This is a genomic window from Pacificoceanicola algae (assembly GCF_049341065.1).
Taxonomy (GTDB): domain Bacteria; phylum Pseudomonadota; class Alphaproteobacteria; order Rhodobacterales; family Rhodobacteraceae; genus Pacificoceanicola.
Genome location: NZ_JBMPIX010000033.1, coordinates 1 through 41441, shown reverse-complemented (window position 1 = coordinate 41441; position 41441 = coordinate 1). Strand labels below are relative to the sequence as shown.

Here is a 41441-nt window from a genome sequence, read left to right as displayed (position 1 = left end):
TTCGTGGCCATGTGAATGGTCCTCTGTAATACTGATCGAGCGCATTTGCGCCCACTGTTTGGACACGACTTTCGGATGCGCAAAACGCGCATTCGGCAGCCGTTGCGATACAGTCAACGGATCTAAGGTGAGTTTGCTCTAGGTCGCAGATGTAGCGATGCAGCCAGTCCCCAAACTGACATGCACATCCTGACCCGGTGTGAGTGGTTTCCTCGAACTTGTCTCATTTGCCTGTGTTAACTCGCATATCAATTGGTCGAGAATGAGACAACGTTGAGGCAGTCCGGTTGGCGGATTTCAGCACGCTTGGGCCATGTATAGTGCGTGAAGGGGGGCTATGACGCCTATTTTGTGCGCAACCACCAGAAGGGTTCAGAAGATTTTTTTCTTCATTCACCGAGTGTTCTGTGGATCTGGCACTCTCCTCAAAGGCGCGCGCTTTGCATCGGCAACAATCCGTTCAAAGCCGCCACATTTTGTCCACAACCCGCGAAACCGGGCGGGTGACGGCGCCCAAAAGGTTAATTTTTGGCTCCAGTGTGATTCTTTTCACACAGTGAAAGATTCCGCAGAGGGTCAAAATCGCCGTTTTGTCACATTCTGCCGGTCAAAATGCGGCGAAAGGTTCCCAAGAAGTTTTTCGCCAGAAGCCGCGTCGTGGCATGGCGGGCGTTTCTTGCGAGGTGAAAACCTCGAAAGCGCGGGATAGGACGGAAAGTAACCCAGAGTGCGGTAATCCGGGACAATGCGAGCCGACGCTTGTCCCTTTGACCGGGCTGGATCGAGGTTAGCGTCTCCAGCTCAAAGGGCTCGGTCGTTAGCTTTCCCGCGTCTCGCGCGGCGCGGATCAGGTCTTCACCTTTCTTGGTGCGGCTCAGGACAAGGCTGATACCGTCGCGTTCGGCAAATACCGGATAGCCACGTTCGTCCGCTTCCCAGGCATCGGCGCAAACCACGTCGGCAAATCCGCCGGTGCCGTCCGGACAGATCTTGCAACGAAATTGGAGATGACGGGACAGGATCCCACCCCAACTGTCGGCATAGCTCATCCGGGCCTTTTCCCCGGTCTCGCTGATTGCCGTGGCAAAGCCGGGCCAGCCGTCGCCTCGATAGCGAAAGGCGGCTACGTTCTTTTCCGCAACGCCCAGTACGTCCAATACCTCGCGCGCGCCGCGCAGACTGGGCACACCGGCACAGAAGAAAGACAGCATATAGGGAAAGCGTTGATCGACCCTCGGGTCTGACCGAGCCAAAGCCCTGAGGGCGGCGACATCACAGGGTTTGCCGACAAAGGCGATGCGAATCTCCGTCTCCAGAAGTGGCGCGATACCGGCAAGCGGAGCGGAGGGCGCATAACGCGATCCCGCGCTGTTGAACACGTCGCTGCCTGTGTCGTTCAAAACAATCCTGTTTCCGATTGGCAAATCCGGATCGGCGCCGACCTGAAGCACGCGGTCCACTGCTCCGCTGTCCAGAAGATGAATCAACAAGGCGGACAGGCCGCCGCCCGACGAAGCCTTATGTCGCAGTGCCGGATCACAGGATTGCCCGCTATAGACTTCTATATAGGGACCCCAAAGCGTATGGTCGCGGCGACCTTCAGGCTTCAGGTCAAGACCAAGCCCCGGGCAGACCGCTGCAATATTCTGATCCTGCTCCCGAGAAACATCGCGGGTTTCGAGAGGCCGCAGGAACCCCGCGTCGTCCACCTGCATTTTTATGGCTTCGGGTGCAATGGCGGCGCAGGCGCCGCAGCCGCTGCACAGATGTCCCTTGGCGATCCGGCGCAGGGTAGGGGACGAGGATCGCCCCGTCATTTCGTCCGCGCTGCGTTCTGAAGAATGCCGGTCACGGCGGTTTCGTACACCTTCAGACGCTCAAGTCCGATCTGCAGACAGCTTTCGGTTTTGGCTTTCAGGGCAACGTGATCGTTCAGCGCGGTTTCGAACTTGCGCAAGATGGTGACGGCATCATCACTTTGGCAATCTGCCAGCGTGTCGTAGCCCAACGTGCCGAACAGCCCTTTGAATTTGCGACTGTAGGCCATCGGCAAAACCGGAACGCCGCTTGAGAAAGCAGCGATGCAGGCGTGCATCCGGGCGCCGACAAAAAAGTCCATACCGGAAATGTAGGATTTCGCCTCGCTTGGATCGTTGAACTTGGGGGCGAGTTTGACGAAGGGAAACTCATCTGCCAGCTTTTGGCCAACGCGATGATCGTCCTCAACCTCGAAGTCCTCTGCGATGACGTGCGGGACAAGGTGCACTTCGATGTCGCCGCGTTCCGAGAGCAGGAACAACAGAGTTCTTATCACCTCGGAATAAGAGTCGCGAAGCCCGAACATGTTGTTCTTTGTATAGCCGCCGTTGAACAGCAACCCCGAGACATTGATCCCCACGCGCAACTTGTCTGATGAGGGCAAGTCGGCCTTTTCGTATGGCAGGCGCAGGGCGACATCGGTAGCCTCGATCAGATAGCCCTGATAGCCAAGGTCGCGCAGGAACTTGGTCGAAAGATCATCCCGGGTCGATACGACAGTGGCGCGGCGGATGACTGCAAGGGATGCACGGCGCACCCAACCGCGTTGAAAGGGACCGATGGTCTGAGGGCTGAGAACCAGAGGTCGCCTAGCCAGAAGCGTCAGGATCTTGGAGGCCAGCATGGTTGAGAAGCGTTTGACCCCGTAGATATCGGCAAAGCTGTCCCCGGCGCCGATATCAAGAACCACGTCGCAATCGCGCAAAAGATTGTAAAGACCGCTGCGGGGCTTGACGAAATCCTTCATTCTCAAGGCTGCCACCTCGACGTTGTCTCGCTTCATGTACTTCGCGCGAGCGTCATCCCAGCCAATGATCAAAAAGTGCGGTTCGACGCCCGCTGCCTTGGCAGCTTCTTCGAGGATCGCAATATGTGCAAGTGTCAGCGCCCCGACACCAAGATTGTCGGAATTCATAGAGTGCCAAAGTAGTCCAATACGAATGAGTGGTAGGGATTGGGGCATGCGCAAGTAACTCAATTCATGAAAATAATTTGATTTGTTAGACTATAGGAAGTGTAATTCATTGCGCCAAGGCAAATCTGGGTCGCCGGATCCCCGGCCTAAGGCGTGCTGTTTTGGTATGCGCCAAACTCCTTGGCAAGCCCGTTCGGCACAGGTTGCAGATCCTCAAGCGTTATGCCCAGACCGTGATCGGCGTTGCGAAAAACGCTGTCATAGTGCCAATCGCCACTGGGATCGGTTTGTTGAAGAACCAGGTTCTGGCCGAGGCCCAGTTCTTTGTCATTTGAATAGCTGCCCATGATGTTGCCGTATGACTGGCCATCGACCATGACTTTGGTCGCCTTGCTGCCGATCCCTTCGATGTCCAAAACTGTGTTGTACCGCGCGACAACGTTGGTCCCTTCGCTAAGGGAAACACCACGTATCATGCCGGTGACGATAACGTTCCGCTCTATCAGGACATCACTGTAATGCGCATCATCCAGAAAGATGCCCTGCACGGTGGCGGCAGCCTCGTTGCCGGGTAGGCTAACGTTGCCCCGAATGGTGATGCCGGATGAGGGTGCGCCTTGGAATTGGATAAAGTCCAAATGGTACCCTTTTTGTGGATAGACCAAACGCGCCCCGGTGTTATTCTCGATCAGAACATCTTGGACGGCAATGAATTTGAAACTGTCTTCACCGATCCGGTCGACGGTGTTCCCCCGCAACACCAGACCCTGAACCGCCATGAAAAGTCCGCCGCGCTTTACGTCATGAATAATGTTGTCGGCAAAGGTGATATCGCGAACGCTACCGCCGGTGAGCAAGGCGACAAAATCTGGAAAATCACTGTCGACCTTTGCATTAATCTCAGAGTTTCTGAATTCGATATTTTGACTTCCACCGACAATCTCGACAAGCGCATCGTTCCGTCCGCGATTGCGCGGGTGGTCGACATGAACAGATTCGATGCGAATACCATGTGCGTCATTGAGTGAGATGCTTGTAAATCTGGCATTACGTCCAAATTCAGATTGCATGGTGACAGGGGGATCAAAAGCGAGCCCATCGATACGCAAAGCGCCATAGTTGCCATCCGCCAAAAAGATATGCTCGCCACCTTGGGCCCCGCGCAGAGCCCTGGACAACTCGCGCTTGTTCGAGACATGCAGTGTCTCGCTGGCTGACAAAACATTCGGGATTGTAGTGACCAGAATTGTGGCGCAGGCCAGCGCAAGGGTTCCGGTTTTGCCAGCTGTTGTCGCCCGTCTCTTATGCTTGTGTGGAAAGCGGGTATAGGCCGACTTGCTGTGAGGCGCGCTGTCCTGGCTTTCCGTATCGGGCGGTGAATCACCGGTTCCTTTGTCTGGAACGTTAAGTATCCAGACCGAAGCCCCTAGCAGGAACATGAACAGCACATAGGTCGCGTTCCAATAATGGACGGTCCAACCCGTCAGGAAGAAGGCGGTCAGTGTAAAGATTACCCCAAGACGATAACTTGCCGCGCGGTCAGGCAGATTTTTTCGAAATGCGAGCGGTAAATAAACGGCAAAAAAGGTCAGGAGTGTCAGGATCATGGCCGGGATGCCGTGGCGCACGCCAAAAACGATCCAGAACATGTCGATACTTGAACTCATCCAACTTGGACGCGCCCACTCTGCAAAGCCGATCCCGAAAAGCGGGTGATTGACGATCGAAAGGGTTCCGAAGTTCCAGATGTGCAGTCGCATATAAGCGCTGTATTCATTAAAGGAAAAATAGCTGATAAAAACGGCGGGAGCCGAGCGGTCCGACCCAATCTCGATAGCAATATAAGCCAAAGCAGTTAATGCGGCCAAAACCTTCCATCGCGCGCGGAACTTGGCCAAAACTTCATTCCATATTGCCATTTCTATCTGCACCACCATCCCGGTCAACGGGCCTGCCGACAGCGACAATCCCGCGGTGAACATCACTAGGAGACCCAACATGATACGCCTAAAAAAGGACTTTCCGTACCCCAACACCATGTAGGCTAGTCCAATCGCGCTGCCGCAAAATACACCAAACAATATGGGATGTTCAAAAGTTCCTTGAACTCTGTCGAGGCCCCACCGCGGATTCTTGGCGACCCTGCTGTACGAGGGCCAGATCTTGCTCATGAATTCAAGTATCACGTTTCGGCCAGTAATCGCTTCGATTATGGCGAAGGGCATTAGAAACATGACAATTGCAAAAAGGATCAGTGCTACCCGGTGAAAGTTTTTCTCTGAGCGTACCAAGCAGCGGCCCATTAGGAAAGCACCAAAGGTTTCGCAGAAGAAAATCCCGCCTGCTTCGAGCGCCCTTTGCGGACTGTCAACGACTGCAACGCTGAGAGTCATCCAAATACACAGCAGCAAGAGTGCGAAGTCTGCGAGCCTTTTAGTGCCTGCCTGTCCGCGCAGCCACATCACCAACAGCGGGATCGTCATGATTATCAGCACAATCCGATAAACTGAAAGTCGCAATCCACCAAGCGGCAACACAAAGGGTAAGATAAGAGAAATCAGAAAAAAAACGACGGGCAAAGCTAATGCACGCCCGGTGTCATTCTGGGTGGAAATCAACCCTGTCGTTGACCGTTTTTCAAATGTGATTTCATTGGCATATACCATGTTTTCAAGTCATGCTCTTTGACCGAGATGCTACCGGATGTCGCTCACGCGACGACGGCTACGTTTTTGGTGCGGCGTACCGGGAGCGAATCCCTCAAAATTGAATTCTGGTTTAAACAATCTTCTTCTTTGGAAAGGTTTTTGAACCTCTTGTTTGACCAAGTGGCCGCAGTGGCAAGTGTCTGAAATCCTGCGGACCAAGCCCCTGATCTGTACTTTAACGCTATGCCACCCGTCCCGTGTGCGTCAAGCTTTACGGCCGATTGTTCACATATTTTGCGCATTCACGGCAAATTCTGATCACTGGGCAGGCGTAGTAAGAAAACCATTGAACGCTTGCCTGAAAGACGTTTAAATCGATGAAGATTTGTAGCCTGGTTTAGGGCGAATTGATTTTTTGAGAGGCATTCTGTTGTGAATGAAGCGCCCCCTTCCGTTTCCGTTATACTGCCGGTTTACAACAGGTTAGAGTCTCTTGCGCTCGCTATGCGCAGTGTGCTGGACCAGTCGTTTGGGGATCTTGAACTGATCGTCGCCGATGATGCTTCGTCTGAAGATGTGGGGGCTGTTGTAAAGGGGTTCAATGACCCTCGCGTGCGTTATGTCCGGCGCGAGTCCAATGGCGGCGCGGCGGCGGCGCGCAACACCGGTATCTCACTGGCTCGGGGAAGGTATATAGCCTTTCAGGATAGTGACGACCTGTGGTTGCCGGGAAAGTTGGAACGTCAGGTTGCTTTGCTGGAAAGTCAGCCGCCAGAGGTTGGGGTCGTGGTAGGCGCCAAGATCCTTTATGGGCGGGACAACGAATATAATTTTGGGGTTGGAAGGGTCGCATATGCGCCGCCAGCCGGGCGTTGGCTGACTTTGGAAGAGGACCAGTTGCAGCGTTCTCTCTTGGAAAACCGGATTAGCCTCCAGAATGCGGTGTTCCGGCGCAAAGCCATGCCGGATGAACCCATGTTCGATCTGGTCGCCCGTGCCAATGTGGACTGGATCTTTACCGTGCGCCTTACCCAGAGGACGAAAATCTTCGAAGATCCGGAACCTGTCGTCTTTTCCTATATTTCGGCGGACAGCGTTTCAACAAACCGGCGGCGTGCCTTGATGGGCCGGATACGTGTCTTGCAGGTGAACCGCGCGGCCTATGAACGCTATCCAGCTGAGCATGCGAAAATGCTTGGTCAGATCGGGGTTCTTTTGATTAGGGAGGGTCGAGCGCGGGCGGGCAGAGGTGCCTTGCGCAAAGCAATCCGAGTCTATCCACCGATCATGCTCGGGCTTGCAGGAAAGTCAATCGGAGCCGGCGCGCGGCGGTTCTTCCGGATCCTGACCCGCTGCCGTGCACTCATGAAAGGGAGAAAGGCATGAGTTCCCAGAAACCGCTCGTAAGCCTTGGGCTACCGGTTTTTAATGGGGAAAAGTATCTGCCCCAAGCCATCGACTCCATCCTGGCGCAGGATTTTGAGGAATTCGAATTGTTGATTTGCGACAATGCTTCGTCCGATCGGACCGAAGAGATTTGCCGCGCATATCAAGATGTAGACAGACGGGTGCGCGTAATTCGCCACGAGGAAAACATCGGTGCGGCACGCAATTTCAATTTTACCTTTGAGGCGACCGAAGGGCCCTATTTCAAATGGTGCGCGTGTGATGATTACCTGTCACCCAGCTATCTGGGAAAGGTTCTGGAGCTGCTGAAAAGTGAACCAGGGGCATCGCTGAGCCATAGCCAAACTCAGATCGTGGATAGCAATTGCGATGAACTGGAAATTTTCGTTCCCGAGTTCGTCATGCTGCCGGATGATCCGGTGGATCGTATGATGCAGGTCTTTCGGCATGGGCAACGATGCTATGAGGTCTTTGGAGTTATGCGGCGCGAGACGCTTGAAAATACCGGCTTGATCGGCAATTTCCGCGGCGGAGACAATGCGTTGTTGTATCGGCTCGCGATGCTGGGAACGTTCGAAATAGTGCCTGAACCTTTGTTCCATTTGCGGCGCCATGAGGAACAATCGACGGCTATGGTCTCCGATAGTCAATCCTATCACACATGGTTTACGGGACGGAAGGCCAAGATCAGTTTTCCCGATTGGCAATTCCTGCGTGAAACATGGGCGGCGCCGGCGGGAATCAAATTGCCGGTCGAGGCGAAGTTGCGTTGTTTTTCCGCCTTGGCCGGCGAAAGCTATCGCCGCCGCCGCAGGTTGATCCAGAACCTTCGCGTGGCCGGTGAAACGATGATTTTTGGAGGTTCGGATCCTAAACGCCGCCGCCGGTTGTTCAAACGAAACTCTTGAAAACAATGGACGGGTCTGCTCGATGACAGCTTTGGATGTTCTTCCCGTCAGTGTCATCATACCAACGTTCAATCGTCGAAAAACCGTGGGCGCGGCGATAGATAGCGTGCTGAATCAAACTGTCAGCCCGGCGGAAATCCTGGTTGTCGACGATGGATCGCAGGATGGGACGAAGGCTTTTCTTGATCGGCGATATGGCGCGCGCATTACCTGTATACGGCAGGACAATCAGGGCGTAGCGGCCGCGCGGAACACCGGGATTTCGCAGGCCGGGCAGCCATTTGTCGCATTTCTGGACAGCGATGATATCTGGACGCCTAACAAGCTGGAGCAGCAGTATCCCGCAATGTTGGACAGGAACGTCGTGCTATCTGCTTCAGATTGGGCCTGGTCCGATTTAGAAACTCATAGCCAGTTCAGAAAGATCGGCAGTTCAATAAATCAGCCGTATAGTGTCCTTCAACATCCGTTGGAATATCTTGCCCGCAGCCGCGGTCATGGGATCGCGATCCAAACCTGTATCTGCCGACGTGACGTTCTTTCCGATTTGGGAGGATTCGACCGCCGATTTAGGATCACCGAGGACAACGACCTACTTTTCCGACTTGCCGAAAAGGGGACATTTGCACTTGTGCCCGATGTCCTCATGTTGCGTTGTTCCGATGGCGGTGTTGCACATTTGACCGACACGCGATCCTCCCAGTGGAGGGCTGAAAATCTGGACAATATGCTGCGCATCGTGGACGCTCGGATGGCCGTCTCTGTTGGCGAAAGCACGCGTAACGCGTTGCGCCGCCGTTGGGGGCAGCTTGCGATCGACCGGGCGCGGCTGCACACCGCATCGGGTGCCACCTCAGCCGCGCGAGCGCTTTATTTCAAGCAATTCATAACATTCCACCCGACAAAGCAAACCGTTATTGCCGCAGCAGGAATGATCGCACCCGCACTGGTTGAGAAATTACAGCGATCCGGACGTTAGATTAGTAGTAAGCGCCGTCTCGACCCCACGTTGCTGCTAATGGCTTCGGCTGCGAGGTGATCTCCATCTCATGATGGGGAGTGCGTTTCGCAATGTGCGCTACAAATTCGTTTCTCAAATCGCTGGGCGTCGAGATTTACGCGTTAGGTCACCGTCGGTGGCCGGACGAGGCAAAGGCGCTGGCCGTCTCGATGACCCTGGAAGCCGGTGCGACTGTAAATGCCGTGGCGGAGCGGCTTGGCATTCTGCCCAATCAACTTTCGGCGTGGCGACGAGAGGCCAAACACGGCAAGTTCGTGCTGCCTGCGACCGAAGTCGAGGAACCTGTCTTTGCGCCGCTCGTCGTCTTCGAGGCAGTCGACGAGGAAGCGCGTCCGGAGGTCGCATCGCAGGCGGCCCCGATCAGGATCATTCGGGGTGCTGTTGTGATCGAACTCGCGCATGACATGCCCGTCGCTAGGGTCGCGGAGATCGTCCACGCGCTGGAGGTGCATCCATGTTGATGCCTTCGCAGGGTATGCGGATTCTGGTGGCGACGAAGCCGGTCGATTTCCGGAAGGGGCATGATGGCCTCGCGGCCTTGGTCCAGTCGACACTGGCAGAGGCTCCGTTCACCGGAACGGTCTTCGTGTTCCGGTCGAGGCGCGCCGACCGGTTGAAGGTCCTTTTCTGGGACGGCAGCGGTTTGGTCATGGCCTACAAGCGGCTGGAGGAAAGCACGTTCACCTGGCCGGTGATCCGCGACGGGGCCATGACCCTGAACCACACGCAGTTCGAGGCCCTGTTTGCCGGCCTGGACTTGCGCCGGGTGCGGTCGCTGGAGGTGCGCCGCCCGACTGTGGCAGAGTGACTCGGCCCCGGGAATGCCCGGGCATCGGCGCTCCCGGCGCGGTATGATCCGCGCATGCCCGACGCCCCGCCCATCGACCTGTCCGCAATCCCCGAGAGCCAGCGCGCCGCCGTTCTGGCGGTGCTGCAGGAAAACGGCGCCCTCAAGGAAGCCAACCGGCGGCTCGAGCATCTCGTGGCCGAGTTGAACCATGTCGTGCATGGCAAACGGTCCGAGAAGCTGAGTGATGACGACCGGCAGCTTGCCTTCGAAGACCTGGAAACCGCCGTAGCCGAGGTCGAGACCCGCAGGGAGCAGGCCGCTCCTTCCGCCCAGACCCCGCGACAGAAACGGCAGCGCAATCTCGGCCATCTGCCCGCGGACCTGCCGCGCATCGAGCGTGTCATCGAACCGGCGAGCCTTGAGTGTCCTTGCGGCTGCGGCCGCATGCACCTGATCGGCGAGGATCGGGCCGAGCGTCTCGACATCGTGCCTGCGCAGCTTCGTGTGCTGGTCGACATCCGGCCGAAGTATGCCTGCCGCATTTGATCAGCCGGGGTCACCCAAGCGCCCGCCGCGCCCCGGCTGATCGAAGGCGGGATACCGACCGAAGGTGCCATCGCGCATATCCTGGTCTCAAAGTTCGCGGACCACCTGCCGTTCTACCGCCAAAGCCAGATACTGGCGCGGTCCGGCATCCAGATCGACCGCAGCACCTTGGCGGATTTGGCCAGGACAGCCGCGTTCCACCTCGGCCCTGTCGTTGATCGACTGACCGAGCGCCTGAAGGGATCGACCAGGCTCTTCATGGACGAGACGACAGCTCTTGTCCTCGACCCGGGCACAGGCCGAACCAAGACCGGCTATCTCTGGGCTCTGGCCCGGGACGACCGTGGATGGGCAGGAGAGGACCCGCCTGGCGTGGTCTTTACCTATCACCCGAGCCGCGCCGGCGCGCATGCCGAGCAGATCCTGCAAGGCTTCGACGGCATTCTGCAGTTGGATGGCTACACCGGTTACGATCGGCTGACGCGCCCCTCCCGCAAAGGCGGCGCGCCGATCACGGTTGCCCACTGCTGGGCACACGCACGTCGCAAGCTCAAAGAGATATTCGACCGCGACGGCTCCGAGATCGCTGGCGAGGGGCTACGCCGGATCGCCGAGTTCTACCGCATCGAGGCCGAGATCCGCTGCATGGGCCCCGGTCAGCGTCTGTCTGCCCGCCAAGCCCGCAGCGCGCCCCTTGTCGCCGAATTCGGCGACTGCCTGCAGGCGCAGCGCCTGCGTGTCTCGGCCAAGTTACGGCTGGGCGAGAAGTTGACCTATATCCACCGACAATGGCGCTCTCCCGGGGTGCGTGATACATACGGGCATGTCGAATTCCGCCGCTTCTCTGCCCGACGATCCCGCCCTGCTGAAGGCGATGATCGCTGCGTTGCAGGCGGAGAACGAGAAGATGTCAGCCTCCCTGCGCGCGCATGATCTGCTGGTCCAGGCGCTGCGGGTGCGGATCGCAAAGCTGCAAAAGCAGGCCTTCGGGGCGAACTCGGAGAAGATCGAACGCGAGATCGAACAGTTCGAACTGGCGCTCGAGGATCTTCAGGTCGCCATGGCCGAAAGTGACGACAGTCCACACGACGAGAGCGATACGACGAAGGCGTCGCCCGGGGGTGAAACCGACCGGAAAAGGCCACGTCGCCGTCCCCGGGTCTCCGAAAGCACGCCGCGCGAACGTCGCGAACTCGATCCGGGTGACAGCTGCCCGGACTGTGGCGGGGATTTGCGGGTCGTCGGGGAGGACGTGAGCGAGTTGCTGGACATGATCACCGCCCAGCTAAAGGTCATCCACTGCCCGTCAGGCGATTTGCAGAGCAAATCTGCCGAGAGGGAGATCGCTCGGGTGAAGAAATCCTGCCGGCGGTGCGAGACGATGGTGCAGAGCCCGGCTCCCAGCCGACCGATACCAGGCAGCATGGCCGGCCCCGGATTGCTGGCTCATATCCTCGTGTCGAAGTTTGACGATCACCTTCCATTATATCGGCTGAACGAGATATTCGCCCGGATGGGCGCCGACATCCCGGACACCACCCTGGTGGATTGGTGCGGCAGGGCCATGCGGGTCCCACAGCCTCTGAGCGACCGGATCGAGGCCGAAATCATGGCCAGTGATGTGCTCCATGCCGATGATACGCCAATCCGGGTTCTGGATCGCTCCCGCCGGGACAAAGGGCTCGGCAAGGGGGTGAAACAGGGGCGCATATGGGCCTATGTCCGTGATCAGCGCCCATGGTCCGGCGCCGCGCCGCCCGGTGCGGTCTATTACTTCTCACCCGACCGGAAGGGTGAGCATCCCCGGAACCATTTGCGGGGCAGCAGCGGTATTCTGCAGGCCGACGCCTATACCGGCTTCAAGCAGCTGTATGAACGACGCGCCGACGGCAGTTCCCAGTTCAGGGAAGCCGCCTGCTGGGCGCATCTGAGGCGTGACTTCCACGACGTCTGGACCGCCAGCAAGTCAGAGATCGCCCGGGAAGCACTCGACCGGATCGGCAAGCTCTACGACATCGAGCGCGAGATCTCCGGGCAACCGGCGCAGGCGCGCCTCGCCGTGCGCCGGGAGCACAGCCAGCCCAAGGTCGAGGCTTTCAAGACCTGGGCCGAAGCGCAGTTGAGCCGCATTCCGGGCAAGGGCGACCTGGCGAAAGCCTTCCGTTATGCGCTCGGCCGCTGGTCCTCCTTCACCCTGTTCCTGGAGGATGGCCGCGTCGCCATCGACAACAACGCTGCTGAACGGGCAATGCGCCCCATCGGCATCGGTCGGAAAAACTGGCTCTTCGCCGGAGCCGACACCGGCGGTGAAACCTTGGCCCGCGCCATGACGCTGATCGAAACCTCCAAGATGAACGGGCTCAACCCGCAGGCCTACCTGGCGGACGTGCTCGACCGCATCCACGATCACAAGATCAACAGGCTCGATGAATTGCTTCCATGGAATTGGAGCACTGAACACCGCAATGCCGCTGCTGCTTAGCCCGCGGTGCCAATAGGGCGCTTACGCTTCCTTGGAACTTTACCCCGTCAAGCTGATCCCGCGTGCAGCGCAGACAGCGCTTACGATTAGTCTGGGTTGTTTTGAAAAGGCTTCAAGTTGCGCCCGATGTGAGAACCGAGCTGGCATCTACGAAGTAGATCTGAAGCGCGTCTGAATTCTTTCGCGTAACCCTGCTAGATCACGCCGTTCGTCTTTGTTGAGTGACACGGTAAATAATACAAGAATATAAATGGCTCCCCCCGAGACGCAATAAAACAAAAGGGTGGTCCAATCGCTTGGTGTCTTGATTAGATTTAGACCAAACCAAACCACCGCTCCACAGATTGCGGGCATAAAGCCGGGTATAAGGACCATGTTGACAAAATCCCGTAAGCTTGCGCCGGTCAATTTCAAGCTCAACCGCCAATAGTAAAGCAGTTGGGACGCCACAGTGATAAAACTAAGCGAAAAGGTCAGCCCTACGGCCCCGGTATCTGTCCACGAAAGCAGACCCGCCATCATACACAGTCCAGCAAGCTGAAACAAAAACGCGGGTAGGAAAAAGACCCTCACCTCAGCCATCGCCATTGCTGCCATGGCAAGCATCGCCGTGGGCGACGTGAAAGGAAAAATAATCATAAAAAGGGTGATTACGACCGCAGCTTGCGAATACTCTTCACCTGCATACAACTTGATAAAGCTGGCCGCATATATCGTCAAAGGGGTTGCCACTGATAAGGTAACCCAAAGCGCATAACGGCCGCCGCGCAGGACAGTGTTGCGCATTCGGCTGCGATCTTTCAGGGCATGCATGGCAGTCAAGGCAGGCTGCAAAGGTTGTGATGCAAGAGCAACTGTAGAACTGATTTGCCGATAGAACGTCGCCCCTAGATAATAACTCGTCACATCGACAGGTGTTCCATAGAGATTAAGCAGAATGGTTGCGGCGCTGGTGTACATCATATTGCCCAGCCGCCCCAAAGTTGTCCAAAGTCCAAATCCTGTCAGTTGGCGTGCCTCGGTCCATGAAAACAGTGGCAGACTTATCTTTAGCTGGGGTACTATGGAGCGCGCCCGAAGGACTGTAACAAGGGAGTAAACCGTCTCGGAGATAGTCGTGGCGACGACCACCCATATCACTTTTGGACCAATGCCCAGCAGGAAGCTTAACAGCAAGGTTATCCGTAATAGATCACGGCAAATTCCGATTAGGTTCAACTCGACATAGCGCTGCCGGACATGAAAGCCCGACAGGAAGGGCATGGCCATCATCTGGATTGCAAAATTCAAGACCAGCAACAGCATCATGATACGAGCATCCGAGACGCTGTGATCAGGAATGTTCAGTAATTTGTCGATGTTGAAGGCAAAAAGCGTGCCGAGGGCGGCAAAGATCAAGCCTACGCCCGCGAGCAGCGGGAAGATCGAACTGATAATCCTTGTTACCTTGTCGAAGTCTCCCTTTGCGTAAGCTTCGACGACAAACCGGCTGATACCACTTGTAAAGAAGGTAAAGAATAGCGGGGCAAACACCATAAGAGATGTGACCACTGGTAGAACCGCGAATTCGTCGGCCGAGATGCGTTTCAAAAGGTATTGATACATCCATAAAATGACGGACATATTTACGATTTTTGCGACAAGCGAACTTGCCGAATTGATAATGACTAAACGCTTTGAAACGATAACATGCGTGTGGTCGGCCAATCTTTTACCCTGCCACTACGGCAAACTCAGGGTTCAGCCCCATTTTGCCCACCTCCGCAATAATCTCGGCCTGGTATAGCGCGTTAGAGATCAAAATCAGATCGGGTGCAATCTCTGTCAACGCTTCCGGCGCTACGACCGGCAGAGCGACACCGGGCGCGATCAATCCTTGCTTGCGGGTGTTCAGATCGACAAGTGCAGAGAGATGCGCCCCTGCAGCACCAAGCGCGTTGGCAAAGGTTATACCCTTGGAACCCGCCCCCCAGATGACAGCCCTGCCATCCATTTCCGAAAGCCGTTTGCACCAGCGGTCAAGTTCCGCTTTTGAAGCCATGCCAAAGGCCTGTGCCGCCGCCAGAATCTTTTGGGTGCCGTCGTCAATGAAATCGGGAACTGGGTCGCATGGACGTGCTTCAACCATCAGGAACTGGCCACCATAGCCAGCTTTGACCGAGAGCAGTTCAAACCCGCTACGGCGGAAGAGTGTGGTGATCGCAGGTGTGGTCCAATAGCCGACATGTTCATAAATCGCGTCCCACATCGATACTGCGTCCAGCATCCATTCGGCGTTTGGAACTTCGAAATAGATCGGGACATCGCGCGTTCCGATGGCCCGTCGAATGTCGTGCATCAGTTCCAATGGCGTATCGAGATGTTCAAGCACATGACGGCAAAGAATTGCGTCGAAGGGCCGATCAAGCTGGTCAGAACGGAAATACTCAGGCACGATCTCGACCCCGCCACGAGAGGTGTAGGGCGTTTCTTTGCCTGCCATCGAAGGATCAAATCCTGTGGCTGTGGCGGCACCATTTTGCGACATAAGGTCCAGCATGTGTCCGTCACCACAGCCGATCTCGAACACATGGCGCCCTTTCAGATCAAACCGATCAACCAAGCCTTGGGCCAACTCTTCAGAAAAGGTTTGGAAACTGGGCGAAAAATGCAGGGCGTTCTCATAGCCCGGCGCATATTGCATGCGCGCAGGATCGAAATCGTGGTTCCAGATGAAGGCGCATTGACGACAGGCAACCAGATCCACGTCGCCCAAAGGTGCAGCGCGCGCAGCATCGGCATCGGGCCAGAGTTGGTTGCAGATGACAGGCACATTGCCCAGATGAAAGATCCGTTCGGGCTTGGGCGCGTTGCACACGGGACAGTGGGTTGAAAGTGTCATGTCACACAGCCACAAGTTCGGGGTTCAGGCCCATAGTCGCAAGTTGTGCGCCAATCTCGGGAAGATAGATTGGGTTCATCACGATCACAGTGTCCGGTGGGGTGAGTTTAAGGTCTTCCGGCGCCGCGACACGGTGTGCCGTGACAGGCAGGTACTTGCCCTGTTTGAACGGGTTTATGTCGATGACATGCGCCACCTCTTCTCCCAGACTATTGGAGGTCAGAAAGGACACGCCCTTTGATCCGCCGCCCCAGACAGCAACTCGTTTGCCCTCGGCGTGGCGCGATTTGACAAATTCAGTCCAGTAAGCGCGCACATCGGCGACTTTCTTGGGAAAGCCTGCTGCCAAAATGCGCACGGCTTCCAGATCGTCCTCATTTTCCAGAGCAGAGCGACCTTTGGTCGGTTCGGCGTATTGGATGATATACTGATCATCATACGCCAGGTAGAGTTTGGTCACATCCATGCCCGCGCGCCGGAACAGTCTCGCATGGCTGCCAAGAGTGAAATAGGAACAATGTTCGTAATAGATGTCCCAGAAAGCGCCTTCGTCCAGCACTCGTCGGACGTCCGGGGTTTCAAAGAAGATGCCGACATTCTCATTCCCATCGATAACCTGCACGATGTCGTTCATCAGGCGGCCTACTTCGGGGATGTGCTCCAACGTGTGACGGCAAACAATGAAGTCAGGGGCTTCGGCGATGGTTGCCGGAGAGAAATATTCGCACTGAAAGGCAATGTCCTGACCGTCCGCGCCCGGCAGACGTTCCGGAATGAAGCCGGGGTCCACACCCAAACCTTGCGTTCCGGTCTGGCGCGCCAGTTCCTGCAGGAATTCACCCTTGCCGCAGCCTATCTCAAGTGTCTTGCGCCCTTTCAGATCGTAAAGTGAAGCGACTTCGGCAGCCAATTCCTGAGCAAAGCGGTTGAACGTGCCCGAGAAATGCTGGCTCTCTTCCGTGGTCGAGGCATAGTCGACTTTGGCCAAATCAAAGATCGTGTTGAAGATAAAGCCGCAGTCAGAACAGAGCGACAGCGCAAGAGGCGCACGCGGAAAAGCGCGCGCCTCGGCTTCGGTATCCAGCAGGATGCAGCTTTGGACCGGGATCGCCTCCAAGCGATAGATCTCATCTAGATGGGTGCTGCCGCAGGCAGGGCAGGACGTCAGAGGAGTCATGAGTGTAATCCTCTTCGCTTATTGTTCGACAATTTCAAGATTCGGGATAGGCACTACGAATTTGCCCCCGGCCTGCAAGAAATCCTGCTGCTGACGAATGATCTCATCGCGGAAGTTCCACGGCAGGATCATCACATAGTCGGGCTTGTCCGTCTTCAGCCTGGCGGGATCGTCAATGCGGACGCGCACACCAGGCATGTATTTGCCTTGCTTATGAACGTTCTTATCGACCGCGTATTCAATTGACCGACTGTTCAGATCCAGGAAGTTGAGCATGATGGTGCCCTTGGCCGCCGCGCCATAAGCCGCGATACGCTTGCCCTCGGCCTTGAGTCCCCCGATCAGATCTCGCGCTTTACGCCGGAAATCACGGACCCGTTCGCCGAAGCTGCCATAATAGTCAAAACGGTCGATGCCCAGTTCCTTTTCTTCGGCAAGGATAGTCATCACCGCCTCGGTAGGCTGTTGGGTCTTGCCGAAATAGAGCCTGAGCGAGCCACCATGGATAGGCAGACGGCGCACATCATTCAGATACAGCCCGTGTCGTGCGAAAAGCGTCTGCGCCGAACCGACCGAGAAGTAACACAGGTGCTCGTGGTAGATCGTGTCGAATTCGATAAAGTCTATGAGATCGCGCACATAGGGGAATTCGACGACCACCATTCCGTCATCGGCCAGTAGTTCGGCCATGCCTGCAACCAGATCATTCTGATCAGCCACATGCGCGACAACGTTGTTGGCAATAATGATATCGGCCTTGCGACCTTCGCTCGTCAGCCTTTGAGCCAGTGCCTTGCCAAAGAAATCGTTGATAGTTTCAACGCCCTTTTCGATGGCTGCCTTGGCAGGCTGTGCCGCCGGGTCGATACCCAGCACAGGCACGCCTTTTTCTTTGAAGTTCTGAAGCATGTAGCCGTCGTTCGATGCGATCTCGGCCACGAGGCTATCAGCGCCCAGTTCCTGCATCTCAATAAGTTCGAGCGCGTTTTCGCGGCTGTGTTTGAGCAGATCCTCGGAGAAGGAAGAGAAGTACAGGTAGTCATCACCGAACATCTCTTCGGCCGGGCGGGTCTCCAGAAGCTGAACCAGTGTGCAGTCCGGGCAATAACCCAACCGCAGTGGTACCAGTGATTCACGGCGGTCGAGGATAGATTCATCCAAAAGCCCATCCGAGCGCGGCATCAGGCCAAGATCGAGGATTGGTTGCAGCCCGTCATGACCGCAGGAAATACACCTGACCTTTGCGGCATCCGCGACAAATTCCGGGTCAAGGCTGGCCACTTGGGCGGCAGAGCGCTCCGACAAAGCTTTGTCGGTGTGGGCCAGAACCTCGTCGATCACTCCGTCGGCAATCAACTTTTTGATGTGACCTATGCGCTGATAACGCGGCCCCTCGAATTCTTCCAGCGTGAGATCAACAGCCTTGTAAGCATTGTACAAAGATTGTGCGCCTTTCAGTGCATCCCATTGTGGTTTGAAATGCGGCATCACGCGCTGGATCTTGTCGCAGTTCACCCGGTACGACCGTTTGTCTGGTCCGGCGTCATCGGCAAACGTCACATTGCAACCCGGCACGACTGAGGCGACGATTTCTGCCAGCTCCTTGATCTGATAGTTGTGCTCGGTCACGCCGACATTGAAGGCCTCATTCCGAATAGCGTCGACAGGGGTGTCCAGCGTGGCAACAAAGGCGCGGCTGATGTCTTCGATATGAGTGATGGGTCGCCAAGGGGTGCCATCGGATTTCATGTGGATATTTCCGGTCGTAACCGCCCATGCGACCAGATTGTTCAACACAAGATCAAAGCGGATACGCGGGCTGACGCCGTAGGCAGTGGCCGACCTCAGATACGTTGGGCAAAAGCTATCGTCGGCCAGTTCAGCCAATGCCAATTCGGATTTGACCTTGCTCTCGCCGTAGGGAGTAACAGGATTGAAAGCACCATTTTCGTCAATGAAGTCGGAACCCCCGGCCCCGTAGTTCGAACAGGATGACGAAAACACAAAACGTTCGACACCAGCAGCCTTGGCTGCCCGCGCTACATTCATCGTACCCTCAAAGTTGATTTTATAGGTGGTTTCGGGACGAAAATCCCCTAGGGGATCGTTCGATAGGGCCGCCAGATGAAACACCGCATCAAAGCCCAGAAGATCAGCGGGGGTCACACTCCGAATGTCCTTGAGCAATGTAGGAACCTGCGGAATCTCTCCGCCAGGAGCAAAGGTGCAACGTTCGTAGAGATCGCTGTCGATTCCGGAAACTTCGTGCCCTGCCGCTTCAAGCATTGGAGTGAGAACGGTGCCGATGTAGCCTCTGTGGCCTGTTACCAGTACACGCATCATTCTTTCTCCCATACTGCCCAGGGGCGTTCCCCGGAATCCCAGAATTTCTGCAAAGTGTGCTTGTCGCGCAGCGTGTCCATCGCGGCCCAAAAACCTTCGTGACGATAGGCCATGAGTTGTCCGTCCCTTGCGAGGTTTTCCAACGGTGCGTGTTCGAACATAACCATGTCACCTTCGATGTAATCAAGAACCTCTGGTTCAAGCACAAAGAAGGCGCCATTGATCCAGCCCTCGGCGGTCTGCGGTTTTTCTTCGAAGGCAGTTACCTGATCGCCCTCAAAACGCATGTGCCCATAGCGCGCCGGGGGTCGCACCGCTGTGATAGTGGCCAGTTTGCCATGACTGCGGTGGAAGGCCAGTAACTTATCCAAGTCCACATCCGAAACGCCGTCCCCCCATGTCAGCATGAAGGTTTCATTGCCCAGATATTCCTTTAACCGTTTCACACGGCCACCGGTTAGCGTCTCGTCGCCGGTTTCAATCAGGTCGACTGTCCAGGGGGTGTCGAATTGGTTGTGTCGTACAAGCGGTTCGGGGCTGCCGAAATTGACCGTTAAATTGCCCGAAAGTGTACCGTATTCAGCAAAGTAGCGCTTGATGTAGTCGCCCTTGTAGCCAAGCGCTACAGCGAAATCGTTGTACCCATAATGTGAATAGATTTGCATGATATGCCAGAGGATCGGTTTTCCGCCAATCTCGACCATGGGCTTGGGACGTACGACGGTTTCTTCTGCCAGCCGGGTGCCCTTGCCCCCTGCTAAAATTGCGATTTTCATATTCTGGAGCTCCGTACTCAAACTGATTTTTCTAAATGGCCGCTGAAGTTCAAATGGATAAACTTGAGGGCAGTGCCTCGGCCCGTAGTATGTTGGTCGAGCACTATCACTTCCACCTCTCGACTGAACCCTGCATGGGGACCTCCTGCGCAAATCTGGTCATGGTGGCGCTTGTTTGGTCGTTTTCGGATGACCGGCCAAAATCGCCGATTTCGCACCCAAGACGGCATTGCACTGACTTCATTGCGAGACACGCAGATGCTGCACCAAAGGATATTTTGGCCTAGTCGCAGAGCATCACCAAATCAAACAAACGGCTTCCAAATATTCATTCTTGCAGATCATGCTAACCGGAGTTTCTGTAAACTCAAGGGAGTTCAGAGCTATGGCCTTCAGGAGGCAAAGATTAACCAGAATTCATGCATTTCGCGAGACATTTCAGCATCTAACGGGAGATCGTTTCCTCATCACGTTGAAGTTCGAATCGCTTGCGCATACGGCAAGTAGGGTATTCCGGAACTGCACGAAACTCTTTGCTTGAGCCAAGATGCCGCTCGGCGTCATACTGGATGAATTCGTACAAGCCTTACCTGATCAAGCATTTAGCGCCGCGCGGCCAGCGGACATAAACAACGGCGGACCCATTTTATGACACACTCTCTGACCGTAATCATTCCGCACCTGAATTCTCCCGATGGATTGTCGCGGTGCCTTGACGCCTTGGCAGAGCAGGGCGGCACCGAGGGGCGTTTTGCGGTGGTTGTGGTCGACAACGGGTCTCGCGAGATGCCCGAGTCAGTTTGCGCGCAATTTGGTTTTGTAACGCTGACAAGTGAAAGCACTCCGGGGCCAGGACCGGCCCGCAATCTAGGCGTCCGTTTGTCCAGTTCTGACATTCTGGCTTTCATTGATTGCGACTGCATCGCTCAGCCGGGATGGATAGACACGATCCTCGACTATCTGCCTGCGCATCCCGAAACCGGGGCAATTGGTGGAGACGTGCGGATTGCTTTTTCCGACCCGGACAGCCTGACAGGGATAGAAGCCTACGAAGCAATCTACGGCTACCGTTTCAAGCTGTACATAGAACAGCATCATTATACTGGCAGCGGCAACATGGCCGTCTGGCGGAGCGTTTTTGAAAAGGTTGGCGGGTTTGGCGGTATCGACATTGCCGAAGATCGCGACTGGGGGCACAGGGCGACGGCAATGGGCATTCGCATCGACTATGTCCCGGATATGCGGATTGCAACGCCGGCCCGCGAGACATTTCAGCAGTTGGCTCGCAAATGGGACCGCCATATCGAACATGACTTCGAAAAGATCGATAGCGGTGTAGCCCGGTTTCGCTGGGCTGTACGGGCGGCAGCGCTCGTTGTGTCGCCAGTGCTCGAAGTTCCACGTGTTCTGCGATCAGACCGGGTGCATGGCGCGCGCAGTCGATGGTTGGCATTTCGCTGCCTGACGCGGATACGGTTGTACCGCGCAGGTGGCATGATCCGGCTATTGTCTGGCAAGACGCAGCGAGCGACATCCGAAACATGGCGCAGCGATATCTAAACTTGATTGCTGCGGGACAGATACGGGAAAGCCTTTCTGTCAGCACGTACTCTCGTGACCGTCTTCATGTACTGGTCGCGAATCCCAACTCACCGCAACTTCGAAACGATAAACTTAAATTTTGTGCGGGCCTGCTCAAGATCAGGGCATGGCGTATGGGTCGCCTTTGGTATGTCTGGGATTCTTGAGCATCCGGCGCTGAACAATGACTACGTATCAACCTTCACTGTTTATTGATCTGACGCAAACGACAGAAAACCAAAGCAATTTTCGTTTAAAGGCGTATCCTCGTTTGCCTACCCCAGAAATTCATGTAACTTCGCGGCAGGAGTATTTTTTCATGGCCCTTGAACCAAAGTTCTATCTAAGGGTGTTCTTGAGTCGATTTCCGCTGTTCATGACCGTTTTTATTTTGGTCGTTCTGGCGGGGTTCGTTGTCGCGATTACCCTTCCTAAAGTTTACAAGGCGCAAGCTGCGCTTATCGTCGAGTCTTCTCAAATTCCTGACGATCTGGCGGCGTCGACGGTCCGAGTCGATTTGTCTCAACAGCTTCAGATTATCCAGCAACGGATGATGTCGCGCGATAACCTGCTGGATCTTGCCGACCAGCTTGATCTGTTTCCCGACGAACCTGATCTCGAACCATCCCAGATCATCGCGCGTCTGACCGACAGCATTGAGATGAAGCTTTCCGGCGGGCGCGGGGCAGTCACGCTGTTGCGCATAACCGCCGAATCAGACGTGGCCGAGACCGCTGCGCGCATCGCTGATGAACTGGTGACGCGCACTCTGCGGCAGGACGCGGATTACCGGAACGAAGTCGCGTCTGACACGCTTTCCTTCTTTGAAAAGGAAGTCCGGCGCCTTGGTGAGGAGCTCGATTATCTCAACCGCCGCATTTTGGAATTTCAGAACGAAAACCAGGACGCGTCGCCGGATACACTAAATTATCGGATGAACCGTCTGGCGTTGCTTCAGGAACGGCAAACGCAGGTGCAACGACAAATCAAGCAGACCGAGGACGAGCGTGCCCGGCTGCAAAAATTGTACGAAACTACGGGGCGCACTGAGAACCTGAACCAAAGGCCGCTTAGCCCAGAGGAAGAAGAGCTTGCGCGTCTGCGATCTGACCTGCGCGAAGCGCGTGGGGTTTACAGCGAAACCAATCCGAATGTCACAGTTATCAAGCGCCGCATTTCCGATCTGGAAAATCTGGTCGCGGGTCGTCGTCCTGAAGCAGATGACCAAACTCCGGGCGAGGCCGTATTCAATGCGCAAATGTCCGAGCTTGACGATCAACTCACGCAGTTGCATCAAACCTTATCATCGCAAGAACAGGAGATGGAGAAGCTTCGTTCGACGATTGAACGTACGCCGACCGTTTCCATCCGGCTGAACGCGCTGGAGCGCGATCGTGACAACATTCAGGGGCAGTACAATTCCGCAATCGAGCGTCTGTCCACTGCCGCCACGGGCGAACGCATCGAAGTGCTTTCCAAGGGGCAGCGCCTTTCGATTGTCGAGCGGCCTGTGGTGCCCACATCGACCGTCAACCCGAGCCCGAAACTGATTGCGGCTGGGTCTATAATGGCTGCTTTGCTGATGGGTATTGCTGCAGTTCTTGTTATCGAGGTTATTCAGCCTTTCGTGCGGCGACCGGATGATATCACCAAGGGGCTTGGTATAGCCCCGCTGGCCAGCTTGCCCTATATCGAAACACCCGGCGAAATCTGGCGACGGCGAGTGCTGCGAGTGATGGCCACTGTGTTGATTGTCGCTGTCGGGGCAGGGGTCTTGTTCATGGCAGACTCGAAGTTCGTCCAGTTTGATCGTTTCGCCCTGAAGGGCATGGGCCAGAGCCAACCCTGAGCTGCAATACGGGCCTTAATTTGTGCGGAGTCGCCATGGAAAAACTTCAAATTGCCATTGAACACGCGCGTAAGCGTCGCGACTCTGGGGCCATTGATATCGTGAATTCTGATGAACTTTCAGCGGAACAGGGCCCAAAACCGCAACAACCAAGTGACCGCTGGGCGTTGCTGGAGCCTTTCGAGATAAAACCCCGTCTCTTGGCCCGCAACCGGATCGCCTGTGTTGGCGATAGCGGCAGTGCAAAGAACACAATCGATATGCTACGAACACGACTTTTGACCATGATGCGCGAAAAAGGCTGGACGCGGGTCATGATCACATCGCCTTCGTCGGGTTGTGGCAAGTCGACCCTCACGGCCAATCTGGCCCTGGCCTTGCAGCGGCAAGAGGATCTTAAAACCTTGGTTTTCGACCTCGATCTGCAGCAGGCTGAGCTTGGCCGCAAGCTGGGGCTCATTCCGCAAGGCGGCATTGATGAATTCCTGTTGGGTGAGGTGTCGGCGCTCGCACAATTCCGCCGGATAGGCGATAATCTGGCAATTTCGGCTGGGCGGAAGAAAACGCCCGGCTCGACAGAATTGCTAAAGACGAAGGGGGCGCAGCGCCGAATAGACGAGGCCGAAGCCGAATTTTCCCCAGACGTCGTCCTTTTCGATGTGCCGCCAATTTTTGCATGCGACGATACGATCGTTGCGGCCGGGTTCGTCGATTGCGCCATCATTGTTTGCGCTGCAGAACAAAACACAATCGCCGAACTTGAAGAGGTGGAGCGTGATCTCGCGCAGTACACAAACATTGCGGGGGTCGTGCTGAACAAATGCCGAAGCCTGCCAAAGCAATCCGGGTACGGTTACAATTACCGATGATGGCGATCACGATGCTGTTGGGAGAGATCCTCATCGAAATATACCTGCTAAATGAGAAACGCCCGGCTAGGCCAGCCAGGCGTTTCTTAATTAACTATCTGATCTATCGAGCCGGGCTTAAGCCGTTTCAGGCCTGTTCGATTTGCGACGGCGCCCGATGACTGCCATCCCACCAAGCGCCAAAAGCATGACCGGCAGGGCAGGCGGAACCGGAGCGGGGGATGGTGCGTTCATCGCTACCAAGTCTTTTGCGATCAACGTGATGTCAGTTTCGATATACGGACCGAACCCAAATTGGCTGCCACCCTCCAGTTTGGCCAGCAGTGTCGATCCCTGATCAAAATTGATCACCTTTACAACCGAATCCCAAACCACCAGGCCGACAGAAACTGCGCCGTAGAATGTCGTCAAAATGCCGGAGCCCAAGCTGCTGGATGTCTCGGCGTCGGGCGACGTGAACACCAAGTTCACTACGATATCATAAAGGCCGGATGAAAACGCGCTGGCATTCAGAAAATCGAAGCGCAGAATGTCGTCCAAAACAATTTGATCCCAGTTGTAATCAAATTGAACCGACTGTTCACCAGTTTGCGTGAACGAACCTGTCACACCGCAGTTTGAAATGCATCCGGCAGTGGTCACGCTAACCGATGACTGATCAAAATCGACTGTGAATGTCGGGTAGGCCGCTGCATTAGCCTGACTTCCCAGCAACATAAGCGCCGAAACGGCAAGTGGCTGAACACTGCGGGACAACTTGTTTACTTTAGACATTGGGCAAACTCACGATGCAAATAAGAATTGAGATGTAATTCATCAGTTAGGAGTATGTCTGATTCCCGTCGAGATGTATAGAAAATATTAAGTTTTCGAACAAATCACCTCAGGCCAAGGTGGCCAGGTCGTTCGTGGAGAAGTGAACAGAATACCGACCTTCATTGTTCTGAGCGGGTTGCAATACTGTTTCCGCGCAGTCGTCCCGACCACCGGCTACACAAACTCTGGCAGGCTAAAATACCCGCAGCGGACAGCATGTAAACGACGATCGAAACAAGGGCCGCAATGCCCAGATTTTCGAACCACCTCATCTGCGATGAGATGAAAAGCCAGATGCAGGACGTCCAGAACGCCAAACTTGATGCTGCAACCGAGGTGAGCATCACGCTGGACCGGCGCCGTTCCCCGCTGGAATGTTTGGTTGACATGCCCTGTTCGTCCTCAACACGTGTAGCTCCTGTCCGACCAGCTGCGGTTGGCCTCCCGATCACCGAATTGTGAACTGTCGCGGGAAACACTAAGTGGTCGCAAGGAACGCGACAAGATGGTGTCAGATCGGGGATGCAGAATGAGCGGATTCATGAGCATCATTCTGGTTTTTGGCCGCCACAGACCAAAACCGCGGGTGTCCCGCTCTAGGTCAGGCGGCGATGGCAAACGAATCGAGCTACCTTTTCGTGACATTCTTTCCTTGCGTGCGGGGATGAAAAAAGTTCCGCTTTACGCAACTGTCGGGGCCGGAAAGCTACTTTAGATTGTAAGACGCGTGTAGCGAAACCTCAAAAAAATATATAAAACAACGAGATAAGAGAATCTCAAAAGAAACGCAGTTACTTGTGTGACGCATCTTGGTAAGATTGAGTTCAATTTTGAATTCACGTGTCGCTGCGCGCCCGCGCGAGAGCGCTTTATTTCAGTTGGGCGACACTTTCATTTTTTAACGTGCGTATCGCGCGATTTTTTTGGTTGCGGGAGCTACCGATGTTTGCATCTGACGATTTTTATGGCGGTCTTTCGGGGTCGTGGCAGGTGATCACGCCGACCGGCACGACGCAGAGCCTTGGGACGCAGGGTGATGAGGCGTATTTGTCGCTGAGCACCGGCAGCGGAACCCATGACATCTGGGGCGCGACCAACGACACCGTCCGGACCATGCAGTTTCTCGCGGATGCGGATTTCTCGCTCGAGGCGCGGTTCCTGTCGACGCCGACCGGCAAGTACCAGATGCAGGGCTTCCTGATCGAATCCGACGCCAGCAACTGGATGCGGTTCGACACCTACTCCGACGGCTCCAAGCTCTACGCCTTTGCTGCCGTAACGCTGAACGGCACGAGCAGCATGGCCTTCAAGGTGGCGATCCCCGAGGGCACCGCGCCCTTCCTGCGGCTTGCGCGGGTCGGCGATACCTACACGCTGTCCTACTCGCAGGACGGCGAGACCTGGACCGTGGCCGGCAGCCTGACCGAGGGTATGGAGGTGACCTCGGGCGGCGTCTATGCGGGCAGCACCGGCGGCGCCGGGAACTTCACGGCATTGGTCGATTACATCGAGATTTCCAGCGATCCGATTGTCAGCGAAGACGGCGTGCAAAGCGCCCCGGTGGCACAGGACGACGCGCTGACAACCGCAGCGGATGCGGCCTTGCTGATCACGGCCGCTGACCTCGTTGGCAACGACACCGACGCCGATGGCGACACGCTGAGCGTCGCTTCCGTGGGCACCCCGACCTACGGCACCGTAACCGACAACGGCGACGGCACCTTCACCTACACTCCGACCGCCGGTTACAACGGCTACGACAGCTTCGATTACACCGTGGATGATGGCACCGGGCGTCAAGGGTCCGCGACCGTGACATTGACGGTCGGCACACCTCCCTTGCCGAAATTTGAATCGGATGATTTTGCAGATCCAATGCTCAATCCCGATTGGGACGTGACTGCCCCGGCCGGCACAACGTGGGAACTAACCGGTACGGCCACCGACGGCTTCCTCCAGATGCAAACGGGAAGCGGCAACTTTGACCTTTGGGACAACACGCGCAACGCGTTGACGGCTCTTCAGACGGTCACCGACGAAGACTTTACTCTTGAAGTCAAATATCTGGCTACCCCAGATCAGAAACACCAGATGCAGGGCTTTTTGATCGAAGAGGACGACAGCAACTGGATGCGGTTCGACCTCTATAGCGACGGAAGCAAGTTGTATGCGATGGCGGCGATAACCGTCGATGGGACCACGCAGCTTGCGTTCAAGACAAACATTCCCAGCGAAGATGCAACCTATCTGCGCTTGGAGCGGGTCGGCGATACATTTGTCCTTGAGTATTCGTCGGACGGCGAGAGCTGGACAACCGCTGGCACTGTGACCCACGGTCTGACAGTTTCCAAAGCCGGGCTTTTCGCGGGAAGCGTGGGTACGGATGCAGCCCTGACGGTTCAGGTCGACTATGTCGAACTTGGAAACGATCCGATACTGGATGAAGACGGCACGTATTTTCCCGAGCCTGCGGCGCCGGTCGTGGCTGACGACGCTTTGGATACTCCGCCGGATCAACCTATTGTTTTCACGGCGGCCGAACTTCTGGCCAACGACTGGGATATCAATAGTGATACCTTGACGATTGTCGGCTTCTCCGATCCGGGACATGGCGTCATCACGGATCAGGGCAACGGTACATACCTGTTTACGCCGGAAGCCGGTTACGAAGGGGTGGACAGCTTTACCTATACCGTCAGTGACGGCGGCTTCACGACCGAAGGCAATGTCTCGGTCATCATAGATACCTTCAACGCGGTCTCGGACGATTTCGCGGGTGGTGCTCTGGATCCGGTCTGGAATTTCTACGGAATCGTGGGGGATGCCAAGATCGGTTACCTCGGTACGGATGCCGTGGCTGCGATCTCGTCGCCTGCGGGTGTGCCTGTCAGCGCGTCGGACGTGATAACGACACCGCGGATGTTGCAGGACGTCTATGACATCGACTTCCAGATTTCTGCCGGTTTCCTGAGCGAGCCCAGCCAGAAATACCAAGAGCATGGATTGCTTGTGGTCGCCGATGACGGGAATTGGATCCGGTTCGATTTGGCTTATACGACCAAGGGCCTGACCTTGATCGTCGGGTCCATCGAAGACGGTTCGACTGATTATCTTCTGTTCATGCCCGTCGATCCCGGTGAGGTCGAAGAATTTCGCATCACGCGGGACGGTGATCAATTTATTTTTGAGTATCGGGGCGGCGGCTCGGACTGGACAACGGCCTATGTGCTGGACCGCGACATGGCCGTAACGCAAGTCGGAACCTTTGCAGGCAGCGCACCATTTGGTGGTATCGCGCCCGGCTACACTGCGTACCTCGACTACTTCGAGAACTCGCTTGATCCGATTGTTGGTGAAGACACCGGTTACACGCCGCAGAACTATGCCCCAGAGGCGATGGATGACACGATACATGCACCGGGCGAGCTGACCTTTGATTCATCCTCGCTGACAGGGAACGATTACGACCCCAATCTGGATGACCCGCTCAGTGTGGTTTCTGTCGGGACAGTGTCCGACGGAACGCTGACGGACAATGGCGATGGCACCTTCACCTATACGCCAGATCCAGGGTTTTATGGTATCGCAACCTTCGATTATGTGGTGAGCGACGGCCTCCTTACAGATAGCGCGACCGTCTCGATCGACGTACGCGAGTACATTGATGTCTGGTACGGCGACGTTCAGACCTTTGGAACGCCGGGTGTCGCGCAGGAATTCATCAACATTCTCGGATCGGTCGACGGTGCCGTCATCGATCTGTCCTACAGCCTGAACGGTGGGCCAGCGGTACCATTGTCGATTGGTCCGGACACGCGCCGACTGAATGACGTTGGGGATTTCAACATCGACATTCCCTATGACCTTCTCGACGGCAGCCCGACCGATGACATCGTGACGATCACAGCCACGCTGTCCGATGGCAGTCTGGAAACACGAGACGTCGTTGTCGAATACGAGGAAGGCGCGTCTTGGGATCCCAACTATTCCATCGATTGGTCAACGGTCACGGACATTCAGGAAGTGGTGCAAGTGGTCGATGGCACTTGGGCATTCACGGACGCAGGGGTGCGCCCGGTCGATCTTGGTTATGATCGGCTATTGGTTCTTGGGGACGACAGTTGGGACAACTACCAACTGGAAACCACGATCACCATGCACGATCTGACCAATGTCGATCCGCGTGGTCGCGATGGCGGGGCCTTTGCCATCGGTATGCTTTGGGGCGGTCACACCGACGACCCCGTTTCCGGCTGGCAACCGACATCCGGCTGGAATCCCGGCGCCTCGTTCTTTTACACGGACGAACTGGAATCCCACTCTTACCACGACTTCAGCAATGTTCTCGGAAGACAAGGGTTCCAATTGGAAGAAGGGCTTACCTACAACGTGGTGGTCTCGGTGACCCAGACCGGTATCTACGACCGCGTCTATTCATTGAAGATTTGGGAGGTGGGAACCGAGGAACCCATTGGTTGGACCCTGCAGACGGTCGAGACATTCTCGATTGACGAAGCACCGGCGACTGGCGGGATCTACCTGAACGCGCATTATTATGACGTCACCTTTGGCGACATTGAGGTGACGGAAATCACCGGGTCCGACATCGTCAACGGAACGGACGGGAACGATCTGCTTTCGGCCGCCGACGATACCCAACCTTACCCTGGCGCTGGAGAGATCGATGTCTTCACCGGCGGGGCAGGGGCGGACACCTTCGTCATGGGCGACAGCACCGTTGTTTATTACGACGATGGGGTGACTGGAAATCAGGGATTGGCCGATTATGCCTTTGTCTGGGATTTCAACGCAGCTGAGGACGCAATCCAGTTGAACGGGACTCTGGCGGACTATGAGTTGCGCGAAGATGTGGCTGGATTGACCCCGGGAACCTCGATCTGGCTGGTCGAGGGCGGTGAGGACGAGTTGATCGGCGTGCTCAACAACGTCTACGGGTTGTCGCTTGCCGGGGATGAGTTCGTGTACGTGAGTGATCTGCCTGTCGCATAGATCCGCGTTGCCAATAGGTGCGGTCTTTCGGGCCGCATCCTAGCGCGAGCCGTCGTTCGGCGTCTCGCAGTTGGGAACGTCAGTGCGCATGTCCTCCTCCAAGGGGAAGGGCGTTTCGGAGAACAGCACAATCCCATCATCCAAGAGCTCTTCGATGACTTCAAGATCAACGGTTTTCCGGCCCGCACTGGCTGCATAGACCATCGACAGATCGCAGAGTTTGTTGATGACACGCGGCACCCCCCGCGCTTGTTCGTGGATCAGGGCAATTGCCTCGGTCGAAAATTCGTCGCCGGTGCCGCCAACATGTTTCAAACGGTGCCGGATGTAGTTTCCGGTGGCCTGCAGATCCATTTCCTTGAGGTGGAAGAACACCGAGACGCGCTGCGCGAACTGGCGCAAACTGTGCTGGGAAAGCAGGCTGCGCAATTCTGGCTGACCGATCAGCATCAGCTGCAACAACTCGTTCTTGCCGGCATTGATATTCGTCAGCATCCGAAGTTCCTCCAGCCGCTCTGGCCCAAGGTTCTGCGCTTCGTCGATGATCAGAACCACGCGACGACCCTGAGCAAACTGTTCGATGACATAGCTCTGAAAGCTTTCGAACATGCCAACCGTGTCGTTGGGGTCGAGGATCGGAATATCCAGTGAATTGGCGATCCAGCGCATCAACTGTCCGTTCGCGGCATTTGCGTTCGAGATCAGCCCGACCTTGGTGTCCTTTGGCAGCACAGCAAGCAGCGCGTGCAGCAAAGTTGTCTTGCCCGAGCCGACCTCGCCGGTCAGTACGGTGACCGGGGCTCCGGACATCAATCCATACTCCAGCACGGTAAAGGCTTTGCGGTGGTGTGGTGACCAGAACAGAAAATCTGGATCCGGCGTCAGAGCAAACGGCACACCAGTCAGTCCGAAGTAAGATTGGAAGAGTTCCGCTGTCAAATGAGTACCCAAAATGATGAAAAAACTGATATATGTTTACGATTGGTCAGGGAAGTAAGGTATCACGTCCCTACTTGGCTGCCCAAAGGTTCACCAGTGAGGCTCCGAAGTCCATAGCGGGCTTGGATTATAGGGAACGAATCATTGCTTTTTGCGTGAATTTGAAATGAAATCTAGCTGGGCAACCCGTTGGTTGGTTGTCACCTTGCACGCCTGATCATCCTTTTGAAATTGATCCAGGTGAGCTCGTCGAAGCAATGGAATTACCCTGAACGGCTTCGGTGGGTTGCGAGTGTAGACTGTATTGGAATTTTCTTGCGCATGTGGCGCGCAAAGTTTTGAACGTAAAATTTAATTTAGCGGGGGGCGCTATGAGTGTTTTCGCATTAACGCGCACGACCTTATGAAAGATTATATGGAACAAGAGTACGATGGCAGGCTGCCGTTCGTCATCGATCTCCCATTTTTTGAAGTCGAAAGCCGAGGTCTCTATCGTACCTATTTGAAGCGCGTTTTCGACGTCGCTTTGGTCTTGGTTGCCGCGATCCCGGTGCTTTCGATTGTTTTGCTCTTTGCGGCCCTGGTCGCGATGGATGGTAAAAATCCGTTTTACACGCAGGTTCGGATCGGTAAGGGCGGACGCAAGTACCGGATTTGGAAACTTCGCAGCATGGTGGCCAATGCCGACGATATGTTGGGGGTTTATCTTGCCAGCAATCCAGACGCGGCGAAGGAGTGGCAGACAACCCAAAAGCTGAAGAACGATCCGCGTATTACCCGCGTTGGTCGGTTTATCCGGAAGTCCTCGATCGACGAACTTCCGCAGCTTTGGAATGTTCTGAACGGCACGATGTCCTTGGTCGGGCCGCGCCCGATCATGGAAGATCAGGAGCAGCTGTACAGAGGCAAAGGTTATTATGGCGTGCGCCCGGGAATTACCGGCCCTTGGCAGGTCTCGGCGCGCCACAACAGTGGCTTTGCCGAACGTGTTTGGTACGACGACAACTACAACAGAAGCCTGTCCTTCAGGTCTGACGTCGCTTTGATCCTCAAGACGTTCAAGGTCGTTTTCCAATGTACGGGCGTCTAGACGGACCCGATTTGCGCCACCGGGGACTGTAAAACGTTGCCCCCTAACCATACCCGCGGCCCAGACTTGGGTCGCGGGTCACTTTGTTCTGTTCCTGCGATTGGATTCGCGCGACGATGTGACAAAGCTAAAATGAGGGTCAAATCCTTGAAGTCGATTGTAAGAATTCTCGTTGCCCTGACGTGGGTGCTGATTGCCGGAACGGCAACGGCACAGTCAGTTTATACGATCAAGGCCGGTGACACGCTTGACGTCGAGGTGCTTGAAGACAAGTCGCTGAATCGTTCCGTCGTCGTTTTGCCCGATGGCCGTTTCTCTTTCCCGCTGGCTGGAAGCATACTTGCCCGCGGTCGTACGGTTGATCAGATCAGCGCAGCAGTGGCTGACGCAATCAAGAGCAACTTTGCCACCCCGCCAACCGTTTATGTCGGCGTGCGCCCCGCGCCCCCGAAACCGGTCGTTCCGGCAGTGCAGCGTGCTCCCGTACCAGATCCAGTGATCGGTATTTACCTTATGGGCGAGGTCTCTAAAGGTGGTCGGATCGAAGTGGCGCCTGGAACGACTTTCCTTCAGGCACTGGCGCAGGCTGGAGGTCTTACGCCCTTTGCCGCCTCCAAACGGATTCAGATCCGGCGTACTGACCCCTACACCCACAAGTCACGCTTGATGACGATCAACTACCATGCATTGTCGCGTGGCGCCGCGTTGAACCAGGATATCGCCCTGATCGAAGGGGATGTCATTCTGGTACCCGAGCGCCGGCTTTTCGAATAAGGCGATCTGATGCAAATTCCCATGGCCGTCCAGAAAACCGCCGGTCTTGCGGTTTGGATTGCCCTCAGTCCCGTGGCCCTTCAGGCACAGGACCCCGCTGGACTCGAGGCAGGGGCAACGCTGTCGTTTGGGATCTTGGGTGAGAACAACGATTGGAAAGCCTACACTGGGTTGGGCTTTTCCCTCAGCTCCTCGACGCGGACACAAAGCCTTGGGTTTTCGGCCTCTGCCGGGTTTGAGTATCCCGACGCGAACGACGAGTTGAACCTTGTCGATCCGAATGTTCTGTTGACCTACAACCGGATCGGCCGCAACGCGCTGTTTCAGGCTTCTGCGCGCTATCGCCGGTCAGACCTCGGCGGCTTTGTCATCGATGAAGACTCCACAGTAGGGGAACTTGTTGCCAACACGGGCACCAAGAATGAGCTTCGCCTCGCCACCGCGTTGGAATTCGGAACGCAATCGCTTTTTGGCGGCAAAGTCGATCTGGATTGGCGGCAGGTAACGTATTCGGGCACAGCCACGCTGGCGGATTATGAAACGAGCCGCGCGGGGATCACCCTGCGGTTTTCGATCGACCCCAGAATAGACCTGCGCACGACACTGGATTTTCAGGAAACCCAAGCCGACGCCACCGGCACGGATCGCACGAACCAGGCGTTCGGGTTTGGCGCAGATTTCAAAGTGACGCAAACGCTGCAAACCTCGTTGGACTTGCGGTATTCCGAGTTTGAGACCCGTCCATTTGGTAGCGCGGTCCAGAAGGATAAAGGGCCCAGTTTCCGGTTCAGCGCTGTGCAGGATCTCAAAAATGGCGAACTCAACTTTGATCTTTCGTCGCGCGTCACCAGCAATGGCACCCGCAGCGATGCCTCTGTGGGCCGCAGTCTGAAGACTGCGCAAGGCGACGAAATACTGCTTTCCGCCGGGGTCTCGCACGGTGGAAACGGCGACGTCGACGGAATTTTCGCACTTGAATACTCCCGTGGCACCCGCGATGCCGAATTCAGCCTTGCCCTCTCGCGGTCGGTTGAGGCCGATCTTTTCGGTCAGGAAACACTGAAAAGCCAGTTCCGGATTGGGCAAAATTACACGATCAACGAAACGTCCAGCATCAGTGGCGCACTGGCATTTCGTGAAACCGAGTTCCTGAATTCGACGACCCCGAATACCCGCAAGCTTGAACTCAGCTTTGGCTACGCGCAGGAACTGGTGCGCGACCTTGATCTGGTGGCCGAGGTTTCTCAAACGCGCAGCTGGTCCGGAACTACCGGACCAACCCTTGAGAACAAGCTTTACATGGGGATTGAGCGCAGCTTTAGCTGGCGCCCTTGATCCCTGCGTAGTTGTGCCGGGTCGCGCCTTTTCCCGAAGCGGTCTTCGGCGTCTCAGCCGGTCTGGCCCCCTGAATAAAGCGGGCCAGACCATCGATCAAAGCGCCATGCTTGGGGCCCATCGCCATCCGGGCAGCCGCCAGATCAGGCGTTTGCAAAAGCGCATTCAACTCGTCAGTTTCCCAAGCGACATGCACGCCCGGAACGTCGACCAGCGCCCGCGCGGTGGCAAGCTGGTGATCGTTACGATGTTCCTCAAGGGCGTGTTGGCGCGGGACGACGATCAAGGGCCGGCGATAGCGTTTCGCCGACAAGATCGTGCCAATTCCCGCATGGGCCACGACAACGCGCGCCCGCGCAAAGGTTTCGTCGAATTCGAGCGGATCCATCATCCGGCGGACGGTCAGATTTGGAAGCGGCGTTGTCTCTGTCCCGACTTGCGCGATAATCGGCTCGTCGGTGGTTTCAGCATATCGGTTCATTGCCTCGGTGAGGCGGGGAAAAGCAAGTTGCGTTCCAACAGTCAAAAAAATCATAGTATAGCTCCTAAATAGTCGGATCCTTCGGCCTCGGCCACGTGGGGCCACTGGCTAAGCCAGAGATCGGCCACCCGTTTCGCCAATCGGCCCGACATCGACATTTCCTCGGCGTTGGCCAGGGAATCGACCCAAATGGTCTTGCGCCTCAACCCTTTGCCAACCGCCAGCGCCACCACGCCGGGCAATGCCCCGGTCGAGATGACAATATCGGGGCGGAAGCGCAGCATGGTGACGAGCAGAACGGCCGCCGTCCATGGAATGCGCCACGCCGAGTTGCGGTTGCACTCGGGAATGATGACCGCAGGCGCGGCGTCAAATTCTTCGGGCAAGCCTTTCAGGGTCGTCGCAAACATGACCTCGCAATTCGCAAATGACGGACGAAGCGCCATAAGCTGTTGCCAGTGACCTCCCGCCGAAGCGATGGCCAGCACCCGTGTCGGTCCGCGTTGCTTTGCTCTGCCAAAACCCATGTGATGCCCAAAACCCTTGAATAAAAACGTCGCGTATAACGCCGCCATTTCAGCAGCGATCGTAAATGTCTTCGTACCTTTCGATATCGTCCTCTCCGAGATAGGTGCCGGTCTGAACCTCAATCAGGTACATCGGAACCTTGCCCGGATTGGCCATGCGGTGGGTCGCGCCCAGCGGGATGTAGACCGAGCCATTTTCGGGCACGAGCTTGACCTCGTCATCGACGGTGACCTTGGCGGTACCACCAACAACGATCCAATGTTCCGACCGGTGGACGTGTGATTGCAGCGACAACACGCCGCCGGGCTTGACCATGATGCGTTTGACCTGAAAACGGTCACGCGCGATCAAAGATTCATACCACCCCCAAGGCCGGTGATAGCGCGGATATTCGCGGGCATGAGGCGTCTTGCGCGCTTCCAGTTTCTCCAGTGCTCCGGGAATTTTCGCCAGATGATCCCGGTCCGCCACCAGAACCGCATCGCGCATGGCAACGGCCACGACATTGGTCAGACCAATGCCGAGAACCTGCATGGCGCTTTCTTCGCAGCGCAACATGCTGTCACGGCAATCCACGGCCAATGCACCGCCATGGGCAGACACACCGTTTTGATCCTGATCCATCACGCTCCAGACCGAGCTCCAGTCCTCGAGCCCGGTGCAAGGGCCACCAAGTGGCATTTGCAGCGCGCCCTTAACGCTTTTCAGGATGTCACCCTCAAAGCTGTGGTTCGGGATTTCGGCGAAATCAACGGCCCCGTAGGTCAGGGTATTCGCTTCGGTTTTGCCCTGCTCAACGGCCTTGCGGCATATCTTGAGCATCTTCGGCGCACGGTCTTCGAAAGCCGCCAGCAGATCGGCGCGGCGCATCAGCGTCATGCCAAGCGCCTGTCCGTGCGGATCTTCGTCGTCTTCGCGTTCAGGCAGAGCGCTGACGCCTCCGCTGCGGGGTTCGGCAACCATTTCCTCGAGGATCTTCGCACTGCTGATCTGCGGCTGGGTGATCCCGTCAAGGAACCGAACGACTGCGCCCTTGCGCACGCGCGCTTCGGCGTTGCGAATGGCGGTCTGAAAGGCCTCGGCATCCCCAGCGTAATGCACGATGGGAGAAACCAGGATCAAGGCATCAGGATCATCCTCGACCGTCAGCGCGGCGCACAATACCGATGCGGCCGTCCCGCGGCAGTCGGGTTCAAGGTTGATCCGGGCATCCCAGACGCCGACTTCGCCGGCCTGATCCTCGGCCAGAAAGCGGAAGTCTTTCTGCGTGGCCACCACGGGTGCGTCGAAACCAGAGCCCGAGAAAAGCTCCAGCATGTTTTGATAGGGGGAGCGATCACCCATAATAGGGGCAAATTGCTTGGGAAATGTTTCGCGCGAACTGGGCCAAAGCCGGATGCCTGTGCCGCCGCAAAGAATAATGGGATGTACCATAATGTACTCGCTTTCCAGAAAGTGTTTCGGTCTAAATTCCTGTTCTCAAAAAGGTATGTAATTCGGCATTTTCGGCAGGGCGCTTCGCATCAATTTACGAATACGTTCCTCGGCTCCGGTCAGATCGTCCCCCTGAATGGGCGTGACAAACCGGATGATGGCGCCATCGCGACGATCGCGGGTGATGCCGTCAACAAGCATATCAATTTTCGCGACAAAGTCATTCGTTATCCGCGTGCCGCGTTGTTCGAACCAGTAATACACCAATTGCCGCTCAGTGCCTTTGATGATTTCGGCCCGGTTGGCGTCAAAGCTGCCATAGCCTGTGCCGGTCATGTCAAGGCGCCGCGTTCCGAATTCGGTCACCTCCCAGCCGTTGGCGGGCAGGCAGACCTGCGGTGAATGCAGCGCCGAGCCATTGGTCTGGTCGCTGTAATAGGCGGCAAACAGGTGCACGGGTGTTTCCGTGTCCCGCGAAATGTAGGTCATATCGACATAGTCATCGGCATCAATCACAGCCTCGACCCGTGGATCAAGCCGATTGGGGATGCCGAGCCAGCTGTCCAACTGGATTGGAAAGCGATCAAACGCAGACCGGTTCAGCTGCTCAGAAGTGTGCCCCGGCAGCAGCACCAGCGCCGAGAAGAAAACCCCTGCGATGACGGCCAACAAAAGACTCGGGGCAGGGGCAAGATTTTGGACCCGTCCCAGAACCTGCGGCAGCCCGCGGGTATCTAGGTCAAACACCCGTCCACCCTGTCTGGCCTTTGGTGTGAGGATCCGCAAAAACAGCATCAGCGCGGCCAGAATGACAATGCAGGCCAGCAGGATCGTCCAGCCTTCAAACGCGTGCAGGAACCCCTCGGCACTTTCGATGCCGTATTGATCAACAATGAGGGCGGTCAGGGCAATGCGGGCGGAATTCATCAACACAGCGAGCGGAGCCGACAAAGCCACCAACAGCACCTTGTGCCATATCGGCGCCCGGCTGATCGCCGCAAAGAGCAGTGCAAAGCTTATCACCGGAAACAGGAATTGCAGACCTGAACAGGCCTCGGCCACTTGCAGGCGATACACGCCCAGATCGATGATATTGCCATCAAGATAGACCGCCAACCCGACGGCGCGGATCATATCCACCCCCAACACAGCCGAGACATGCTGAAGGAAGGTTGTCAGTTGCCAGTACAGGAACTGCGGCAAGGGAAGAATGAACAGCAGCAAGACAACAGGGAGCCACAACCTGCGGGCGCGGTCCCATCCGAGCAGCAGAAAAACCATGCCGCCGATCCAGATGATCAGACCATAGGCCGAAACATCGCCAACCCGGCTAAGGGTTCCGATGGCACCAATCAAGAGTCCTGCCAGCACCAGAACCGCGCCGGGCCAGATGGTCTTGTCGGTGCGGGCGCGCAGGTCTTCGGGCTCATCCCTCAGCGCCCTGAGACCGATCCAGAGGGACATGATGGCGACGACAGGGCCATGGCTATAGGCTGGGGTGGACCAGCTTTCGGCCAATTCGATCAAACCAAGCGCAAAAACAGGCAAAGCAACCAATATCGCGCACAGCAGCAAAAGCAGCCCCCGCAGATCCATCCATCGGCTATGTCCGGCAGTCGGACCGATTGGGCGATATGTGGCCTGAGACACCATCAGTCGACGGCCTTCGACGCATCATGCGACGCCAGCGCCTCGGCCGCGGCTTTCGCCAATCCCGACGAGGTTTCATCGCTTGCGTCCAAAACCGCTTGGTAATAGCGCCGCGCATCTTCTAGGCGACCAGCGGAGGCCAATGCTTCGGCGGTGTGCCATTGAACTTGTGGATCATTCCCCAGAGCCTGTGCGGCTGGGATCAGCGCCGCAACGGCGGCCTCGGCTTCGCCCTGATAGAACCGGACCAAGCCGATAGTGTCCAGAAACTGCGGAATTGGGCTGCCGACCAGCGGCTCGACCAACTCGGCGGCGCGTGTGACGCTGGCCTCATCCTGTCCGCGTTCCAGCAACAAGGCCGCCAGATTGTTGCGAACCGGAGCGTTTTGAGGATGTTCGGCAAAGAGCGCCTCATAAGACGCGATGGCCGCGTCCACTTGTCCATTGGCCTGACGGGTCGTTGCAAGTTCCCATTTCAACTGAGGGCTTTCGGGAACAGCTTGCAAGGCGGCTTCGATGGTATTCAACAACACTTCGGACGAGCCTTGGCGTTTGCGAAGGGCAATAAAATCGGTCCAAAGCGCCTCGGTCTGCGGCGCTGCGACGGTCAATTCGGTGTAGATCTCGGCAGCTTTATCAAGGTCGCTCATGGCAATCGCCAGTTCGGCGGCGACGGCGCGCAATTCCGCGCTTTGCGGAAAATAGGTTGTGCCCAGGTCCAGAAGATACTGCACCAGATCAGGTAATCCGGCCTCAAGCCCTGCGCGCGCAAGCATGGCAAGGCCGGTCGCCGTGATCTCTCCATCCTGTGCGCGCAATTCGATATGGGACTTTGCCAGATCTGTTTTCCCCTGCGCCACAAGACGCTGGAATTGCAGGCGGTCCGCAAACAACCGCGCGGGCACCGAGCCTATGACACGCAGCCGCCCTTCGATCGTTTCGGCGCGGTCCCATTGGGCTTGCGCAACAAACAGCGCGCCCTGCCGAGCCATCAACGTGATGTTGTCAGGCGCCTTTTCGATTGCGCTAGTCAGAACGTCGCTTGCCGAGGACAGATTGCCCTGCGTCGCCAACCGCGCAGCGTAGTCGAGCGCGGTCAGCGCGTTGTTCTCGGACTCGTCAAATGCCCTTGCAAGCATTTGGGTCGCCAAAGCAGCGTCCCCAGACGCATCATAGGCCCGCGACAGCAGCAACAGGGTTTTGGGGTCTTCCGGGCTTACCGCCTGGGCCGTCTTGAGCAGCCTCATCGCCAGATCGGGCCGCCCACGCTCCAACAACCAGACAGATTGCAGTTGGGCCGCAGGCACATTGCGCGGATAGGACACGAGCAGCGTCGAAAGGGTATTTTCCGCCGCCTGCCGTTCGCCCGACGCGTCAAGCATCTGCGCCAACATGAAAAGTGCTCCGGCCGTATCTTCGCCACGCTCTTCGGCGGTTGCGACGGCTTCGCGCATTTCGCGGATCGCGCTCTCCGTGTCCGCATCGTCAAAGGCCATCGCCGCGCGCAACAGCCTCAGCGCTGTCGGGCGCCCATGCGCGGCGACAAGCTGTTCAAGTGTGATCAGAGCCTCTTCGCTGCCACGATAATCCGTGAGAAAACGCACCAGCGTCAGCTGTGCGCCGGTGTCCGTCGGGTCAGGCATGTTGCGCAGGACCGCCTCGGCAGCATCGAGATTACCCGCCTTGATGTACCACTCCACCAGCATCTGCCGGAAACTTTCCGCCGTCGGATGATCCCGAACGATGGCCTTCAACTGGGCTTCGATTTCGCCCGTCCGATTCAGTTGGTAGAGTATCGAAAGGCGAGACTGGGAAAGCTGCAGGTTCCCGGGATCCAGTGCCAGCGCCGCTTCGGCAGCCTTCAGCGCGTCTTCGGGACGTCCGGTGCGTTCGAAACCATCGATGATCGCGTAGTGCAGCGGGATCAACTTTGGAAAGTCAGGCAACAGGTTCAGCAATCGTGCATGGGCGGCTTGCAGGGCCAGAGTATCGCTTTGAGCCGCGGCATCGGCATAATCAACGATGGCCAGCCCGACACGCAGTTCTGGATTGTCGCTCGCGACTTCGGAAATTGCTTCAAGATGTTTTCTGGCTTCGGGCCAATTGGGATCATCCATGGCCATCGCGGCAAGTTTGAGGCGGCTGGGGATATGCCGTGGATCTTGCTCGACGATCCGCAACATTTGAGCATAGGCCTCGCGGCGATTGCCGAGCTGCTCTTCAATTCCGGCCAAGGCGAACCGCGATGCGATGTCGTTCGGCGTGATCCGCAGGACGTTCAAAAACTCCACCCGCGCGCGCGCGGCATCGTCCGCCAGAACGAATTCCTGCGCCTGCTTCAAATGCGCCGAGGCCTTCTCGTCATCGGTCTTGCAGGCAGAGAGCGACAGCAAGAGGCCGACAAGCATCAACATCCGCAACCCGAAAGACGCCACAGATTCAGGTGTAACGGCACCGGCATTCGCAGCAGGCAAGGTCTTTTTGAAGTTTTTTACTCGCAGGTTCTCGTTCAAAATTCGAACCGGCGTATTGGAGTTATGGGTCACACTAATAACAGTCCGCACCTGCGCACGGCCTTCAGTTTGGATCAATCTTGTTTCGTCTCGTCACCGCAAGGCCCAGATGTCTGTTCCGGCACCGCGGTCATACTGTCTAGGTCCAAAGTCGCCGCAGCCGTCAACCGGACCACGGAAAATTCCAAAAATTCTGCCAAAATTACAGGTTGATAGTGCGTCTGCGGCTGTTGCGAGTCAACGGAAATCTCCGGCTTGGGCGCCTGATTCCCGGACCCAAAACAACGATTCTGGCAATGATGTCCGTTTGCCGGAAAGTCACCCCGCATGTTCCCGATACGTTCCGGAACTTGGTGGCGATCATCGGGTCGCGGCGGCAATGGTAAGCATTCCTTAAATATTTGCCACAAAATGCGCGCCCTTTGCACAACCCAAAGATGTTTGCCTAAGAACAATAGCTTGACTGGTGGGGGGCACCTCAAGAGTGCACGTGCCACCCCTCAGCCCTTAATCAATTAACGAATTGGAAATCACTGATCCTTAGGCCCTCGCTCCTGCTGGTTGTCTCACCACGGCTTCACTCACGGCCAGCGCTCATCGACTGATCAGCAACAAGGGGAAAATTCTTAATGGCCACGAC

The 41441-nt window shown here is 56.4% G+C and carries 28 protein-coding genes and 1 pseudogene; 14 read left to right on the top strand and 15 right to left on the bottom strand.

Annotated features, from left to right (window positions below):
• Positions 1-593: 593 nt before the first annotated feature.
• From ACOYQJ_RS24295 to ACOYQJ_RS24285, 3 genes are all read right to left on the bottom strand, one after another.
• Positions 594-1817 (bottom strand): Coenzyme F420 hydrogenase/dehydrogenase, beta subunit C-terminal domain, encoded by a 1224-nt coding sequence (locus ACOYQJ_RS24295; RefSeq protein ID WP_422908492.1) that lies wholly within the window; start codon positions 1815-1817, stop codon positions 594-596.
• Positions 1814-2953: a polysaccharide pyruvyl transferase family protein gene (locus tag ACOYQJ_RS24290; protein WP_422908491.1), complete on the bottom strand. Its 1140-nt coding sequence runs from the start codon at positions 2951-2953 to the stop codon at positions 1814-1816. Before ACOYQJ_RS24290 ends, ACOYQJ_RS24295 begins: the two co-directional genes overlap by 4 nt.
• A 146-nt stretch (positions 2954-3099) precedes the next feature.
• Positions 3100-5619: a hypothetical protein gene (locus ACOYQJ_RS24285; RefSeq protein ID WP_422908490.1), complete on the bottom strand. Its 2520-nt coding sequence runs from the start codon at positions 5617-5619 to the stop codon at positions 3100-3102.
• Between the two features lie 414 nt (positions 5620-6033).
• On the opposite strand from ACOYQJ_RS24285, the gene ACOYQJ_RS24280 reads away from it, so the two are divergent.
• From ACOYQJ_RS24280 to tnpC (ACOYQJ_RS24250), 7 genes and pseudogenes are all read left to right on the top strand, one after another.
• Complete coding sequence (locus tag ACOYQJ_RS24280) at positions 6034-6987, top strand: glycosyltransferase family 2 protein (RefSeq protein WP_422908489.1); 954 nt, start codon at positions 6034-6036, stop codon at positions 6985-6987.
• Positions 6984-7916, top strand: coding sequence for a glycosyltransferase family 2 protein (locus ACOYQJ_RS24275; protein WP_422908488.1), 933 nt, complete (start codon positions 6984-6986; stop codon positions 7914-7916). The genes ACOYQJ_RS24280 and ACOYQJ_RS24275 overlap by 4 nt, the downstream gene beginning before the upstream one ends.
• Before the next feature lie 22 nt (positions 7917-7938).
• Positions 7939-8895: a glycosyltransferase family 2 protein gene (locus ACOYQJ_RS24270; protein WP_422908487.1), complete on the top strand. Its 957-nt coding sequence runs from the start codon at positions 7939-7941 to the stop codon at positions 8893-8895.
• A gap of 92 nt (positions 8896-8987) precedes the next feature.
• The gene (locus tag ACOYQJ_RS24265; RefSeq protein ID WP_422908486.1) at positions 8988-9398 is read left to right on the top strand and encodes a transposase; all 411 of its coding nucleotides are present in this window, start codon (positions 8988-8990) and stop codon (positions 9396-9398) included.
• Positions 9392-9745, top strand: coding sequence for an IS66 family insertion sequence element accessory protein TnpB (gene tnpB / locus ACOYQJ_RS24260; protein ID WP_422908485.1), 354 nt, complete (start codon positions 9392-9394; stop codon positions 9743-9745). Before ACOYQJ_RS24265 ends, tnpB begins: the two co-directional genes overlap by 7 nt.
• Positions 9746-9799: 54 nt before the next feature.
• Positions 9800-11065: pseudogene (tnpC, locus tag ACOYQJ_RS24255) on the top strand (IS66 family transposase); the annotation flags it as partial.
• Positions 11066-11096: 31 nt separating this feature from the next.
• Positions 11097-12755: an IS66 family transposase gene (tnpC, locus tag ACOYQJ_RS24250; RefSeq protein ID WP_422908484.1), complete on the top strand. Its 1659-nt coding sequence runs from the start codon at positions 11097-11099 to the stop codon at positions 12753-12755.
• Between the two features lie 147 nt (positions 12756-12902).
• On the opposite strand, the gene ACOYQJ_RS24245 is transcribed toward tnpC (ACOYQJ_RS24250), so the two are convergent.
• The 5 genes from ACOYQJ_RS24245 to rfbF are packed head-to-tail and all read right to left on the bottom strand — an operon-like array spanning position 12903 to position 19932.
• Positions 12903-14462 carry a lipopolysaccharide biosynthesis protein gene (locus tag ACOYQJ_RS24245; RefSeq protein ID WP_422908483.1) on the bottom strand — a complete coding sequence of 520 codons (1560 nt, stop codon included), beginning with the start codon at positions 14460-14462 and terminating at the stop codon, positions 12903-12905.
• A gap of 4 nt (positions 14463-14466) precedes the next feature.
• Positions 14467-15636 (bottom strand): class I SAM-dependent methyltransferase, encoded by a 1170-nt coding sequence (locus ACOYQJ_RS24240; protein ID WP_422908482.1) that lies wholly within the window; start codon positions 15634-15636, stop codon positions 14467-14469.
• A 1-nt stretch (position 15637) separates the two neighbouring features.
• Positions 15638-16813, bottom strand: coding sequence for a class I SAM-dependent methyltransferase (locus tag ACOYQJ_RS24235; RefSeq protein WP_422908481.1), 1176 nt, complete (start codon positions 16811-16813; stop codon positions 15638-15640).
• An 18-nt stretch (positions 16814-16831) separates the two neighbouring features.
• Positions 16832-19246, bottom strand: coding sequence for an NAD-dependent epimerase/dehydratase family protein (locus tag ACOYQJ_RS24230; RefSeq protein ID WP_422908480.1), 2415 nt, complete (start codon positions 19244-19246; stop codon positions 16832-16834).
• A complete protein-coding gene (gene rfbF / locus ACOYQJ_RS24225) occupies positions 19153-19932 on the bottom strand; it encodes a glucose-1-phosphate cytidylyltransferase (protein ID WP_422908479.1) in 780 nt (259 codons plus the stop codon). The genes ACOYQJ_RS24230 and rfbF overlap by 94 nt, the downstream gene beginning before the upstream one ends.
• 648 nt (positions 19933-20580) lie before the next feature.
• Between rfbF and ACOYQJ_RS24220 the strand changes: the two genes are divergently transcribed.
• The 3 genes from ACOYQJ_RS24220 to ACOYQJ_RS24210 all read left to right on the top strand — a co-directional run bounded on the left by ACOYQJ_RS24220 (position 20581) and on the right by ACOYQJ_RS24210 (position 24231).
• Complete coding sequence (locus tag ACOYQJ_RS24220) at positions 20581-21492, top strand: glycosyltransferase family 2 protein (protein ID WP_422908478.1); 912 nt, start codon at positions 20581-20583, stop codon at positions 21490-21492.
• Between the two features lie 205 nt (positions 21493-21697).
• A complete protein-coding gene (locus ACOYQJ_RS24215; protein ID WP_422908477.1) occupies positions 21698-23362 on the top strand; it encodes a GumC family protein in 1665 nt (554 codons plus the stop codon).
• A 35-nt stretch (positions 23363-23397) separates the two neighbouring features.
• Positions 23398-24231: a CpsD/CapB family tyrosine-protein kinase gene (locus ACOYQJ_RS24210; protein ID WP_422908476.1), complete on the top strand. Its 834-nt coding sequence runs from the start codon at positions 23398-23400 to the stop codon at positions 24229-24231.
• A gap of 117 nt (positions 24232-24348) precedes the next feature.
• On the opposite strand, the gene ACOYQJ_RS24205 is transcribed toward ACOYQJ_RS24210, so the two are convergent.
• Positions 24349-25005, bottom strand: coding sequence for a hypothetical protein (locus tag ACOYQJ_RS24205; RefSeq protein WP_422908475.1), 657 nt, complete (start codon positions 25003-25005; stop codon positions 24349-24351).
• Positions 25006-25989: 984 nt separating this feature from the next.
• Between ACOYQJ_RS24205 and ACOYQJ_RS24200 the strand changes: the two genes are divergently transcribed.
• Positions 25990-30057 carry a cadherin-like domain-containing protein gene (locus ACOYQJ_RS24200; RefSeq protein ID WP_422908474.1) on the top strand — a complete coding sequence of 1356 codons (4068 nt, stop codon included), beginning with the start codon at positions 25990-25992 and terminating at the stop codon, positions 30055-30057.
• A gap of 39 nt (positions 30058-30096) precedes the next feature.
• On the opposite strand, the gene ACOYQJ_RS24195 is transcribed toward ACOYQJ_RS24200, so the two are convergent.
• The gene (locus ACOYQJ_RS24195; RefSeq protein WP_422908473.1) at positions 30097-30954 is read right to left on the bottom strand and encodes an ExeA family protein; all 858 of its coding nucleotides are present in this window, start codon (positions 30952-30954) and stop codon (positions 30097-30099) included.
• Between the two features lie 457 nt (positions 30955-31411).
• On the opposite strand from ACOYQJ_RS24195, the gene ACOYQJ_RS24190 reads away from it, so the two are divergent.
• The 3 genes from ACOYQJ_RS24190 to ACOYQJ_RS24180 all read left to right on the top strand — a co-directional run bounded on the left by ACOYQJ_RS24190 (position 31412) and on the right by ACOYQJ_RS24180 (position 34195).
• Positions 31412-32086, top strand: coding sequence for a sugar transferase (locus ACOYQJ_RS24190; protein WP_422908472.1), 675 nt, complete (start codon positions 31412-31414; stop codon positions 32084-32086).
• A 147-nt stretch (positions 32087-32233) separates the two neighbouring features.
• On the top strand, positions 32234-32860 hold the full coding sequence (locus tag ACOYQJ_RS24185; RefSeq protein ID WP_422908471.1) for a polysaccharide biosynthesis/export family protein: 627 nt from the start codon (positions 32234-32236) through the stop codon (positions 32858-32860).
• 9 nt (positions 32861-32869) lie between these two features.
• Positions 32870-34195: a hypothetical protein gene (locus tag ACOYQJ_RS24180; RefSeq protein ID WP_422908470.1), complete on the top strand. Its 1326-nt coding sequence runs from the start codon at positions 32870-32872 to the stop codon at positions 34193-34195.
• Here ACOYQJ_RS24180 and ACOYQJ_RS24175 read toward each other — a convergent pair.
• The 5 genes from ACOYQJ_RS24175 to ACOYQJ_RS24155 are packed head-to-tail and all read right to left on the bottom strand — an operon-like array spanning position 34179 to position 40702.
• Positions 34179-34730: a glycosyltransferase gene (locus ACOYQJ_RS24175; RefSeq protein ID WP_422908469.1), complete on the bottom strand. Its 552-nt coding sequence runs from the start codon at positions 34728-34730 to the stop codon at positions 34179-34181. The two genes, ACOYQJ_RS24180 and ACOYQJ_RS24175, sit on opposite strands and share 17 nt — an antisense overlap.
• Complete coding sequence (locus ACOYQJ_RS24170) at positions 34727-35203, bottom strand: UDP-N-acetylglucosamine--LPS N-acetylglucosamine transferase (RefSeq protein WP_422908468.1); 477 nt, start codon at positions 35201-35203, stop codon at positions 34727-34729. The genes ACOYQJ_RS24175 and ACOYQJ_RS24170 overlap by 4 nt, the downstream gene beginning before the upstream one ends.
• Before the next feature lie 49 nt (positions 35204-35252).
• Entirely contained in the window at positions 35253-36638 is a 1386-nt protein-coding gene (locus ACOYQJ_RS24165; protein ID WP_422908467.1) for a sugar phosphate nucleotidyltransferase, read from the bottom strand.
• Between the two features lie 45 nt (positions 36639-36683).
• The gene (gene xrtD, locus ACOYQJ_RS24160) at positions 36684-38234 is read right to left on the bottom strand and encodes a VPLPA-CTERM-specific exosortase XrtD (protein ID WP_422908466.1); all 1551 of its coding nucleotides are present in this window, start codon (positions 38232-38234) and stop codon (positions 36684-36686) included.
• A 56-nt stretch (positions 38235-38290) separates the two neighbouring features.
• Positions 38291-40702, bottom strand: a complete 2412-nt coding sequence (locus ACOYQJ_RS24155) for a tetratricopeptide repeat protein (protein WP_422908465.1) — start codon at positions 40700-40702, stop codon at positions 38291-38293.
• Between the last annotated feature and the right edge of the window lie 739 nt (positions 40703-41441).

Excerpts from the sequence above, each read along its gene's own strand:
- ACOYQJ_RS24295 (WP_422908492.1), bottom strand. The coding sequence starts at position 1,817 with ATGACGGGGCGATCCTCGTCCCCTACCCTGCGCCGGATCGCCAAGGGA.
- ACOYQJ_RS24290 (WP_422908491.1), bottom strand. The coding sequence starts at position 2,953 with ATGAATTCCGACAATCTTGGTGTCGGGGCGCTGACACTTGCACATATT.
- ACOYQJ_RS24285 (WP_422908490.1), bottom strand. The coding sequence starts at position 5,619 with ATGGTATATGCCAATGAAATCACATTTGAAAAACGGTCAACGACAGGG.
- ACOYQJ_RS24275 (WP_422908488.1), top strand. The coding sequence starts at position 6,984 with ATGAGTTCCCAGAAACCGCTCGTAAGCCTTGGGCTACCGGTTTTTAAT.
- ACOYQJ_RS24270 (WP_422908487.1), top strand. The coding sequence starts at position 7,939 with ATGACAGCTTTGGATGTTCTTCCCGTCAGTGTCATCATACCAACGTTC.
- ACOYQJ_RS24265 (WP_422908486.1), top strand. The coding sequence starts at position 8,988 with ATGTGCGCTACAAATTCGTTTCTCAAATCGCTGGGCGTCGAGATTTAC.
- tnpB (WP_422908485.1), top strand. The coding sequence starts at position 9,392 with ATGTTGATGCCTTCGCAGGGTATGCGGATTCTGGTGGCGACGAAGCCG.
- tnpC (WP_422908484.1), top strand. The coding sequence starts at position 11,097 with ATGTCGAATTCCGCCGCTTCTCTGCCCGACGATCCCGCCCTGCTGAAG.
- ACOYQJ_RS24240 (WP_422908482.1), bottom strand. The coding sequence starts at position 15,636 with ATGACACTTTCAACCCACTGTCCCGTGTGCAACGCGCCCAAGCCCGAA.
- ACOYQJ_RS24235 (WP_422908481.1), bottom strand. The coding sequence starts at position 16,813 with ATGACTCCTCTGACGTCCTGCCCTGCCTGCGGCAGCACCCATCTAGAT.
- rfbF (WP_422908479.1), bottom strand. The coding sequence starts at position 19,932 with ATGAAAATCGCAATTTTAGCAGGGGGCAAGGGCACCCGGCTGGCAGAA.
- ACOYQJ_RS24220 (WP_422908478.1), top strand. The coding sequence starts at position 20,581 with ATGACACACTCTCTGACCGTAATCATTCCGCACCTGAATTCTCCCGAT.
- ACOYQJ_RS24215 (WP_422908477.1), top strand. The coding sequence starts at position 21,698 with ATGACTACGTATCAACCTTCACTGTTTATTGATCTGACGCAAACGACA.
- ACOYQJ_RS24210 (WP_422908476.1), top strand. The coding sequence starts at position 23,398 with ATGGAAAAACTTCAAATTGCCATTGAACACGCGCGTAAGCGTCGCGAC.
- ACOYQJ_RS24205 (WP_422908475.1), bottom strand. The coding sequence starts at position 25,005 with ATGTCTAAAGTAAACAAGTTGTCCCGCAGTGTTCAGCCACTTGCCGTT.
- ACOYQJ_RS24200 (WP_422908474.1), top strand. The coding sequence starts at position 25,990 with ATGTTTGCATCTGACGATTTTTATGGCGGTCTTTCGGGGTCGTGGCAG.
- ACOYQJ_RS24190 (WP_422908472.1), top strand. The coding sequence starts at position 31,412 with ATGGAACAAGAGTACGATGGCAGGCTGCCGTTCGTCATCGATCTCCCA.
- ACOYQJ_RS24180 (WP_422908470.1), top strand. The coding sequence starts at position 32,870 with ATGCAAATTCCCATGGCCGTCCAGAAAACCGCCGGTCTTGCGGTTTGG.
- ACOYQJ_RS24175 (WP_422908469.1), bottom strand. The coding sequence starts at position 34,730 with ATGATTTTTTTGACTGTTGGAACGCAACTTGCTTTTCCCCGCCTCACC.
- ACOYQJ_RS24170 (WP_422908468.1), bottom strand. The coding sequence starts at position 35,203 with ATGGGTTTTGGCAGAGCAAAGCAACGCGGACCGACACGGGTGCTGGCC.
- ACOYQJ_RS24165 (WP_422908467.1), bottom strand. The coding sequence starts at position 36,638 with ATGGTACATCCCATTATTCTTTGCGGCGGCACAGGCATCCGGCTTTGG.
- xrtD (WP_422908466.1), bottom strand. The coding sequence starts at position 38,234 with ATGGATCTGCGGGGGCTGCTTTTGCTGCTGTGCGCGATATTGGTTGCT.
- ACOYQJ_RS24155 (WP_422908465.1), bottom strand. The coding sequence starts at position 40,702 with ATGTTGATGCTTGTCGGCCTCTTGCTGTCGCTCTCTGCCTGCAAGACC.